General features: G+C 53.7%; 46 protein-coding genes, 1 tRNA gene and 1 pseudogene (1 of these 48 only partly in view). 15 read left to right on the forward strand and 33 right to left on the reverse strand.

Annotated elements, in window-relative coordinates:
• The 4 genes and pseudogenes from BMX22_RS04795 to BMX22_RS04810 all read left to right on the forward strand — a co-directional run.
• Positions 1–1,323: pseudogene (locus BMX22_RS04795) on the forward strand (hypothetical protein); the annotation flags it as partial.
• 154 nt (positions 1,324–1,477) lie between these two features.
• A tRNA-Leu gene (locus tag BMX22_RS04800) sits at positions 1,478–1,562 on the forward strand.
• Positions 1,563–1,905: 343 nt separating this feature from the next.
• Entirely contained in the window at positions 1,906–2,559 is a 654-nt protein-coding gene (locus BMX22_RS04805; protein ID WP_074741159.1) for a GNAT family N-acetyltransferase, read from the forward strand.
• Between the two features lie 316 nt (positions 2,560–2,875).
• Positions 2,876–5,110 (forward strand): cellulase family glycosylhydrolase, encoded by a 2,235-nt coding sequence (locus tag BMX22_RS04810; RefSeq protein WP_074741161.1) that lies wholly within the window; start codon positions 2,876–2,878, stop codon positions 5,108–5,110.
• 335 nt (positions 5,111–5,445) lie between these two features.
• Here the strand turns inward: BMX22_RS04810 and BMX22_RS04815 are convergent, their stop codons facing one another.
• A complete protein-coding gene (locus tag BMX22_RS04815; protein WP_074741163.1) occupies positions 5,446–6,771 on the reverse strand; it encodes a hemolysin family protein in 1,326 nt (441 codons plus the stop codon).
• Positions 6,772–7,159: 388 nt separating this feature from the next.
• Between BMX22_RS04815 and BMX22_RS15810 the strand changes: the two genes are divergently transcribed.
• Positions 7,160–8,494: a GDSL-type esterase/lipase family protein gene (locus BMX22_RS15810; RefSeq protein ID WP_081349086.1), complete on the forward strand. Its 1,335-nt coding sequence runs from the start codon at positions 7,160–7,162 to the stop codon at positions 8,492–8,494.
• Positions 8,495–8,536: 42 nt separating this feature from the next.
• Here the strand turns inward: BMX22_RS15810 and BMX22_RS04830 are convergent, their stop codons facing one another.
• The 11 genes from BMX22_RS04830 to murC form a co-directional block, all read right to left on the reverse strand.
• Positions 8,537–10,654 (reverse strand): penicillin-binding transpeptidase domain-containing protein, encoded by a 2,118-nt coding sequence (locus tag BMX22_RS04830; protein ID WP_074741165.1) that lies wholly within the window; start codon positions 10,652–10,654, stop codon positions 8,537–8,539.
• A gap of 54 nt (positions 10,655–10,708) precedes the next feature.
• Positions 10,709–11,266 carry a rod shape-determining protein MreD gene (locus tag BMX22_RS04835; protein WP_074741167.1) on the reverse strand — a complete coding sequence of 186 codons (558 nt, stop codon included), beginning with the start codon at positions 11,264–11,266 and terminating at the stop codon, positions 10,709–10,711.
• Positions 11,244–12,119, reverse strand: coding sequence for a rod shape-determining protein MreC (gene mreC / locus BMX22_RS04840; RefSeq protein ID WP_074741169.1), 876 nt, complete (start codon positions 12,117–12,119; stop codon positions 11,244–11,246). Before mreC ends, BMX22_RS04835 begins: the two co-directional genes overlap by 23 nt.
• 11 nt (positions 12,120–12,130) lie before the next feature.
• Positions 12,131–13,147, reverse strand: a complete 1,017-nt coding sequence (locus BMX22_RS04845) for a rod shape-determining protein (protein ID WP_031559707.1) — start codon at positions 13,145–13,147, stop codon at positions 12,131–12,133.
• 149 nt (positions 13,148–13,296) lie between these two features.
• The gene (locus BMX22_RS04850) at positions 13,297–13,566 is read right to left on the reverse strand and encodes a DUF4321 domain-containing protein (protein ID WP_074741171.1); all 270 of its coding nucleotides are present in this window, start codon (positions 13,564–13,566) and stop codon (positions 13,297–13,299) included.
• Positions 13,567–13,607: 41 nt separating this feature from the next.
• On the reverse strand, positions 13,608–14,045 hold the full coding sequence (dut, locus tag BMX22_RS04855) for a dUTP diphosphatase (RefSeq protein ID WP_074741173.1): 438 nt from the start codon (positions 14,043–14,045) through the stop codon (positions 13,608–13,610).
• Positions 14,045–16,081: a U32 family peptidase gene (locus BMX22_RS04860; protein ID WP_074741174.1), complete on the reverse strand. Its 2,037-nt coding sequence runs from the start codon at positions 16,079–16,081 to the stop codon at positions 14,045–14,047. The genes dut and BMX22_RS04860 overlap by 1 nt, the downstream gene beginning before the upstream one ends.
• Positions 16,078–16,443: a cell division protein ZapA gene (locus tag BMX22_RS04865; RefSeq protein WP_031559713.1), complete on the reverse strand. Its 366-nt coding sequence runs from the start codon at positions 16,441–16,443 to the stop codon at positions 16,078–16,080. The genes BMX22_RS04860 and BMX22_RS04865 overlap by 4 nt, the downstream gene beginning before the upstream one ends.
• Before the next feature lie 42 nt (positions 16,444–16,485).
• Positions 16,486–17,982 carry an ABC transporter substrate-binding protein gene (locus BMX22_RS04870; protein WP_081349087.1) on the reverse strand — a complete coding sequence of 499 codons (1,497 nt, stop codon included), beginning with the start codon at positions 17,980–17,982 and terminating at the stop codon, positions 16,486–16,488.
• Positions 17,983–18,001: 19 nt separating this feature from the next.
• Positions 18,002–18,583: a transcriptional repressor LexA gene (gene lexA / locus BMX22_RS04875; RefSeq protein WP_074741176.1), complete on the reverse strand. Its 582-nt coding sequence runs from the start codon at positions 18,581–18,583 to the stop codon at positions 18,002–18,004.
• A 1-nt stretch (position 18,584) separates the two neighbouring features.
• On the reverse strand, positions 18,585–20,012 hold the full coding sequence (murC, locus tag BMX22_RS04880) for a UDP-N-acetylmuramate--L-alanine ligase (protein ID WP_318259680.1): 1,428 nt from the start codon (positions 20,010–20,012) through the stop codon (positions 18,585–18,587).
• Positions 20,013–20,324: 312 nt separating this feature from the next.
• On the opposite strand from murC, the gene spoVG reads away from it, so the two are divergent.
• Complete coding sequence (gene spoVG / locus BMX22_RS04885; protein ID WP_074741178.1) at positions 20,325–20,627, forward strand: septation regulator SpoVG; 303 nt, start codon at positions 20,325–20,327, stop codon at positions 20,625–20,627.
• 77 nt (positions 20,628–20,704) lie between these two features.
• Here the strand turns inward: spoVG and BMX22_RS04890 are convergent, their stop codons facing one another.
• Together BMX22_RS04890 and BMX22_RS04895 are read right to left on the reverse strand one after the other, a co-directional pair.
• Positions 20,705–21,241, reverse strand: a complete 537-nt coding sequence (locus BMX22_RS04890; RefSeq protein ID WP_074741180.1) for an NUDIX domain-containing protein — start codon at positions 21,239–21,241, stop codon at positions 20,705–20,707.
• Between the two features lie 9 nt (positions 21,242–21,250).
• Complete coding sequence (locus BMX22_RS04895; RefSeq protein ID WP_074741182.1) at positions 21,251–23,773, reverse strand: YfhO family protein; 2,523 nt, start codon at positions 23,771–23,773, stop codon at positions 21,251–21,253.
• A 142-nt stretch (positions 23,774–23,915) separates the two neighbouring features.
• On the opposite strand from BMX22_RS04895, the gene BMX22_RS04900 reads away from it, so the two are divergent.
• The 3 genes from BMX22_RS04900 to BMX22_RS04910 all read left to right on the forward strand — a co-directional run bounded on the left by BMX22_RS04900 (position 23,916) and on the right by BMX22_RS04910 (position 26,366).
• Positions 23,916–24,749, forward strand: a complete 834-nt coding sequence (locus tag BMX22_RS04900; RefSeq protein ID WP_074741184.1) for a pyridoxamine kinase — start codon at positions 23,916–23,918, stop codon at positions 24,747–24,749.
• 113 nt (positions 24,750–24,862) lie between these two features.
• Positions 24,863–25,540, forward strand: coding sequence for a hypothetical protein (locus tag BMX22_RS04905; protein ID WP_074741186.1), 678 nt, complete (start codon positions 24,863–24,865; stop codon positions 25,538–25,540).
• Between the two features lie 55 nt (positions 25,541–25,595).
• Positions 25,596–26,366, forward strand: a complete 771-nt coding sequence (locus BMX22_RS04910; RefSeq protein ID WP_074741188.1) for a hypothetical protein — start codon at positions 25,596–25,598, stop codon at positions 26,364–26,366.
• A gap of 178 nt (positions 26,367–26,544) precedes the next feature.
• Here BMX22_RS04910 and BMX22_RS04915 read toward each other — a convergent pair whose 3' ends face one another.
• From BMX22_RS04915 to BMX22_RS16780, 11 genes are all read right to left on the reverse strand, one after another.
• The gene (locus BMX22_RS04915) at positions 26,545–27,336 is read right to left on the reverse strand and encodes a CAP domain-containing protein (protein ID WP_074741190.1); all 792 of its coding nucleotides are present in this window, start codon (positions 27,334–27,336) and stop codon (positions 26,545–26,547) included.
• A 197-nt stretch (positions 27,337–27,533) separates the two neighbouring features.
• Positions 27,534–27,908 carry a 50S ribosomal protein L7/L12 gene (gene rplL / locus BMX22_RS04920; protein ID WP_074741192.1) on the reverse strand — a complete coding sequence of 125 codons (375 nt, stop codon included), beginning with the start codon at positions 27,906–27,908 and terminating at the stop codon, positions 27,534–27,536.
• 75 nt (positions 27,909–27,983) lie between these two features.
• The gene (gene rplJ / locus BMX22_RS04925) at positions 27,984–28,496 is read right to left on the reverse strand and encodes a 50S ribosomal protein L10 (RefSeq protein ID WP_074741194.1); all 513 of its coding nucleotides are present in this window, start codon (positions 28,494–28,496) and stop codon (positions 27,984–27,986) included.
• A 304-nt stretch (positions 28,497–28,800) separates the two neighbouring features.
• Complete coding sequence (locus BMX22_RS04930) at positions 28,801–29,808, reverse strand: hypothetical protein (RefSeq protein ID WP_074741196.1); 1,008 nt, start codon at positions 29,806–29,808, stop codon at positions 28,801–28,803.
• On the reverse strand, positions 29,805–30,527 hold the full coding sequence (locus tag BMX22_RS04935) for a sigma-70 family RNA polymerase sigma factor (RefSeq protein WP_074741198.1): 723 nt from the start codon (positions 30,525–30,527) through the stop codon (positions 29,805–29,807). Before BMX22_RS04935 ends, BMX22_RS04930 begins: the two co-directional genes overlap by 4 nt.
• Before the next feature lie 109 nt (positions 30,528–30,636).
• Entirely contained in the window at positions 30,637–31,404 is a 768-nt protein-coding gene (locus BMX22_RS04940; protein ID WP_074741200.1) for a hypothetical protein, read from the reverse strand.
• A gap of 10 nt (positions 31,405–31,414) precedes the next feature.
• Positions 31,415–32,107: a hypothetical protein gene (locus BMX22_RS04945; RefSeq protein WP_074741202.1), complete on the reverse strand. Its 693-nt coding sequence runs from the start codon at positions 32,105–32,107 to the stop codon at positions 31,415–31,417.
• Between the two features lie 13 nt (positions 32,108–32,120).
• Positions 32,121–33,131 (reverse strand): tRNA (adenosine(37)-N6)-threonylcarbamoyltransferase complex transferase subunit TsaD, encoded by a 1,011-nt coding sequence (gene tsaD / locus BMX22_RS04950; RefSeq protein WP_074741204.1) that lies wholly within the window; start codon positions 33,129–33,131, stop codon positions 32,121–32,123.
• Positions 33,131–33,592 carry a ribosomal protein S18-alanine N-acetyltransferase gene (gene rimI, locus BMX22_RS04955; RefSeq protein WP_074741205.1) on the reverse strand — a complete coding sequence of 154 codons (462 nt, stop codon included), beginning with the start codon at positions 33,590–33,592 and terminating at the stop codon, positions 33,131–33,133. The genes tsaD and rimI overlap by 1 nt, the downstream gene beginning before the upstream one ends.
• Positions 33,593–33,596: 4 nt before the next feature.
• On the reverse strand, positions 33,597–36,131 hold the full coding sequence (gene polA, locus BMX22_RS04960) for a DNA polymerase I (RefSeq protein WP_074741207.1): 2,535 nt from the start codon (positions 36,129–36,131) through the stop codon (positions 33,597–33,599).
• 202 nt (positions 36,132–36,333) lie between these two features.
• Positions 36,334–37,218 carry an ECF transporter S component gene (locus BMX22_RS16780; RefSeq protein ID WP_081349089.1) on the reverse strand — a complete coding sequence of 295 codons (885 nt, stop codon included), beginning with the start codon at positions 37,216–37,218 and terminating at the stop codon, positions 36,334–36,336.
• A gap of 262 nt (positions 37,219–37,480) precedes the next feature.
• On the opposite strand from BMX22_RS16780, the gene BMX22_RS04970 reads away from it, so the two are divergent.
• Positions 37,481–39,544 (forward strand): cellulase family glycosylhydrolase, encoded by a 2,064-nt coding sequence (locus tag BMX22_RS04970; RefSeq protein WP_074741209.1) that lies wholly within the window; start codon positions 37,481–37,483, stop codon positions 39,542–39,544.
• 53 nt (positions 39,545–39,597) lie between these two features.
• Here BMX22_RS04970 and BMX22_RS04975 read toward each other — a convergent pair whose 3' ends face one another.
• A complete protein-coding gene (locus tag BMX22_RS04975) occupies positions 39,598–40,761 on the reverse strand; it encodes a sporulation protein YqfD (RefSeq protein WP_074741211.1) in 1,164 nt (387 codons plus the stop codon).
• Positions 40,733–41,023 (reverse strand): YabP/YqfC family sporulation protein, encoded by a 291-nt coding sequence (locus tag BMX22_RS04980; RefSeq protein WP_074741213.1) that lies wholly within the window; start codon positions 41,021–41,023, stop codon positions 40,733–40,735. The genes BMX22_RS04975 and BMX22_RS04980 overlap by 29 nt, the downstream gene beginning before the upstream one ends.
• 41 nt (positions 41,024–41,064) lie before the next feature.
• Between BMX22_RS04980 and BMX22_RS04985 the strand changes: the two genes are divergently transcribed.
• A complete protein-coding gene (locus tag BMX22_RS04985) occupies positions 41,065–42,153 on the forward strand; it encodes a hypothetical protein (protein ID WP_143055472.1) in 1,089 nt (362 codons plus the stop codon).
• 107 nt (positions 42,154–42,260) lie between these two features.
• Here the strand turns inward: BMX22_RS04985 and BMX22_RS04990 are convergent, their stop codons facing one another.
• The 4 genes from BMX22_RS04990 to BMX22_RS05005 form a co-directional block, all read right to left on the reverse strand.
• On the reverse strand, positions 42,261–42,728 hold the full coding sequence (locus BMX22_RS04990; RefSeq protein WP_074741217.1) for a nucleoside deaminase: 468 nt from the start codon (positions 42,726–42,728) through the stop codon (positions 42,261–42,263).
• Positions 42,725–43,882 (reverse strand): type II CAAX prenyl endopeptidase Rce1 family protein, encoded by a 1,158-nt coding sequence (locus tag BMX22_RS04995; RefSeq protein WP_074741219.1) that lies wholly within the window; start codon positions 43,880–43,882, stop codon positions 42,725–42,727. Before BMX22_RS04995 ends, BMX22_RS04990 begins: the two co-directional genes overlap by 4 nt.
• A 118-nt stretch (positions 43,883–44,000) precedes the next feature.
• Positions 44,001–44,339 carry an ArsR/SmtB family transcription factor gene (locus tag BMX22_RS05000; protein ID WP_074741221.1) on the reverse strand — a complete coding sequence of 113 codons (339 nt, stop codon included), beginning with the start codon at positions 44,337–44,339 and terminating at the stop codon, positions 44,001–44,003.
• A gap of 11 nt (positions 44,340–44,350) precedes the next feature.
• Complete coding sequence (locus BMX22_RS05005) at positions 44,351–44,797, reverse strand: hypothetical protein (protein ID WP_074741223.1); 447 nt, start codon at positions 44,795–44,797, stop codon at positions 44,351–44,353.
• A 391-nt stretch (positions 44,798–45,188) separates the two neighbouring features.
• Between BMX22_RS05005 and BMX22_RS05010 the strand changes: the two genes are divergently transcribed.
• On the forward strand, positions 45,189–47,603 hold the full coding sequence (locus tag BMX22_RS05010) for a GH36-type glycosyl hydrolase domain-containing protein (RefSeq protein WP_074741225.1): 2,415 nt from the start codon (positions 45,189–45,191) through the stop codon (positions 47,601–47,603).
• 137 nt (positions 47,604–47,740) lie between these two features.
• Here BMX22_RS05010 and BMX22_RS15820 read toward each other — a convergent pair whose 3' ends face one another.
• A complete protein-coding gene (locus tag BMX22_RS15820) occupies positions 47,741–50,797 on the reverse strand; it encodes a carbohydrate binding domain-containing protein (protein WP_318259681.1) in 3,057 nt (1,018 codons plus the stop codon).
• Between the two features lie 364 nt (positions 50,798–51,161).
• Here BMX22_RS15820 and BMX22_RS05030 point away from each other — a divergent pair, with 364 nt between their 5' ends.
• A complete protein-coding gene (locus BMX22_RS05030) occupies positions 51,162–53,342 on the forward strand; it encodes a substrate-binding domain-containing protein (protein WP_074741227.1) in 2,181 nt (726 codons plus the stop codon).
• 836 nt (positions 53,343–54,178) lie between these two features.
• Here the strand turns inward: BMX22_RS05030 and BMX22_RS05035 are convergent.
• A complete protein-coding gene (locus tag BMX22_RS05035; protein ID WP_143055473.1) occupies positions 54,179–54,898 on the reverse strand; it encodes a hypothetical protein in 720 nt (239 codons plus the stop codon).
• Positions 54,899–55,184: 286 nt separating this feature from the next.
• Between BMX22_RS05035 and BMX22_RS05040 the strand changes: the two genes are divergently transcribed.
• On the forward strand, positions 55,185–55,865 hold the full coding sequence (locus tag BMX22_RS05040) for a response regulator transcription factor (protein ID WP_074741230.1): 681 nt from the start codon (positions 55,185–55,187) through the stop codon (positions 55,863–55,865).
• Positions 55,866–55,898: 33 nt separating this feature from the next.
• Positions 55,899–57,671: the 5' portion of an ATP-binding protein gene (locus BMX22_RS05045; protein ID WP_074741232.1), read on the forward strand. 222 nt of this gene lie beyond the right edge of the window; 1,773 of the gene's 1,995 nt are visible here — the first part of the coding sequence; its start codon is at positions 55,899–55,901; its stop codon lies off the right edge, out of view.

A 57,671-nucleotide genomic window follows, 5' to 3' on the forward strand; every position in this document is an offset into this window, starting at 1 on the left:
GAGGAAGCTGAGAGGCAGAGGCTCGAAGCGGCTAAGAAAGCTGCCGAGGATGCCGAGAGGCAGAGGCTCGAAGCGGCTAAGAAGGCTGCCGAGGAAGCCGAAAGGCAGAGGCTCGAAGCGGCTAAAAAAGCTGCCGAGGACGCCGAGGAAGCTCCCGCATTCTCCTTCGAGGAGGAGATAAACGTCGTCACTTCTTCGCAGACCGAGGACAGCCTCGGCGGCGAGCCTACCGTTGACGAGCTCATGGCTGCGGCTTTTGCGGCTGTTGCGGCTGAAAACGACACCGATAATGAGGCGGCAGAGACCGCGGATGCTCCCGAGGAAAACGCTGATGCGCCTGAGTCCGACCCTGTCGGAAATATGATAGATACTATCCGCGAGGACGCGGAAAAGAAGCTCTCCGAGCTCGACGAGACTCCCGAGCCCGAGGAGGACGCTCCCGCAGATGAGGAGACCTCCGACAAGCCCGAGAATGAGCAGGAGGACAAGGCGGAAGAACGCAAAAAACGCTTCTTTGAAAAGAAAAAAGCGGGCGAAGAGGAGGCTCCTGCCGAGGATGCCGAGAAACCCAAGGGCAAGATAACCTCTGCGCTCGAAAAAATAATGGACGAGGACCCCGACGAGATAATCGCTGAGAGAAGCGAAAAAACAGAAGAGGACGAGTCCGATGCCGCGGGCGGCAAAAGCCTCAAAAAACGCCTGTATACCGTCTTCGGGATCGTGTTCGCGGTGCTTGCGTGCGTCGGTCTCGTGACCGTGATCGCTACGGCTGTAAAGCTCCTCGGCTCGTTCACATCGGGCGATTCCAAGAAAACAGGATTCGCCGATGTGGTCTATCCCGCTGTTATCATGGATATCGAGTCATTCGATGAGCCTTCGCAGCTCACCTCCGACCAAGTCATAACGGCGGCTATATGGTCAATGATAATGTCCGACGGTACGCTCGACAGCTACGAGAAAACGTTCGACGTCGTGAGAGTGCCTGCTGTTGACGTTGAGTCTTATGCCGTAAAACTCTTCGGCGATGACCTCCCCGAGCTCACTCATACGACCGTGGGACCCGCAGAGTCGAGATTCTACTATAACGAGGAGAAGGAGTCGTACAATGTTCCGCTCACTCCCGTTACCTTCACTTACTCGCCCGAGATAAAGTCCGTGACCAAGAGCGGCAGCGAGTATACACTGACCGTCGACTACATCGACGAGCTGCCCGAGTGGCTGCCTAAAACTTCGTCGAAATCCGTCGAGTTCAAGCTCATCCAGACAAGCGAGGGCTATCAGATAAAGTCGATGAAGGTGCTCTCCGAGAACAACAACATATAATGAACATGACCGCAGGCTTGTGTCTGCGGTCTTTTTCGCCGTGAACCCCCTCCTCCCGATGCTGTTTTTCCGCTTTTTGAAATTTTTTTCAAAAAATGCTTGACAAGCGCTCCGATCTCTGGTATAATATTAAAGCAGTCGATTGATACTGTATGCGAGTGTGCTGGAATAGGCAGACAGGCACGTTTGAGGGGCGTGTGTCGACAGACGTATGGGTTCAAGTCCCATTACTCGCACCAGCGTCGAACAGACGCGCAGTTTCGCGTTTCACTTCTTGTGGAACGCGATTTTTTTGGCTCACCATAAACGCCGATAAATCGCTCCGTATCCGATGCGGCTGATACGTGATCTCTCGGGTGCTTCCGATCTTACTCAGGGCACCGCCTCCCCTGCTGTGAAAAGCCTTGACTTTATTCGGCTCGCGTGATATAATGTCTTCAGCGGTCAGTCCGCAATATCTTTAAGGAGAAAGTGTTTGAAAAATACGATGAAAAAGGAGATAGCAGCGTAAACGGGCGGTTTGCGAATACTATCCCACACAAACCTCCCGTGTCTTGTCAACCATATTCAGGAGGAAAAATAATGAATAATACCGACATCATCATCCGCAGAGAAAACAAAAACGACTTCTGTGAAGTCGAAAATCTCGCTCGTGAGGCTTTCTGGAACCTCTCGGTACCCGGCTGCTTCGAGCACTACTTCATCCATATAATGCGCGATCACCCCGATTTTATCCCCGAGCTCGACTTCGTAGCCGTCGCTGACGGTAAGATCGTCGGCGCTGTCATGTACTGCAAGTCTAAGCTCGTCGATGAGCAGGGCTGCGTGAAGGATATCGTCACTATGGGTCCGCTGTGCGTGCTCCCCGAGTTCCAGCGCAGAGGCATCGGCAAGGCTCTGCTTGAGCATACGTTCGCTGTCGCTCGGGATATGGGCTATGATACGGTGGTCAACTTCGGCAACCCCGACAACTACGTCGCACGCGGCTACAAGAGCTGCAAGAAGTTCAACGTCTGCTTCGAGGGGGATGTCTTCCCTGCCGCGCTCCTCGTCAAAGAGCTGACCGACGGTGCTCTCGACGGCAGAAAGTGGTTCTATCACCCGTCCGATGTTGACGCTCCGTGCGACGACGAGAAGGCTGTTGCCGAGTTCGATGCGCTCTTCCCGCCAAAGGTGAAGGGCTGGCAGCCAAGCCAGGAGGAGTTCTGGATACACAGTCACTCTGCGATAACCTGATAACAAATAGTAAAGAAATGACCGACGGAGGGGTTCTTCCGCCGGTCATTCTTTATCGGGAATAATCGTTAATTACGATGCTTTATTAATAAATATATAACATTTCTGTTGCGATATCCACTAAAATGGCTTCCTCTCTTTGTGCGTTTTGCCTAAAAGGATCCGCGATAATTCTACGACTGACTGACAGGCGAATTCACCAAATCCGCTTGACTTCTTTAGTGCAATATGATAAAATCAAGACAGGCATTAAGCCATGGCGGCTTCCTGCACTGTGTCGCCAAATGGAAAATTACAAATCTATGGGAGGGTATTTATGCTAAAAAACAAATTCATCTCAAGAGCTGTGAGCACCGTCGCTTCAATCGCTATGGTGTTCACCTCGATCCCGTCCATCAATGTTATGGACAAGGCTGTTGCCGCTGATACGATGACAGCTTTCGAGATCACCGAGAACATGAAGGTCGGCTGGAATCTCGGAAACACCCTTGACGCCAAGGCGGGCGACAAGAACGGAGACTATGCTACAGCAGGTCTCGAAACCGAGACTTCATGGGGCTGCCCCAAGGCTAACCAGCAGCTGTTCGACGCTATCAAGGCTAAGGGATTCAACACTGTCCGCGTTCCTACAACATGGTTCCAGCACCTCGACGCCGACAACAACATTGACCCCGAGTGGATGGCTCGTGTCAAGGAAGTTGTTGACTACGGTATCAAGAACGATATGTACATCATCCTTAATGTTCACCACGAGAACTGGATAAACCGCGCTGATTTCGCCAACGCTTACGACGAGATGCAGCCCAAGCTCATGAAGATCTGGACTCAGATCGCTACCGAGTTCAAGGACTACGACCAGCACCTCATCTTCGAGTGCATGAACGAGCCCCGTGCAGCAGGTACAGACCACGAGTGGTGGGCTGCTGAGCCTGTTCCCGAGTGCGAGGTCATCAACAAGCTCGAGGCTGACTTCGTAAAGCTCATCAGAGGCATGGACGGTCCTTACGCAAAGACCCGTCTCCTCATGCTCCCCGGCTACGTTGCTTCCGCTGAGCAGACATTCCTCAAGGAGATAAAGCTCCCCGAGAACGACAAGTATCTCGCAGTTTCTATCCACGCTTATACTCCTTATGACTTCACAATGAACACCGCCGTTGAGGACCATTCAACTTTCACAGGTGCTTACGCTCAGAACCTCGCTGATACTCTTCAGGGTATGCGCGACCTCTTCATCGAGAAGGATATCCCCGTTGTAATCGGTGAGATGGGTACTTCAAACTTCGGCAACACAGAGGCTCGCGTTGCTTGGACTACACAGTACTTCACAACTACAAAGAAGTACGGCATCCCCTGCTGTCTCTGGGACAACAACACTGTTGAGAACCCCAAGGACCCCGGCGAGTGCCACGGCTACATCAACCGTACAACAGGTGAATGGCACGAGGCAAGCCTCCCCATCATCAACAAGATGATGGAGATAATGAACGATGATTCTATCGTCTGGGGCAGCGAGGGCAAGGCTCCCACATACACACATCAGGACCTCTCCGCAGGTAAGGTATTCAGAGACGAGGCTATCGAGATAGATGCTTCCAAGTCCAAGACCTACGAGAACACAACTCCCGGTCAGGAGATCGCTTGGAGCGAGCTCGAGGGCAAGGAAGTTGCTATCAAGTTCACAGGCACAACTCCCGTACTCGCATTCTCAGATGCTGAATACGGCAACTGGACAGAGTTCAAGCCCTACACAGTTGACGAGGAGAACGGCATCGCTTACTACCTCGTAAGCCAGCAGCTCCCCGCAGCATGGCAGGATCTCTCCACTGTTAACCATATGCAGGCAAGAACTGACAAGGTTACTACTATCGAGAAGATGGTCATCCTCAACGCTCCCGAGGTACAGATAGACGTACCCGTTGACAAGACCAAAAAGTACAAGATCGACTTTGCAAACGCTCCCAAGGACGAGGGCAGCCTCGTTCTCTACTTCGAGGGCGAGCCCAATACTATTACCAACGGCGCTGTTGGATTCAACGGCGACGGCTGGGAAGAGGTAAAGTGGGAAGGCAAGACCGATGCTGACGGTAAGCTCACTGTTGAGATCGACCGCACAAAGTTCCCCGCAGACCTCAAGTCCGCTGAGTGCCAGATCTGGTATCAGCCCGAGCTCGTTGATATGAAGGACTATGATTTCTCTGCAGAACAGCCCGGCACAGTTGTATCCACCACAGAAACAACTACAACAGAAACCACAACAATTACAACAGCTACAACAACAGCTGATTCGTCTCTTGCAACTACTACTACTGAGGGCGATGTTCTCAGCGTAACTGTTATCGGTGACGCTAACCTCGACAATAAGTGCACCGTTGCCGATGCTGTTGCTATCCTCCAGCATATCGCCAACAAGGATAAGTATGAGCTCAAGGCTCAGGGTAAGGTAAATGCTGACGTTGACGGTCAGAGCGGTATCACTGCTAACGACGCTCTCATTATCCAGAGAGTTGACGCCGGCGTCCTCACCGAAAAAGACCTTCCGCTCGCAGGCTGAGCCCGATAATTCGGATATACACTCTATCATATTAAAGTGCCGCGCCAATAAGGGCTGCACCTATACGTAAGTATTACGGGATATGTATCGGGGGAAACCTTTCTGAAGAAAGGTTTCCCCCGAACCCATTTCCAAAGACTTTTAGTCCAAATTTTGCCCCTATGGGGTACTCTCCTGATACGAAAAGAGTAAATCTTTCTTTTCAATGAGAGTACCCCATAGGGGCAAAATTTAATTTGAAAGTTTTAGGAAAGGAGTTTGAGGGTGACTCCCCGCAGTGCGTGCGTAAGCGGAGAGCGTGTCCAAGTGGGACAGCCTCACCGACATATCCCTTTTTATTCTTCGTCTTCGTCCCTGACCTCGGTGTGGAGCTTTTTCACGCGGCAGAGCTCAACACGGTGGTGGTGTATCTCAAGCACGTCGATGCGCAGCCCATCACATTCGAGATAGGTCTTGGAGCCGTCCTTGGGTATCTCACCGAGTCCCGCGATGACGTAACCGCCGAAGGTATCGAACTTATCGGCGGGGAGCGTTATGCCGAGCTCCTCACAGACCTCGCTCAGCGGCATTATTCCAGGGATGAGCCACTGGTCGTCGGCTATCTGCTCGAATTCCGCCTCAGATTCGCCCGTTTCGTCGTCGTCGAACTCACTTACGAGCTGTTCAACGAGGTCGGTAACGGTGACGATACCCGTCATACCGCCGTATTCGTCCACGACCACAGCGAAGTGGTCGGCGCCTTTTTTCTTCATCTGAGCGAAGAGAGCGTCCGCTTTCATGCCCTCGTGGACGAAGTACGGCTCATGTACGGCGTGAGCCATGATGTTATCGCGGCTCTTGTTGTCAAGGCGGAAGTAGTCCTTGGCATTGAGGATACCGATGACATTGTCCACGCTTTCGCCGCATATCGGGAATACGGAGTGGCGGGTGCGGTGGATAGTTTCCTCCCACGTCTCGACGGGGTCGCTGCTCCAGAGCACGGAAACGTCGGTGCGGTGGGTGCAGACCTGCTCGGCGGTAGTATCATCGAATGCGAAAACGTTCTTGATGATGCGGTTCTCGTCCTCGTCGATAGTGCCTTTTTCGGCGCCCGCGTCGGACATCATCAATATTTCCTCCTCGGTAACAGTATCCTCCTCCTTGTTCGGGTCGACGCCGAACAAGCGGAGAACGACGTTGGTGGAGATATTGAGTATCCACACCAGCGGAGCGAACAGCACCTGAGTAAAGCGTATCAGCCCTGCCATACCGAGCGCGAGCTTCTCGGAGTATTTCATCGCGAGGCGCTTGGGGACGAGCTCGCTGAAAACGAGCGTAATGTACGCGAGCAGGAGCGTTATCGCGATGACCGAGACTGTACGCAGCACGCCTTCGGGGAAACCGATACCCGCTTTCATTATGACAGCGGTGAGGCGCTCCGAGAAGTTATCGGCAGCGAACGCCGCACCGATAAAGCCCGAGAGAGTGATAGCGACTTGTATCGTCGCGAGGAAGCGGGCCGGCTGACTTGTAAGTTTTTTAAGCTTGACAGCTTTTTTGTTGCCGCTTGCGGCGAGCTTGTCGAGCTTTGCGTCGTTTACAGAGATCACCGCGATCTCAGCGCAGGCGAAAGCGGCGTTGAGAGCGATGAGCACGATTTGCAGAATTATCTGCCCTAACATAATTATCCTCCGTTATTATCAGTAGTCAAAAACAAGCACGAAAAGGCATAGCCTATAACCTGAATGGGAACAGACCATGCCTTGAGATATCGGATATAACAAAGGAATATCGGTAATAACACCCGTCAGGGGTACTGTCCATTAAGATTCTCACCTCCGAAGCTGATTTCAGATAAAAACATTAATAGTATCATATCATAAAAAACGCAGCTTGTCAAGTAGCGGCGCATTCCGTGCGCCCGCGCCCTACAAAATGCCCTGCCGCCCGCCATTATTATCATTTGATTTCCAGCAATTTTCACACTGTCGCACTTGACTTATTTTTTGATTTAGTATATAATTTTAATACAGCGGACTTGTTCCGCCGAAAGAAACAGGAGGAAAAAATATGAAAAAAATACTGTCCGCGATCATGTCAGCGGCAATAGCGGTGTCAGCAGCACTTCCCTTTTCGGGAACAGCCGCCGCCGCTGAAGATATCAGCAGCATAGTAGTCCTCGGAGACAGCATAGCTTCGGGCTACGGACTTGCAGAGGGCGAAAAGACCTACGGCGAGATAGTCGGCAATTACTACGGCGCCAAGACCGACAACTACGCTAAATCGGGCGATGCCACGACCGACCTCATCGCCGCGCTCGAATCTCCCACCACGGAGCTGTCTGCCTCGATAAAGGGAGCGGACTATGTGATAGTATCCGTCGGCGGCAATGATATGCTGCAATATGCGTCGAATTACCTGCTCAAAGTCTGCGCTAATGTCGGAGTGCTGAAGAGCGGCTACACAAAGGCAGATATCCCCGAGAAGCCCACCTTTGCGGACCTCGACCGCCTTGTTGACAGAGAGGCTCTGAAGACCTATGCGTCCGAGAATCCCGTGCCGATGAACTCGAATATCCAGAAGCTGCGCGGCAACATGGTATTCAAGAAGGCAGATCATGCTGCATATGACTGTATTATCGAAACGCGCGTTATCCCGAACATCAAGAAGATAAACGCCGATATCGAGGCGCTGAATCCCGAGGCGAAGGTGGTATATCAGACCATATACGACCCCGCCCAGTTCGAGGAGGAATACTACAAAGCGACCTATACAGGCAACGCTCTCAAGGTCATGAACCTTCTCAGACCCGTATTCGGAGCGGTGACCGAGTCCTTCCGCGAACAGCTTATGGAGGCTGACCTCGGCGGCGCGCTCATCGCAGACGTATACACAGACTTTACCTCTCTCGACGATTCGGGCGCGAAGTACAGCTGGTACTTCACCAATATGCAGAGAGACCGCTCCGAAATGGACTTCCACCCCACACAGGCGGGACACGTAGCGATAGCGGCAAAGGTCATTGACACTATAGGTACCAAGGACAAAGGCGGCGACCTCATAGTTCAGACCTACGACAAGCTTGCCGACAAGGCAGGCTATCCAGCCGCGGCACTTGCAACGTACAATAAGGTCGCAGCGACAACAGCTCCCGAGGAAAGCGGCATTAAGCTCGGCGACCCCAACGGCGACGGCAATATAGACGCCAAGGACTCATCGTTCATACTCACAGCATACTCGAAGTCGTCAACGGGCGCAGACACGGGCTTGTCGGCAGAGCAGAAGAAGGCAGCCAATGTAAACGGCGATGCCCTCATCGACGCTAAGGACGCCTCGGCGATACTCGGCTACTACTCCTACATCTCGACAGGCGGTACAAAGAGCCTGCCCGAATATCTCGCATAAAAATATCCCCGCTGCAAGTCATATGCAGCGGGGATTTGTGCATTATTGCGCGGGAACAGCCGTTGTGGAAGTTGTTGCAGTCGTGGAAGTGACCGCAGTATTGCTGCTTGTCGTGGTGGCAGCCGCAGCAGCAGCCGTAGTGCCGTTGCGTACCTCCGCGGGCAGCTGAGCCGTGGGCTTTACGCCGTTGAGCCCGTAGCACTGCTGATACGAGAGAATGATATCGCGTATCATGTACTTCGAGTATTCGCCGCCCTCGATGACGCCCGCAAAGGCTATCTCGGGGTCATCAGCGGGAGCGAAGCCGATAAATACGGAGTTCTGCTTGTTCTTATCGTTCATATCGGTCTGCGGAGTACCCGTCTTTATAGCCACGGAGAAACCGAGGTCGGTGAGCTGATATGGCGCAGGGCAGGCTCTTGCCGCGTCTATCATACCGTCGATGATGTAGTCATAGACGTAGTCATAGTTGAGGTCTATCTCGTCAGCGACAGTGGGCTTTGTCTTCTTGACGAGCTCATTCGAGCCGTAGGTGTAGAGGCTGTCCACGAGATAAGGCTGATAGCGCACACCTCGGTTGCCTATCGTAGCGGCAACATTTGCGAGCTGGAGCGGCGTGAATCCGCAGGCTTGGTTGCCGATACCTGCCTGTATTACGTAGCCGATATACCACGGCTCGCCGCGCTCGGCGAAGGTCTCGGGGTTACAGAGAAAGCCTGCCGCATCGCCTGTTTCGATACCCGTACTGCTTCCGAGTCCGTACAGCTTTGCATACTTGGTGATATTGTCGATGCCGAGATTGCGCGAGGTCTCGTAGAAGAAGATGTTGCATGATACCTCTATCGCGCGCCTTACGGATATGGCGCCGTGATAGCCTGTACACTGGAATTTTCCGCCGTAGAATTCATAGTTCCTTGTGCAGTTGAAGGTGGAATTTCCCGTGATGACGCCCTCGTTCAGACCCGCGGTAGCTGTAACGGTCTTGAAGGTCGAGCCCGGGAGGTACTGTCCCCACGTACAGCGGTTGAACATCGGTGAGTTTTCCGCCTTTACGAGGCTCTCATAGTCCTCGGTCATATCCTTGAGATTATAGGTCGGAGCGGTAGCCATACCCTTAACAGCGCCTGTTTTCGCATCGAGCACGACAAGTGCGCCCTTGTTGACCTTATTGCCGTTGTAGAAGGGGCGGTCCTTGAGGAACTTGTCGAGAATGCCCTGCAATTTCAGCTGATAAGCGCCGTCCACGGTGAGCTTGACGCTCTCGCCCGGGACAGTTTCCTCGCGGGTCTTGACGTCGACGATAGCGCCGTCAACGACAGTGACCTCCTCGGTGCCTGCCTTGCCGCGGAGCTCTTTTTCCATAGCGAGCTCGATGCCGCTCTTGCCGACATAGTCGTTCATGGCATAGCCCTTGTCCTTAAGGTCATCGTACTCTTCGGCGTAGATAGGACCGATAACGCCTATCTCATGGGGGAGGATATCCCCGCGGACTATCTCACGCTCGGCGGCGTCGACAGCCTCGATACCGCGGCAGAAGTTACCGAGCTCCTTCATATCAATGACAGTCTGGTGGTCAACATTCTTGGCGAGCACGAGGTCGAGGCTGTACGAGAAGTCCTTATCCATCATGGTATAGCGCATACCCGCGATAATACGTTTCTCGTCGGGAGAGTAGCTCTCGTCTATCTTATAGTCGGATATGAGCTTGTCAATGCAGTTTTCGGCGGTCGCGTAGGGGTTGAGGTTGAGTGATCCGACCATTTCCGCGACGTCCTCCTTGGTGAACTCATAGGGCATGGTCTTGGTAATGGGTAGGGTATCCTCGAATTCATAGCCATGCTCAAGAAGAGCTTTGTATATCTCGAGCAGGCAGCTGTTTCCCTCGGCGATATCCTCGGTGAAGAAAGCCTTGCGCAGCACAAGGTCGCAGCGTGTGGTATTCTCGACGAGGACATTCCCGTTGAAGTCGAGTATCTCGCCGCGCGTGGGAGTGATCTCCCGCACGTAGGTAAGTGCATCGCTGCCGTAGGTCTTATGGGTGACGATATTCTCGCTTCCGACGACCTGTATCTTCATCAGTCTCATCGACGCGAACGTACCGAGCAGAACGACGATGGTGACGATAATGATTGATTTGATATTATCGGTAATACTTTTCACATTTTGCTCCTTTGCAGCAAATCATAGGGGCGGATATTATCCGCCCTCTTTGTATCATGAAGTTTTGATGACCTCCTCGATGGTGAGGTGTTCTTTTGGCATAAGGAAGTGGTTTATCAGCTTGTAGAGCGCATACACCACGACCGACGCGACGACCGTTAGTCCCCAGACTTTAAGGCTCACGTGTGTAAAAATGCGGCTGACGTTCTCATAGTCCCATATCTCGTAGTAGAACTTATAGTCGAGCCAGCACTGCAAAAACGACGCGACGGCGGTTATCCAGAGGTAGTTGACGAATTTGTTGCGGAGGTAGAGCTCGAAGATGAGCGAAGCCGCGACGCAGAAGACAGTCAGCAGCACAGCGTTATAGCCGAAGAGCCTGCCGCACGCCATATCCGTAAGGAAGCCGCAGACAGCTCCCGTCACAGCAGCAGCCATGACATCGTTGCCGATAGCGACGCATATAGCCGCAGGCACGAGCAGCATAGGCTTAGTGTACGTGCCCGAGGTCATTATAGTGAAAAAAAGCAATATGAGCAGGTAGTAGAGTATCCAGCGCACAGTGGTTTTAGTGTAGAGGATACGCTTCTCACGGGGTGTCTTTAGCCGCATCTGCGTCCTCCTTTTTGCCTGTGAAGTCGAGGATAACGAAGACCGTACTGAGGCGGGTGATATCGGCGCAGGGCTCTATCTCGGCGCAGGCGGAAAGGCCGTTTGCCTCAAAGCCCGTATTTCTGACGGTGCCTATCGCCATATCTTTGGGGAAGAGACCGCTGTTGCCCGAAGTGATGATGAGGTCGCCCTGTTTGAGCTTGTGGTCTTTGCTGAGGTGAGTGAGCTTGGTGGTGCTCTTCTCGGCGGTGAGCACGGTACCCTCGACGATACCGAAGTCAGTGCTTGTAGACGAGCAGACCGCCGCAATTGAAAGGTCGGGGGAGAGTATCGTGCGGACGGTAGAGGTCGTAGCAGACACCTCGATAGTGATGCCGACGACACCCTCGGGCGTGATGACAGGGCAGTAAGGCATGATACCGTCTGACGAGCCCTTGTCTATCGTGAAGCCCTTGAACGGGTCATTTGTGATATATCCGAGCACTTCCGCGGGCTCTGAGAAGACCTCGTCGGGGTGCTGTTCCTTGATGACCACGAGCTTACGGAGCTCCTCGACCTCTTTTTTGAGGTCATCGTAGTCGGTGAGCTGTTTATTTAGCTCGCCTATCTGCTTTTTGAGGCGCATATTCTCCTCGTAGTACGCATCGGCGTGGCTGATCCTGTCGGTCACGCGTTCCATTTTCATGGATATGCCGTTGCTTACATAGCGGAAGGGCTTGGTCGCGGTCTGCACGAACGAAGCCCCCGACAGCGAATAGCCGCCCTTAGTAACGGCGTATATCATGATACCCACGAGGAATGCGAGGAAGCCAAGCAGCACCTTGAATCTGGTGCTCTTCAGAAATTCACGCATTGAGAGCCTCCTTAGTAATACTTGACGTTATCCGTAAGCGCGTCCTGATAGTCGCTGATATTTTCAAGTATCTTGCCCGTACCCTCAGCGACGCAGTCGAGGGGGTACTCGGCGATATAAACGGGCATACTTGTCTCGCGGTTGATGAGCTTGTCGAGACCACGCAGCAGAGCGCCGCCGCCTGCGAGAGTAATGCCGTGGTCGATGATATCCGCAGAGAGCTCGGGCGGAGTCTCCTCGAGGGTCGCCTTGATGGCGTCGATGACCTTAGCGAGCGGCTCAACGAGCGCGTCGCGTATCTCGGCGGAGTTTACAGTCACGTTCTCGGGCAGACCGTTGAGGAGGTTCCTGCCCTTTATCTCCATTGTATCCTCCTTGTCGCTTGGGAAAGCCGAGCCTATCTCTATCTTGATATTCTCGGCAGTCCTCTCGCCGATGAGGAGGTTATACTTCTTCTTGATGTAGTTGATGATAGCGGTATCGAACTCATCGCCCGCACAGCGAATAGAGCGTGAAGCTACGATGCCTCCGAGCGCGATCACAGCGACCTCGCTGGTACCGCCTCCGATATCGACTATCATGCTGCCCGCGGGGTCATTGGTCGGCAGACCCGCACCTATAGCGGCAGCCATAGGCTCCTCGATGATGAGGACGTTGTTTGCGCCTGCCTTCTTGCAGGACTCCCTGACGGCGCGGCGCTCTACAGCCGTAACGCCCGAGGGAATGCAGATTATGACGTTAGCCTTAGTGAGGATGGTGCCCTTCAGAGCCTTTTTGATGAACTCCTGAAGCATAGTTGTGGCTATGTCGAAGTCAGCAATAACGCCGTCCTTGAGCGGGCGGACAGCAACGATAGAGCCCGGGGTGCGTCCGATGACCTCCTTTGCCTCCATGCCGACATAGCGTGTCTTATCCGTTCTTGTATTTACAGCGACCACGGAAGGCTCTCTGATTATTATGCCTTTTCCGCGCAGATACACGAGCGTATTGGCGGTACCGAGGTCAATTCCGATGTCCTTAGTAAACATTGTGCAGCTCCTTTGTCTTTTTCTCAATCTTTAATATTATATCACCAAACCCGCAAATAGACAACAATTTTTGCTGAGAAATTTATCCTTGCGGGAAATTTGTAGAAAATCCGACACATATGTATGCGGGCAGTCACAAAAACTGTGAATTATTTTTTAGGAGTGAAAAGCTTGGGAGCGGTGTTGTAGTATACAATGATGGCGATGATAATGAGCAGTATCTGCGAGATATTGATACTGAGGCTCACACCGAAAGTGAAGCTGAAAATGCCGAGGTCGATAGTCCCGGGATTGAAAGCGAAGGTCTTGGCGTAGGAAAGGAAGCTGAGCCCTGCCGCACCGTCGACGACTCCGCCGAGGAAGCCTCCGAGCACAATAGCGCTTACTGCGAGGAATGACATATAGATTACCTTGTTCATAATGATTCTCCTTTACTTTTGTATTACATTTTGTCTGTATGCTATATTCCCGAAGAGCCGAAGCCGCCGCTTCCTCTTTCTGTCTCGGTGAGGGAGTCGCTGACCTCTATCTCGGGAAAAATGACCTTAGTCGGAATGAGCTGAGCTATCCTCATGCCGTGCTCGACGGTAAAGTCTCTGCTTCCGTGGTTGATGAGCGGTATGAACCACTCACCACGGTAGTCGCTGTCGACCACCCCGACGCAGTTCGCGAGCGAAACGCCGTACTTAGTCGAGAGCCCCGACCGCGGGTATATGAGCATAGCCACATCCGAACAGTCGGACTCGGCAGTCAGCCCCGTGGGGATCATACGGATCTCATTCGGCGCGAGAGTGACGGGCTCGTCGAGACAGGCGCAGATGTCCATACCCGCGCTGCCCGCAGTAGCCCTCGACGGTATGACCGCCTTATCGCTAAGCTTTTTGAATGTCAGTTTCATTATTCGATACCTCTGTAGTAAAGTCCGCGTGTGATATTGCCTAGGGGCTTTCTGCCCAAAACAGCGGCAACGGTCTCCTTCGCGTCCTCATTGTGGAGCATAGCCAGCCCGAAGTCGGCTCCTGACAGCTCCGCGAGCCTGTCGCCCATGAACAGCACATCGGAGTTTAGCACCTCGACGTACTCCTTCGAGCACGCGACGGGCAGCTCGCGCCCCGTGCGGTCGATTAGGCGGCGCGTACACTTCTGACAGCCGACCTCGTTCTTTATCGGACAATTCCGCGTGAGCATGAGCGGCAGCCTCCCGTACACTACAGCACCGAGCGGGAGCACGGTACGCACCTTTGCGAATTGCTCGGCTGTCGCCTCAATAGAGAACACGCAGTCCTCAAGCCCGAGCGAGCGCAGACATTCCGCGCTGTACGAGTTGTACACATTGAGCGTGAAGCTGCCGTGCAGCCTCATTCCGAGCGATTTACCGAGCGCGATGCTGTCGGGCGTATGACAGAAGAGCCTGTCCGCGCCGAGTTCTTTCAGCTCCGTGAGACGGGCAAGCAGCCTGTCCTCGTCGGAAATAAAGCGCGGCGGGGAGATAATGAGCTTTTCCGCGCCGATACGCGCGATGAGCTCCCCGCTGACGAGGCTTTCGGGGACTATCACAAACTGCGAAAGCTCTGCGGCGGCAACAGCCTGTTCTGCCGTGCGGCAGTAAGTCCTGACGGGCAGCTCCCCCGCACGCGGCAAACGCTTCACCATCGGCAGCTCGGGGAGAGCGCCGTCCGCATGATAACGCGGCGTATTGCGCTCAATGACCGCCTCTGTCAGTCTGTCGGCGAGCTGTCTGCGCAGCTCGTTGAGCCTGCCTGCGGGCACGAAAAGACCGTCGTCGATGTCGGCGGTCAGGCGTCCGAGCCTGAACACAGTATCTCCGAGCTTCGTGAGCTGCTTCTCCACGGCAGAGATATCAGTCGGTCGGTTCTGAGCGGCGGCGGGCATCTCGCCCGTCACAGTCTCCGAAATATCGCCGCAAACTCCCGTCACAGAGACAGGCTCGCCGTTCTTTATCACGGCGTGCATATCGACGGTATGCACCTGCCTCGGCGAGCGGTAGAGCTCATGTATCTGCGGGATAAGCGCGCGTGCAGCAGTTACGTCGTCCTTCTCGCGGACTCCGAACATATCCTGTCTTTTGCTCGAAAAATAGCCGTCTGTGAAGCCGCTTCGCGAGAATATCCCTCGCAAAAGCTGCATATCGGGCGCCTCGCCGCCGAGAGCCTTTTTCAGCTCGTTGACGGACGAAGCCACATATTCGGGACGCTTCATCCTGCCCTCTATTTTCAGCGAATCCACGCCTGTCTCACATAGCTCGTCCACACGTCCGAGGAGAGACAGGTCTTTCAGCGAGAGGGCGGCGGTGTTCTTATTCCCGACAGCCGAGAAAGGCAGTCGGCAAGCCTGACCGCAGCAGCCGCGGTTCGCGGAGCGCGAGCCTATCATCGCTGACATATAGCACTGTCCCGAGACCGACATACACAGCGCACCGTGTACGAAGACCTCGACCTCGACGTCCTCGCGGCAGATGCGTCCGAGCACATCTTTGCTGAGCTCACGCGCGGGAACGACTCTCACATAGCCGAGACTGCGGAGCAGTCTTGCGGCGGCGGCGGTATGCACCGACATCTGCGTGGAGGCATGCAGCACCGCATCTGGCACGACTGCGCGTATTATCGCTGCCGCGCCGAGGTCCTGCACGATATAGCCGTCTACTCCGAACTCGGACGTGCGACGGATATAGTCGGCGAAGAGCGGAGCCTCGCTGTCTGAAATGACCGTATTTACTGCAAGATAGAGCTTCGCGCCGCAGCTGTGACAGAGCCGCAGGGCGTCCGCGAGCTCCTCGTCCGAGAAGTTAGCGGCACTGCTTCTTGCGGAGAAGCGCTTCCCCCCGACATAAACGGCGTCAGCCCCCGCTCTGAGGGCGGCTGTCAGCGTTTCGGGACTGCCCGCGGGAGCGAGTATCTCGGGCTTTTTTCTCATATGCTGTCTTTGAGCTGTTTGAGCTTGACCATATTTTCAAGCTGCACTATCTTCGCCTTGAGCGCCTCTATTTCCTTGACAGCGGCGTCGCGCTCGATACGGGTCTTGCCCGCTTCGTCGACGTACTCCTTGGTCTGAGTGCGGATATTCTCGAGCCTCTGATTCGACTTGTTGAGGTCGTCGAGCAGTGCAAGAGCGACCATGATAGAAGCCGTATACGGCGAAGAGCCGCTTCCCGCGTTGACTATCTCGTCTATCTTTGCCTCGAGCACTCTTGCGAGCGAGTACACGTAATTCGGTGATTCTGACGTTCTGAGCTTGTACTCCTTTCCGCAAATCATCACTTTCACTTCGTTAAGCATTTTTGTATCTTCCTTTCCGCGGCAGAAGCCGCACTGTTTATCTTAGTCAAGTTCGGGACAGGATACAGCGATGTCGTCCTGCATGAACGAGACGGTGTCCTCCCAGCTCCTGCCGTCCTTGATGTACTTGTATTCTATCGCATCGAACATCGCACAGCTGATATCCGCATCGTACCTTGTTATCTTGTCCGTGAGGTCTATTGCTTTAGCGTTTTTATCGAGAATGCTGAGCCTGTCACCGCCGTTGGTGAAGTGCTGCCATATCAAGTCATTGGCTTTGAACTCATCGGAAAGCTCCCATTCCCTTGTTTTCAGGTAGCCGACAAGGGAACGGCAGTTCGGGAGATATGCGGTCTGCGAGGCGAAGTCCATAAAGTTGAGCTCGTCGAAAACGGCGGAGTAGATGAGATCGTAAGCCTCGTCACCGTTGTCGGTCGCGGGGTTGACGGCGAGCATCGTGCCGCCCCACCAATAAGGCTGCGGACCTTCGCAGAGCGCCCATTTTCCGAGCGTATCGCCGCCCGTCATCTCCAAGCCGAAAGCTCCGTCAGCGAAGCCCCACGCAGGGATGAAGCAGCCCATACAGCCGCCGTTCCTGCCGTTTTCATACCAGTCGTCCGTCCACTGTGAGTTGTGCGAAACCCCGCCGCATTCCCAGAGCTTCTTCGCCATATCTGCGAAGTCCCTGACCTCGTCGCCGATGACGGGCTTATTCCCGACAACGAGCGGCATTGAGAAGCCGCCGCTGCTGTAAGCCTGCCACATACTGCCGAGGGAATCGGCGAGGGCTGTCTTCTTATCGGACTTCTTCGCGACTAACTCAGCGGTTTCCGTAAACTTGTCCCAATCGCTGATGAGCGCCTGCATCTCCTCGGGAGTCTCAGCTCCGAGGTACTCCTTAGCGAGCTCCGCATTGTAGGTGAAGCAGCCCGGAGAAGCGTCCCACGCGAGAGCCTTCAGCACGCCGCTGCTGTTCTTGCCCTGCTCAATGGTGTAGGGGTACATATCGCCGAGCACCTCCTCGGTGATGCCGAGCGCCGACATCGGTGCCGAGCGTGAATCGTCGTCGGTGAGCTTCCTCGCCCAGTCGGGCTCGCAGAGGTAAACGTCGATATCGTCACCGCTGCTGAACATCCTGTCGTAGCAGTCGAAAGCATCATAGCCGCCCGTGTTGAAGCAGACAAAGTTCACTTCTGCTCCCGACGGAGCCTTCAAGCTCTTGCCGCTTTTTACGTCATTGACGTCCGCGCCGAGCCAGTCAGCGATAAGTATCGGAGCCTCATCGCGATTCCACGCCACGACGGTGAAAGTGTCTCCGCCCGTGCCGAGCATGATAACAGGTTCCTCGGGCTGACACTCCCCTGTGGTCTCCTCCTCAGTTGGAGGTTCGGTCTCCTCCTCGGTCGGCATCTCGGCGGTCGTGACGGGCTCGGGTATTTCTATTTCCTCCTCCATGAGCGGTTCATGTCCGCAGGAGGCGAGTGCTGCTGCTATAAAACAGGCTGCGGTGACAGCTGCTGCTTTTCTTTTGGGTATCATAGCAAAGCTCCTTTAGGGGTCAATAGTATCTTTTCAGACCGATGACCTTTCCGAGTATCTCGCACTCATCGAGGATAATGGGTTCCATAGTATCGTTCTCGGGCTGAAGGCGGTAATACCCCTTCTCCTTGTAGAAGCGCTTGACAGTAGCCTCCTCGCCGTCAACGAAAGCGACGACGATATCACCGTTTTCGGCGTAGTCGGTCTGCTTCACGATGACGATATCGCCGTCGAGGATACCTGCGTTTATCATGCTCTCGCCGCGCACTCTGAGCGCAAAGAGTTCGTTCGGGTCACAGCCCGGAGCCTCGAATCCGAGGTAGCCCGTGATATCCTGAACAGCGGTGATAGGCTGCCCAGCAGTCACCGTACCCATTATCGGCACGGAAGCAGACGAGCAGTTCGGCAGACGGAGCGAGCGGTTGAGGCTGTCCGACTTTTCGATAAGTCCCTCGTCAACGAGCGCATTGATGTAGCGATGTGCCGTTGAAGTCGACTTAAATCCCGCAGCGTCCATTATTTCGCGCACTGACGGGGATATGCCCTCACTCAGGCGGCTCTTGATGAAATTAAAGACCTCGAGTTCCTTTTCCTTGGACATATTATACCTCCTCTGAAAGCTTTTTCAGTATCATTTTTGCTATCTTGTAGGCGTCTCCGCAGCCGAGCGTGATGACGAGGTCGCCCTCCTGAGCGTGCTCGCAAACGTAGTCGCATATCTGCTGGAAATTGGCGTATTTGCGTTCGTCGGTCCACTCCGCGCTCTCGTCCTGCGGGAACCATATGCAGTTCGGGATCTTTTCGGCGAGGTGGCGGGTGAAGATGCCGTAGGTATTTTTCTCACGGCTGCCCATGATATCGGTCAGCACTGCATGGTCTGGTATCTGTAGTACGCGTGCGAAGTCGTCGAGCAGGAGCTTGGTGCGGCTGAACGTAAACGGCTGGAACACCGCCCACACGTTGCGGAAGTTCATCTCCATAGCCGCATTGAGCGTAGCCTCGAGCTCTGTCGGGTGGTGAGCGTAGTCGTCGACGACGGTGATGCCCTTTTCGCAGCCGAGCTTCTCGAAGCGTCTTTTTGCCCCGCGGAAGTCCTCCAGACCCTTCTGAACAGCCTTGAAGTCGGCGCCGACGTATCTTGCGGCGGCAACAGCGGCAAGCGAGTTGAGCACATTGTGGATACCCGCGACGTGGAGCGTCACCGTGCCGAGCTTCTCGCCGCGGTACATTGCGTCATAGGTCGTGAGCAGACCGTTTTCATGCTTGACGTTCTCGGGGTAGTAATCGCAGGAGCTGTCTCTGCCGAAAGTGATAATCTCCTTGCCGTTGATACCCTCGATAGCCTTCATTGAATTAGCGTCCGAGCCGTTGACGATGATGCACTTCGAGGTATTCTCGCTGAATTTGCGGAAGGACTTTATGATGTTATCGAGTGTGCCGAAGTAGTCGAGGTGGTCGGCATCTATGTTGAGGATAACCGAAATATCGGGGAAGAACTTGAGGAAGTGGTCCTCGAACTCGCACGATTCGCACACGAGGATATCGCTCGAACCCGACTTGCCGCTCCCGCCGATGCATGGGAGCTTGCCGCCGATATAGGCAGAAATGTCGATATCAGCGGTGCAGAGTATCTGCGTTATCATTGAGGTCGTGGAGGTCTTGCCGTGCGTACCCGAAACGCATATCGCGTTGCTGTACCAACTCGTGACGATCCCGAGGAGGTCGGCGCGCTCCAGCACAGGAACACCGCTTGCCTTAGCGGCGATAAGCTCGGGGTTATCAGCCATTATCGCGGCAGTATGGACGATGAGGTCGGCACCCTCGATGTTCTCGGCGCGCTGACCGATGAAAACGGGAATGCCCATTTTGCGTACAGCGTCAAGCGTCTCGGTCTCGTTGTTGTCCGAGCCTGTGAGGTAGTAGCCCTGTCCGTGGAGTATCTGCGCGAGGGGGTACATTCCAGAGCCGCCGATACCGATGAAGTGTATATGTTTTTTTCCGTCAAGAATATTGAGGATAGAATTATCCAATTGAGATCACCTTTTCATTGATTTGTAAATTTAGCAATATTATACCTATTTTATTATTATACTATATTCAAGTAAATAATTCAAGTGCTAATTTGAATAAATGTTCTGTTTTTTGATAAATGTCACCGCTTTATTGCTATAAAGGTTTACAGTGATGAATATATATTTAATTATTTCAAATTTGTATTGCAATTTTTAGATTAATGTGTTATAATAATGCAAAAGCATATTATATGATGTGTGAACATAGACGATATGCAAAAAATTTGCTCATTTAAAGAGAATAGGAAATACCACACGGGAGGTATATGCATGAACATCACAGACGTGAAAATAAGAAAGATGCTGTCAGAGGGAAGGCTTCGCGCCGTAGTATCCGTCACAGTCGACGATATGCTCGCAGTTCACGACATCAAGGTCGTACAGGGCGACGAGAGATTATTTGTCGCAATGCCGAGCCGAAAGGACGAAAACGGCGTCTTCCGCGACATAATCCACCCCATATCGTCCTCGGCGCGCAAGATGTTCGAGGAGACGATACTTGAGGCGTATGACAGGCAGATTGCAATGAGCACCGCAGATGAGTCGGACGAGCATACAGAAACAGAAGAATAAAAAAAGAGCGCTCACAGGCGCTCTTTTTTTATGGTCAAACTAAGACAAGCCCACCAACGTGTCCGCCGCAGAACTTTTCAGAGACCGAGTATCCGCGCTGCTTTGAGCAGGACTATCTGCGTCTTGCCGTCGCGGATAGAGCCGTCCATGACGCGTTCCACAGCCTCGGCGAGAGGCATTTTCACGACGTCGAGGAACTCGTCGGGGTCGAGCGACTGCTTGTCGAATGAGAGCCCGCGTGCGAGGTACATATAGGTAATTTCGGAGTTATACGCAGGAGTGGGGAACATCTCGCCGATGAAGGTATACTCCTCGCAGGTGCAGCCCGTTTCCTCGAGGAGCTCGCGTCTGCCGCATTCAGCGTGGTCCTCGCCCTTTTCGAGCTTGCCTGCGGGAGCTTCGAGTGTCACTGTTCGGAACGGGTAGCGGAACTGTCTGACGAGGAAGACCTCATTATTTTCATTCACGGGGAGCACGCATACTCCGCCGTGGTGGAGCAGGCAGTCACGGATAGCGGTGTCGCCGTTCTCGAGCTCGACCGTATCGTGGGTTATGGTGAATATTTTCCCCTCAAAGACTGTTTCGCTGCTGAGTGTTTTTTCTTCCAGATGCATAAAAAGACCTCATTTCGTATTATTATCTTTGATGAAGCTCCTCGTATAGACCTCGGAGGCAGTCACCTTCTGCAATGATTCGTAATCGTAGAAGTGTCTGAGCGCAGGCTCGCGGCGTCTGCGGTCTACGAAGCGCATAATGAGCAGGTAAGCCGCCAGTATCAGCACAGACCCGAGCGTGATGAGAGCTCCCGTGCGGAGTCCCGGCGTCCTGTAGCGGAACACTATCCTGTTCGCGCCAGTTTCGCCCCTGACCGCCATAAACCCGAATGACACCTTCTCGACGTCCACAGGCTTGCCGTTGACCTCGGCAGTCCAGCCCTCGCTGAATGGCACGCTGAAGAACACAAGTCTCGGCTCGCCGAGGGTTATCTCGGACGTAAAGCCGTGCGAGTCAAAGGTGAACGAGTCGGAGCAGTGCTGCTGTTTCTCGCGGCATGAGCGCTCGTAGTCCGACTTGCTCATCTTCACTGCCTGTTCATTCGGCAGTCTGTCGATGATATCGGCGTATTTCTCTATCTGCTCGTCATTGAGCACGAGCGCCCTTATCAGGAGCTTTTCGAGCGCGGTATCGGACATATCCTCCGCAGTTGATTCGGCAACATAAGAGTCGTACGTGAATCCCATCGGCACAAAGAGCTTGTTCTCGTAGATCTCGAAAAAGTCGTTCGAGCCGACATACTCGAACCCCGTCAGATACTTGGTGATATCGACCTTTGCGGCTTCGAGCTCGAACTTCTTGTCCTTGCCCTCGGACGAAGAGGACGGACTCACGCCTGCCTGCATCTCTTCTAACGAATAGCCTTCCTTTATCTCCCTGTAGAAGTATTTGACTGAGAGCAGACCGCGCAGGGTATAGTGCGAAATATCGGGACGTGAAGCAACATCGCGCTGAATGCCGATATTGTCATAGAACTCCATTATCGAGGTACTTACCACGCTCTGGAAGCACCGCATGGACGGCAGTCCCCACAGCATGGGGTAATTGTCGCAGTTTTCGGAGATATCGGTGCGGAAGAAGTTTTCGTCCGAGACTCTCTCATAAACGCTGTCCCTGCCGTTTATGGCGGAATCAATATATTCCCGCGCATCCTTTGGAGTTACGGCGCCGTACACCACTACCGACAGGATACAGATCGCGCTTGCGAGAGCGGTGCCTGCTACGGAAAGCCACCAGTGATCAAGACCTTTTCTGCGCCGCCTGAGCAGAAATGCCGCACATACAAGGAATATCACGGCAACCGCGAGCTGGATGCAGAAATAGATGATATCGTTCGGGAAGGTAAAGAAGCTGAGCTTGCCGTCCGTCTTCTCGGGTATCAGAGATATCGCAGCGAATATGGCGAGTGCCGCCGCCGAGAGCTTTACAGCGGGAGCAAAATCCGCCTTTTCGTCGTCGAGTGCGACCGCCGTCATCACAGCGAGTATCAGTATCGGCATAAAGAACCAGCGTGCGTAGTAAGAGGCGTTGAAGGTATAGAACATACTGTTGAGTATCGGCACGAAAGCGCAGACCATACAGAACAGCGACACTCTCACAGCCCAGTGTCTGCGGTGAGTGCGGATGAAGGTGATGACGCCGAGCATCCCGAAGAGCGGGAAATATCCGCCCACCGACGACCATTTAGCCTGTTCGCTCTTGAACAGGTTCGGTCTTGCAGGGGCATCGGACGGCATAAAGAAAGTCTGTATCACGCGGATAATGCGTGACGGCTCGGGGTAGAACAGCCAGTCGCTGCCCCAGACGTGCTCGCTGACGCGGTAGTTCCCGAGTATCGCCAGTGCCGACGGCAGCAGCACCGCACAGGCAATGCAGGAGCCGATGACAGCCTCGAAAAACAGACCGAAGAAGCGTCCCCACGATGCGCGGAAGTCCCTGCACGGCAGCCTCATGAAGAAGTACATGATGAGGAAGACGGCTTCACCCGCGAAGAAGTAGTAGTTGAGCGCCGCCATCACCGCCACAATTACCGCGAACCAGCCGCGTCTGCGGTTGTTGATGTTCTCCTCGAGAGCGATGAGCATGAGCGGGAAGAGCGCAGTTACGTCCTGAAAGTGGTTGAAGAAGAGGTTGAAAACCTGAAAGCCCGAGGACGCATAGAGCATAGCCCCGACGAGTGATGCCTCCTTGCTGCGGACAAAACGGCGGATATAGGCATATGCGGTCAGCGATGCGAGACCGTGCTTGAGCGCGAGCAGAAATGGTATCGAGTAGGGTACGGCAGCCCGCGGGAGTATCGTCGTCAGCCAGAAGAAAGGGCTTGCGGCGAGGTAGAAGGAGTAAGATGTGAGCCAGTCCGAACCGAGGTCGGTGAACCAGTTCCAGCCGAGCTGTCCCGCACGGACGGCGTCGTTAGAAAGGCTGTAGAAGGGTATCTGCTGAGCGTTGAAGTCGCCGTAGTAGATGAAGTATCCGCGCTCGCAGAGCATAACAGGAAGCAGCGCGAGCAGGAGCGTCAGAGCTCCGAGCAGGAACGCGGTCAGATAGCGTTCCTTGGTATATCGTGTATATCTGAGGTCATTTGCTTTCATTTCTATCCTCCGAGTGGTGACAATACACATATTATACCACAAAGGTCTGGTTTAATCAAGGGCAGGGGTTCAGCTACGCGGCTTGACAATGAGAGGGATTTGCGGTAAAATAGATATAATATTGCTGCAAGGAAAGATAATTATGAAAAGAGCTGTTACAATACAGGATATATCGTGCTTCGGGAAGTGTTCCCTGACCGTAGCACTGCCAATAATATCGGCAATGGGCATAGAGACCGCCGTGATACCGACAGCCGTGCTCTCGACTCACACAGGCGGCTTCAGCGGCTACACCTTCCGCGACCTCACGGGAGACATCCCGCAGATAGCCTCCCACTGGGAAAAGCTCGGACTCGGCTTTGACGCGGTATACACGGGATATCTCGGCTCGCCCGCACAGGTGCAGATAGTCTCCGACTTCATTGATACTTTCGGGCGCGAGGACAACTTCATCGTGGTCGACCCCGTAATGGGCGATGCAGGGAAGCTGTACGCGGGATTCACGGACGAGCTCGTCAGCGGGATGCGAAAGCTCTGCACCAAGGCTGACTACGTGATACCGAATATGACCGAGGCAGCCTTTCTGCTCGATATACCGTACGAAGAGAGCCCCGACGAGGAGCATTCGCGCAGACTGCTACGTTCTCTTGCCGAGCTCGGCTGCAAGCGTCCCGTCCTGACGGGAGTGCGCCGCGGTGACGAGCACGGAGCCGTCGCCTACGACTCCGAGAGCGGCAGATATCACAGCGCATACTGCCGCCATATAGACAGGCGCTTCCACGGCACGGGCGACATCTTCGCAAGCGTGTTCACAGGAGCCGTCACCCTCGGAAAAGACCTCGGCGAGGCGCTCGAGCTCGCAGTCAGGTTCACATCTGACTGCATAACGGCAACTCTACCGCACGCCGACGAGGTATGGTACGGGAGCTGTTTCGAGCTCTGCCTCGGAGACCTGATAGACTATCTCCGCAAGTGAGGGGACAAATTTCGCCGTTTTATCACTTTTGCCTATTGACATTTCCCGACGTTTGAGATAAAATAAAATGTACGCAGTCAAACCTCAGAGTATTTTTGGAGTGTGTTAGTTAAATGAGCAAATTTACAGGATTTTACGACAGTCTGAAAAAATCGACGAAGATAACCGTGCTTTCGTGCGGAAGCTTCGTAGTGATGACAATGATCATCCTTGCATTTTTCATATTGTTCCCGATAACCCCGTCCGAGAAGATAATGACCAACATCGGCAGAGGCGAGAATATGTTCCAGGAGAACGGCGAGCCCGTACAGAGCGGCGTTCCCACGGTAGAGACCACTGTTTCCACCGCTCCCGTTACAACGACAAAAGTGACGACCACGAAGCCGCACACGACCCGCGCACGTACTACCTTCACGATCAATATCACCACAGGTTCGGGCTTCTCGATGAACGGACGCATCCCGACAGGCGGTATGCCCGGATATACCGAGACCTACACTACGCCCGTAGACCCGAGCGAGCCGATAGACCCGAGCAATCCTCTTGACCCGAATCAGGGACAGGGCGTGACGAATCCCGTTGACCCGAATCAGGGACAGGGCGTGACGAATCCCGTTGACCCGAATCAGGGACAGGGCGTGACGAATCCCGACCCGAATCAGGGCGGTGCGACCCCCAATCCGAATCAGGGCGGTGTAACTCCCGACCCGAATCAGGGTGGTGTAACTCCCGACCCGAATCAGGGCGCAACACCCACCCCTTCGGTAACACCCGACGCAGGCACATGGTAAAAAACGAGCCGACTGAACCTCAGTATTCAGTCGGCTTAAATTTTAGGAGGACGGTATGTCAGAGCTTAATGGGCGTGAAAAAGCCGCGCTGCGGTACTATATCGGCGATGTTTCGGGGAACGCTGAGTTCTGGAGCGACCCCAAGGCATACACGGCGCTGAACTCGCTCTTCTTTGCGGGAACAGCGACCGAACGCTCCCGCGCCGCCGAGGGCAAGCGTCTGAATCCCGCGATACTTGCGGATACGGAGCGGCTGACGGAGCTTTTCGCGGAGCTGTTTTCGGCTTTCGGGAAGTGCTCGTCGGAGACGGAGCTCCGCACATACCGCGTGGAGCGGTGGTCTGACTACGCCCTCTGCAAATCGGCAGGCGCAACGCTTTCCTTCACATCGACCTCAACAGCGGGCTTCCTGAGCGAGTACCGCGACAGACGCGGCATCGCGCTGATGAGGTTGACACTGCCGCAGGGGACGCCGTGTATCGACGTAGCGTCAGCCCTTGATTTCTACGCAAAGCCCGAGGAAGCGGAGGTGCTTCTGCCGCCGTTTCTCGCCCTTGAGATTACGGAGCAGCCCGTTTCGGACAGCGACCGCAGAATACTTGATTCAGCGGGGTTGCCTCCGCACTGCTCATGCGAAGTCACGACAGGGCAGCTCCTGCCCTGTACCGCTAAAGCCGCGGAGCTCCCGCACGGCGGCGCAGAGGCAGGACAGCGCGTATTCGCGGCTTTGAACGAGGGCGATCCACCCTCTCCCGAGGACGAGGAGCAGTACACGCAGTGGAAAGCGGCGTATCTGACAAAGCTCCACGAAATGTTCACGAAGTAGAAAAGACTTCCGCATACACATATTGGGAAAGCAAATACCGCGCCTAAGGGCTGTACTCATACAGAAGCAATACGGAGTATATATTGAGGGAAACCCTTTTGAAAAAGGGTTTCCCCCGATATATGTCCCGTAATACTTCCGTATAGGTACAGTCCTTATGTTGCTTCTCCATTTCATATTACAGCCATTTTTTGATGTCGGTCTCTCCGCCGCCTGCTGAGAGATACGAGTAGAAGCCGAGGACGTACGATGCGTCCTTGCTGTCTATCTTGCCGTTTGAGTCGATGTCTGCGCACTCTCTCTGGTCGGAGCTGAGCTTTGATGAGCCTCCCGATGAAGCTGCGGCGTATTCAACAAGTATCTTTGATGCGTCACGGCTGTCTACCTTGCCGTCGGAGTCAAGGTCGCCGTAGCTCATGGTCTTTTCCTTCTCCTTCGGTATGTATGCCTCGGAAAATTCATTGTATTTCAGGAATATCTGCGACCAGTAAAGCGTATTCCCTTTCTGTGCGACGCCTACGCCGATGTACATGAAGTCAGGGTCGAGGATATTTTTCCTGTGTCCCTCGGAGTTCATCCATGCGTTCATTACGCGCTCGGGCGAGCTCTGCCCTGCTGCGATGTTCTCGCCGATGTAGTAGTAGTCGAGCCCGAACTGCTCTATTACGCTGAAGCAGGACGTGCCGTCGGGACGCTGGTGGTCGAATACCTGCGTTATCTCCTCCGCACGGACCTGTGCCGCGCTTTGCAGCTTGGGCAATACCCTCAGCGGTTTGAGCCCCTTCGCGCTGCGCTCCTTGTTCACAATGACTGCAACTTCGTTAGCGTAGTCGGAGAGCTCGGATGCAGAAATGGTCATGCTATGCTCAGTGAGGGTCGGCGCGCTGACGCCCGCGGCTTGTGCGCTGACACCCGTTATGCCCGCAGCCGCAATGACGGCTGCTGCCATTATGCTCAACATCTTTTTCATTGCGGCGACCTCCTCTGCTCTATATAAGCTTATGATACCACAATTGATGATAAGTTGTCAACGAGAAGCAAAAAAATTGTAGAAATACACAATTAATCCTTCCCCGCATTTACGTTTGTCACAAAGAAAATGGCTTTATTTAGCAAAATAAAAGGGACTGTACATCGTACAGTCCCTTGTAAGCGTAAGTAATTCGATTACTTGAGCTCGATCGTAGCGCCAGCCTCTTCAAACTTAGCCTTGAGCTCGTTTGCCTCTGCCTCGGATACGCCTTCCTTGATAGCCTTAGGAGCAGACTCAACTACTTCCTTAGCCTCCTTAAGACCAAGACCGAGAACTTCCTTAGCAACCTTGATAACTGCCATCTTAGCATCACCGAAGGATGTGAGAACTACGTCGAACTCTGTCTTAGCAGCCTCTGCACCGCCAGCTGCACCGCCAGCAGCAGGAGCAGCAGCAACCATTGCTGTTACGCCGAATTCTTCCTGGATAGCGTCTACGAGCTCAGCAAGCTCGAGAACAGAAAGAGTCTTGATATCTTCAACAAATTTTGTGATCTTCTCTGAAGCCATGATAATAATCTCCTTTTAATTAATTTTACCGATATACGGCCATTCTTCTAAGCTGCGTAATGTTGATTACAGAAATCAGGCAGCTTCCTCTGACTTCTTGTCTGCAACTGCCTTGAGAGTAGCTGCGAGCTTCTGCATCGGGCCCTGAAGAGAACCAACGAGCTGTGCGAGCAGAACGTCCTTTGAGGGGATCTTGGAAAGAGCGATAACTCCTGCCTGATCGTATACCTCTCCTTCAACAAAGCCTGCCTTGAGGTTGAACTTCTCGTCGCCTGCCTTCTCAGCAAACTTGCCGAGGATTCGTGCGGGAGCAGTCTGATCCTCGTTCGAGAGAGCGATTGCGGTTGTACCGTTGAGCGACTCATCGAGGCCTTCGATTCCGACATTCTTGAATGCACGGAGAAGCATTGTGTTCTTCTCTACGAAGTAGTTGACACCAGCCTCACGGAGCTCCTTTCTGAGCTTGGTATCCTCCTCAACGGTGATACCCTTGTAGTCAACGAGAACGCCTGATACTGCATTCTTGAGGACTTCTGTGAGCTGATCGACCTTTGCCTTCTTTGCTTCGAGAACTGCATTGCTTGGCATTGTGTATTCACCTCCGAATAATTTATGTATCGTATTCAGAGTGCAATAAAAATGTCCTTTGCCGACAGCTCGGGAAAGGACAATGATAGCTTTTTGATATCACTTGCAATTCCTCGGCGGGACTTACGGTAAAACCTGCCAGCTGTCTTTAGAATACGATATGCACCGCTTTTTCAAGCAGCTTTATAATTATACATCATAAATTTGGATTTGTCAAGGGGTATTTGCGATTTTTTCAAAAAATCAGATTTTTCATAAAGCCAAAAGGCTGCCTGTTGGCAGCCTTCCGACATTGAGGTGGTGGTTATTTATGAGAATCGATGGTGTCTTTTTCATTCGCTTCCTGCGGGAACTCGGCTTTGGACGGCTCTTCGGCGGCGGGTGCTGCTGCCTTCGGAGCTGCGGGAGGCTCGGGGGCCTCGGGCGGTGCAGGGAGCGCTGCGGGTCTGTGACCTGCTCTGCCCTCATTGCCGTGCGGAGGCTCGGGATGCTCGGGATGCTCGTGGGTGGGCGGCTCGGGTGCAGTCGCCTTTTCATCCGTAACTGCGGGCGGGACAGGCTCCTCGGGAGGTGTCGGCGGCTCGGCTGCGGGCGCTGTGGGCTTTTCATCAGGCTTGGGCGCCTCATGAGGCGGCGTCGGAGCTGTCGGCTTGGAAGCCTCCTCTTGTACAGGAGCCTTTTTCTCTGTCACTGCGGGCGGAGTCGGCATATCATGTTTTGGCGCAGGTGTTTCAAGTTTCCTGATATTGACATTGATATCGAGCTCCGATACCCTGCCCTCGAGCTCTGTCTTGTATTCCTCAAAGCCCTTATTATCGTCGGGGACATATACATCAACGGTATCTCCGCCCGATATATAGCCGTCCTCTACCTGTATAGCAAGGATGTCGTTGGCGGTATCCATTCTGTCGGTCGTCCTGCCGTGAGATTCGATGTACTTTTCGATTATCTCGTTGCCTTGCTCGGAGTCGCTTTTCAGCCTTACTACGCTGCCCTTCTCATCGAGCTCCATCTCTATCTCCGCTGCTGCGGATACGAATACTACCGAGCGGGGAGCGGGCTTTTCCTTGCCGAAGAAGCTGAATCCCGCGACTGTTACTAAAGTCAGGCACGCCGCGGCTGCTGCCGTCTTCACGGCACGCATGATGATGCGCCTGCCGCCCGTTTTCTGCTTGTTTTCGGTCTCAAACAGTATCGGCTCGGTCACGGTCTGACCGACCTCGTAATGCAGATTAGCCGCATTCACGAAGCGGGACTCCTCGTCCATAAGGACCGCATAGCCCTCATGACATTCCATTACAAGATATTTCATGCCTCTCCCCCTCCTTTCAGTACCTGCATTATGTGTCCGCGCAGTATCTCGTAGCCGTTGGTGCATATCAGCAGCACTGCCACAAGATAGCGCCTGTGACGTTCGAGCGTCTTGCGCTCGACATTCGCTCCCTCCGCAAGCTTTGCTATGGGAACACGCTTGGTGCGGAGAAAATCCTCGAGTATCTCGGAATTATGGCGGGCGTAATATACCGCCTTCTGACAGCATTCCAGCGTTCTCTGCTGCTTCGGGGAGTTGTCGGCGATGTCCTGCATGGAGACTCCGAATTCCGTCATCTGAGCCGATAGCTCGGCTATCTCCTGCTTTGTCGCCTCGCGTATCTCTCCCTCTGCAAAGCTGTCGTGCTCGTCTTTTATTGTATCTATCAAATCGGGACGGTCCTCGGACTCCTCGTCCAGCGAGACCGTTATCCTGTGCCTTTTTTCTTTGCGGTAGTGGTCTATCAGTCGGTTTTTTATCTTCATTGCGGCAAATTTCAGAAATGAACCGCGAACTCTCGAATATGTACGGATAGCCTCGTAAAATGCAAACATGGCGATACTCAGCTCGTCGTCGCTCTGCTCGGGCGGACGGTTCAGAAACTTTGCTGTCTCCGACCTGATGAATGGCATATACGCCGCGATAAGCTCGTCAGCAGCAGCGTTATCTTTTTTTGCCTGATAGACTTGGGTTATGATTTGATGTGTATCCGGATCCATTCAGATCACCCCCGTATCTTATTATAGTTTACGCAGAGTATTTTCCCAAAGCGGGGTAGTCGGAGAAAAATTTTTCACTGACAGCCGAAAGGCGGCAAAAGAGCCGATATCACTCCATTTTCTTGAACTGCTCGGTAATGCCCTCTCCGTTGTAGAAGGTGACTTGGTCTCCGTCAAGCACGAAGGTGCTGTCGCCAAGCTCGTCGGCAAGGCTGCCGTCCGCTGCGTTCGGGAGCATAAGGCTGAACTCGTCGCCGCTCTGCGTATACTCGCAGAACTCGGGCAGAAACACTATGAAATTCCCGCGCCTTATCCTCATCTGAACTTCGAGCTCTGATGTCTCTTCTCCCGTGATAAGCCCCGCAAGCTTCTCTTTGAAAAGGTCTGTCACGATATCGTACAAGCCGTCATAGCTGTCGGGGGCAGGGTCGTCCCGACGCTGCATCCTGAGAAATTCGACGCGCTCGCCGCTCTCCTCGTCAGTCGTATAGATAACGAGCTCCGTACCGTCGTACTCTGTGTTCTCGGGCGGGAATTCCTCGCCGCTGAGCATAAATGTACCGTCGCTCCTGAGCATCATTACCTCGGAGATGTCAAATTCCGCGCTCACCTTTCCGTTGTCCTGCAATACGATATCGGCTTCGTCGCCTGCCCAGCGTCCCACAAGAACGCCGTCCTCGTAGTCGTGGTGCTCATGGAAGGTCGCCGTCTCGGTGGTCGGCTCGGACGTCGGCTCCGATGCAGCCTCGGATGTCGGTGCCTCGGTGCTCCCCGCGACAACTATCGGTCTGACTGACTGCTCCTCTTTGTCTCCGCACGAAGCCAGAGACAGAACCGCCGCAGCAACGGTTAAAATGGCTGTTATCCTTCTGTTCATGGCGTTTCCCTCACTTTACCTTGTTCAGGACTTCCTTCGCTCCGTCCTCGTAGGTGAGCGTGAGGGTGTCCCCGTCTATTTTATATGTGTACTTAACCGAGTCGTCGACGTGCTTTACGTAATTCATGTTCTCGCTGAACAGCTCGAGCGTTCCGTCGTTCGTCTCGAAATAGCAGTAATCCTTGACTATGAATCTGAGGTCCTCGCCCTCTATCTCGGCGAGCACGTTTATCTTGTCCGTGCTTATGGCAAGATTATATGCCAGCATATCGCGGTATGAGCCGCCGAGCAGCTCGTACTCGCCGTCGTAGCTGTTCTTGTTTTCGGCTCCCGTGCGCTTCATATCGAGCAGCAGTATGTCCTGCTGACCCTCCTCTGCCTCGTCATAGCGGTGCGATACCCTGAGAGCCGTGCCGTCGTACTCTATCTCCTCCTTGCCGACTTTCGTAGTCTCCATAGAGAACGTGCCGTCACTGTTGAAATGCGCGGACGAGCTGAAGTCTATCGGCAGCGAAACTGTCCTGTCCTCGGCGAAAATGTAGCCGTTGGCTCCGCTGCTCCACTCTCCGAGAATGGCACTGTCTATGTCCGTGACGCTCACGCGCGCCTCCTTAGAGCTGCTGTCCGTCTGCTTGCCTGAACAGCCGACAAGTGCCGTTCCCGCCATAGCGGCTGCAAGTATTAGTGCTGTTATCCTTTTCATATTATCCTCCGAATCATATTTCGTCCATTGAGAGAGTAGCTACTGCGTTGAGGCTCTCGTCCGCGGTGATGCCCGCTATAAGGTTGTAGCTGCCCTGACAGCCTATCATCGCGCCGTTGTCTCCGCAGAGGCTCTTCTCGGGCATATAAAAGCTGTAGCCGCGCTTTTCGCACGCTTCCGCCATTGCCGCGCGGACGCCCGAATTCGCGGAAACTCCGCCTGCGAGCGCTATCTTCTTATAGCCGAGTGCTTCAGCCGCGAGCATGGTCTTGCCCGTGAGTATCTCCGCTATCGTCGCCTGAAGGCTCGCCGACAGGTCGTTCCTGTCGATGTGCTCGCCCTTCTGCTCGGCATGGTGGAGCAGATTTATCACGTTGGTCTTTAGTCCCGAGAAGCTGAGGTCGAACTCGTTGCCCGCGACCGCGGGATGCGGAAGTCTGAACGCTTTCGGGTCGCCCGACTGTGCAGCTTTGTCGACGTGGACGCCTCCCGGATACGGGAAGCCCATGGCACGGGCGCACTTGTCAAAGCACTCCCCTGCTGCGTCGTCGCGGGTGCGTCCGACTACGCGGAATTTTGTGTAGCTCAGCACCTCGATGATGTGGCTGTGACCTCCGCTCGCGACAAGACAGAGGTAGGGGGGCTCGAGGTCGGGGTGGCTGAGATAGTTCGTGGCGATGTGTCCCGCGATGTGATGGACGGGTATCAGCGGCTTGCCCGAGGCAAGGGCGAGCCCCTTCGCAAAATTAACGCCTACAAGCAGGGCTCCGATGAGCCCAGGGGCGTATGTAACGGCAATGCCGTCGAGGTCGGCAAGCTCGGTATCCGCGTCAGCAAGCGCTTTCCGCGTCACGCCGAGGATGTTCTCACAGTGGCGGCGCGAGGCTATCTCGGGCACTACTCCGCCGTATTTCCTGTGCTCCTCTATCTGTGTGGATATTACCGACGAGCGTATCGTGCGGCAGTCTTCTATCACGCTCGCGGCTGTCTCGTCGCAGGAGCTTTCTATTCCTAAAATCAGCATTATTCTGCACTTTCCTTCATGTTTTTGACCATTATATCCGCGTCCTCGATAGGGTCACGGTAAAACCGCTTCCGCGTGCCCTCCTTCACGAAGCCGAAGCTTTCGTAGAGGGCTATCGCAGCGGCGTTCGACTGACGTACCTCAAGGGCGACGGTCTCGACCTCCTCGGGCACGTTCGCGAGAAATTCGCCGAGAAGCGCCCTCGCTGCTCCCATTCTGCGGTATTCGGGAGCAGTCGCAACGGTGAGCACCTCGCCTGTATCGGAAGCCGTAAAGCCCGCAAATACGCCTGCGAGCTCATCGCCGCAGTAAGCGGCGAGAACAACTCCGCCCTCGCGCTCTGCCGCGTCCGCAAATGCCTTGGCAGACCAGCCGAAGCCTCCGAAGCAATACTTGTCCAGCAGCGACATCTGCCCGAAAGTTTCATCGGTGAACGGTGCTCGCTTTATCTCAAATCTCATAGTATCAGCCCTTCGCTTCGTACCAGCTCTCGCCCTGATGAACGTCTACGGCGAGCGGCACCTTCATTTCGTACACGCCCTGCATCTCCTCTTTCAGTATCTCGGCGGCGCGGTCGGCGCAGGAGAGGTCGGACTCGATGATGAGCTCGTCGTGTACTTGCAGTATCAGCTCTGCTGCGAGATTTTCAGCTCTGAGGCGGCGGTATACGTTTATCATCGCTATCTTTATGAGGTCGGCGGCTGTGCCCTGCACGGGAGTGTTCATGGCTATGCGCTTGCCCGCAGCCTGTAACATCTTGTTCGACGAGAGAAGCTCGGGAATGCGCCTTTTGCGCCCGAACATCGTCGTGACTTCTCCCGTTTTCATCGCGCCGTCAACTGTCGACTCCATGAAGTCGTTTACCTTCGGGTACTTCGCGAGGTAGTCGGCAATGTACTTCTTCGCCTGTGCCACGGACGTGCCGATGTCCTTCGAGAGAGAGAAGGCTCCGATACCGTAGATTATGCCGAAATTTACGGCTTTGGCGGCGCTTCTCATCTCTGGTGTCACCATGACGGGCGGCATATCGAATACCTGTGCGGCGGTCGAAGTATGGATGTCCTCGCCCGAGCTGAATGCGGATATCATATTCTCGTCGCCGCAGAGGTGCGCCATGACGCGCAGCTCTATCTGGCTGTAGTCCGCGTCAACGAGGACGCGCCCCTCAGATGCCGTGAAGAATTTCCTCATCTGCGAGCCGAGCTCCGTGCGGACGGGGATGTTCTGCACGTTCGGCTCGGTGGACGATATGCGCCCCGTCCTCGTCTCCGTCTGGCGGAAACTGGTGTGTATGCGGCCGTCCTCCGCGACCTTGTCGAGCAAGCCCTCGACATAGGTGGAGTTGAGCTTCGTGTACTGACGGTATTTCAGCACGTTGTCCACTATCGGCGAGTAGTTGCGGAGCTCCTCGAGGACTTCCGCGTTCGTGGAGTAGCCGCTCTTGGTCTTCTTCTTCGCGGGCAGCCCGAGCTCCTCGAAGAGTACCGTTCCGAGCTGCTTCGGAGATGCGATGTTGAACTCGTGCCCCGCATCGTCGTATATCATCTGACGGGTCTCCTCTATCATCTCTGAGAGGTCGGCACCGAACGACTTTACGCCGTCCTTGTCTATCATCACGCCGTAATGCTCCATGGAGGCAAGCACCTCCGTCAGCGGCATTTCGATGTTTTCGAGGAGGTCTGTCATGCCCTCGCGCTCTATCTCGGAGCGCAGCTTCTTCGCAAGTCCGCGCAGGGAGACGAGGTCGGCATGGACGCCGTTCTCCGTGCAGTAGTGGACACCGTACTCCGCACAGAGCTTGTCTGCGGCGTAGTCGGAAGCCGAGGTGTTCAGCAGATAACCGCATATCGGGATATCTGTGCGTACATTGCGGAGCTCTCCGCCGTGTGCCATGGCATAGCGGTACTGCGGCTTCGCATCGAATGTGGTCTTTTCGCAGTCTGAGGCGAAGAATTCGCATATCAGCTGCTCGTCGGCGGTCGTGTAGACTGTCGTGCCGCTCAGTACCGAGAGCTCACCGTCGTCAAACAGACAGCAGACATCAGTAAATCCAGATATATCGGCGGATGTGAGCTCCTGTTCCGTCACCTCTATGGGGATGTGCTCATCCTGCTTCACCTCGGGAGCTGCCTCGCCCGCAGAAGCAGATATCCCCAGCTTATCGAGCAGCTTGTACATCTCCAGCTCTGTAAGCAGGCGGCTTACTCCCGCATTATCAGGCTCGCCGAGTTTGCAGTCTGTCGGAACCGCGCCTATCGGAGCGTCGCGCACTATCGTCGCGAGCCACTTGCTCTCCTTGGCGGACTCCGCTCCCGCTGCAAGCTTCGCTTTCACGCCTTTTGTGAGTCCCGACGCCTCATAGCCCGCGTATACGCCCTCGAGCGTGCCGAACTCCTGTATGAGCGACTTTGCCGTCTTTTCGCCGATGCCCGCCACGCCCCTGATATTGTCAGAGCTGTCGCCCATGAGCGCTTTCAGGTCTATCAGGCGTATCGGTTCAAAGCCGTAGTCCTCGCGGAAACGCTCGGGCGTGTAGTGGATAGTCTCCTTGTTCGTGGCGAGCAGCACCGTAACCTTGTCGTCGATGAGCTGGAGACTGTCCCTGTCGCCCGTGAGGACATAGCACTCGTCCCCGCTGTCGCTGCACTGCTTCGAGAGCGTGCCGAGGATGTCGTCTGCCTCGTAGCCCTCGCACTCGATGACCTTAATACCGAGCAGACCGAGAAGCTCCTTTATCAGCGGGAGCTGCTGCGCGAGCTCCTCGGGCATACCCTTGCGGTTCGCCTTGTAGTAGTCCGCTGCCTTGTGGCGGAAGGTCGGGGCTTTGAGGTCGAATGCCACCGCGACCGCGTCGGGGCGGACGTCGTCGAGATTCTTCATATATATGTTCATAAAGCCGAATATGGCGTTCGTGAACACGCCTTTCTTGTTCGAGAGGAGCTTTATTCCGTAAAATGCGCGGTTGAGTATGCTGTTGCCGTCTATTGCAAGGAGCTTCATCTTCATCTTCCTTTCGTGCATGAATACATACATTATTATTATACCACACATCAGGGGAAATAGCAAGTATTTGAGACAGATCAAAAAATCAGTAATGCCAACCCTGACGTTACGTCATAGTGATAGGTGGACTATCAGTATGAAACGTCGTCCCCTGCGATTGAAAAAGCCTCCCTTGCGGGAGGCTTTGTTGTATCGTATTTTATTCTTTGCTTTCTTCCTCGGGGCCCTCGACCAGCTTCGCCTTGTGGAGAGCTGTGCCGACTGCCGTTGTGATGACTGTGGACACCACCATTTCAAACAGTGCGTTGATCCCTACGAATACCACCACGAAAAGCAGCACGTTGCCGTTGCCCTTGGAGTCGATGAGGTCCTTTACGTAGTCGTCTCTGCCGAAAAGCAGTACCAGTGCCGTCATAAAGAACAGGGTGTTCAGAAACGCCGAGCAGAAGCCCGTTACTGCACTCGATACCTGCATACGCGTGAGCTTGCGTCCGCTGACGAGCAGGTAGCCGATGCAGAAAAGCAGCAGCGCTACCGTGATGCATATATACCAGATAAGTCCGCCCGATGACATCAGGTCGTCCATGACCTTGTCGCGTACCCATACCTTCTTGCCTTCCTCGCCTACTACCGAGTGCGAGAATGCGAACTGCATTATCGACAGGAACAGCGCGATACCAAAGAATGACGTTACCAGTCCCGCAACAGCGTAGTAAGCACGCTTAGCCTTGAGCTTTGTCACGCCCTGATAGATGAAGCCGACGAGAAGTCCGTCAAGCGCACGGGGAACAACTCTCTGAATGAAAGCGAACACGGGGTTGATTTGAGCGAGTGTCTCGCCCATAACACTGAGTGGTCCGATGCCGAAACACTGCAGGAAGCTGAATATTCCGAAGAACGTGCCTACGATGAGTCCGCCGACGGGTCCCAGCGCGATGCCTGCAACGGCAATTGGGATGATGTTCAGCGTGATGGACAGCGGTCCTATGGGGATAGTTCCGATCGGCGTCAGCGAGAAAAGCAGTACGATCGCCATCAGAAGTCCCAACAGTACCATTGAACGGGTGTTGAACTTTGTTTTCATATTTGATTTTTCCTCCTTGTTATTATTCCTCCGAAGAGGATACAATACAACGGATTCATAATAACATATCTTTCCACAGTTGTCAAGTCTTACCGAAAATTCGGGGATATATTTATTTTATGCCTCTTATTGCATTTGTTTTGATGATATTACCAATTCTTACTTTATTTATACTAAAAAATTCCTTTAAACGTTGCAATATCCGAAAAATTATGCTATAATCAGCGTATAATGACATATTATTACAATAAGTGAGGTTTATATGAAAAAAACTAAGATAACAGTTTCTGCTGCTGTCGCTGCTCTCTGTATGCTCGTCGCAGCGGGAGCTTGCAGAATGCCGCACGATGAGCCTGATGAGCCTGAGCCTGTCATGACCGACAGCAATACCGCGGGAACCACGCAGAGTACCAGGTCTGAGACCAAGACCGAGCCTGCAACTGAGGCTGCCACGCTGCATATCAGCCCTGTGGAGACTGTCTCAGCTGAGGGCGCCACTCAGCAGACAGTCAGCAGGACCATCTCCCGCGAAAACGGCAGCAATACTCTCAAGCTCCCGCTCGCCGACTTCATCGAGGAGGGCGACAGGATAAGCTCTTTCACTTTCGTCATCTACTCCGACGACGGCAGCAATATCGGCGAATTCAAGGGCGGCTGCGGTATCTCCGTAACAGGTGATTGTCCCGCCGCTACAGATGAGGGCTGGTATCAGTCCGACGATTTCGCTGCCCCCACACAGGGTACCTACGGCGAGATAAGGTGGGACGTGCCCGCTGACATACGCGACTATATCTCTCCTGCGGGAGAGGTGCTTTTCGGCTACTGGTGGGGCGGCGCGGGAAGTATCCGCATCGAAGAGGTCGTATGCACCTATACACGAACAAGAGATATCCCCGTTGACGGCGAAGTTACACAGAATATAGGCAGGAGCGTCAGCTATGGCGGCTCAGATAATACGATAAGGATACCTACGGCAGGCTTCCTCCCCGAGGGCGCTGTCCCGCAGGCGGTGACCTTTAATGTCAGCGCGGCGGGCAGTCTTAAAAAGTTCACGGGAGGCTTCGGCTACAGCTCCTCGGCAGGCAGCTGTCAGTCGCCCGATACCGCGGTCTTTACGGACAGCTCGTCCCTTACGCTGACGTGGTTCGTGCCCGAGGAAGCTAAAAACTACATCGCAGAGGACGGTGAGCTTGTGCTTGGATACTGGTGGAGCGAACAGCCTTCGGTAACTCTCGGCGACGTTACCGTGAAGTACAGCAGCGACGGGTCGGCTCCCGTGCCCGTGACGACCAAAAACAGCTCGGAGACTGCCCCTGCTCCCGCAAATACGGGCTTCCGCAGCTCGGCTGAGATAGTCGGCGATATAAAGGTCGGCTGGAACCTCGGAAATACCCTCGACAGCTACAATACAGGCAAAAAAGGCCTCTCGACCGAGACGGGCTGGGGCAACCTCAAAACCACCGAGAAAATGATAGTCGGCGTTAAGGAGGCGGGCTTCAACGCCATTCGTATACCCGTTACGTGGGACGAGCACATGGACGGTGATACCATTCAGGCGGACTGGCTCGCACGCGTGAAAGAAGTCGTCGATTACGCCTACAACAACGATATGTTCGTTATCCTCAATATGCACCACGACGACTACATCTGGTTCGACCCGAATGACTCCGAGTACGCGGGCGACAGCGCCAAGCTCATAAAGATTTGGGAGCAGATATCCGCCGAATTCAAGGATTACGGCGACCGCCTCCTCTTCGAGGGCATGAACGAGCCACGTACCGTGGGAAGCTCAGCCGAATGGATGGGCGGTACTGCTGCCGAGAGGAAAATAATCAACAAGTATGAGCAGGACTTCGTTGATACCGTCAGAAAATCAGGCGGAAACAACTCCGAAAGAACTCTTGTCATCACCAGCTATGCCGCCTCCGCAGAGGACGTCGCGATGAACGACGTTGTCGTGCCGAACGACAGCCACGTTATTGTGTCGCTGCACTACTACGCTCCGTGGAAGTTCGCGGACGGTCAGACTACCACGTTCGGCAGCTCCGAAAAATCAGAGCTCGACGCCAAATTCGCCAAGATGAAAAGCAAGTTCGGCAACACTCCCGTTATTATCGGTGAGTTCGGCTGCGTGGCTGTCGCAGATGACGCTACTCGTGCGGACTACTACAGCTATTATATCTCTGCCGCCAAGGCGCAGGGCATCAAGTGCTTCGTCTGGGATAACGGCGTGCGCTCGGGCAAGGACGGCTTCGGTATCTATAACCGCGGCGCTCAGAAGTGGAATGACACTATCCTCGCGGGTATAATGGAAGGCGCAAAGTAATCCGTAATCAGCCGATGCCATAAAATATGCAGGGTGTGCCCCTGCATAAAACTTCATTTTATCAGTATCTCCCTCTGCTCACAGATATCACCTTTGAGACGGTACGCGACGTTCAGCGTCAGCGTGCCGTCTTTTTCTGTAGGCGTGACCTCGCGCTCCATTATCTCGCAGTCCGACAGGAAGTTCTTCTCGTAGATGTATACCTTCTGCATGAGCTCGTCGGTCAGCTCTTCGCTCGTGAGCTCTGTCTCAGTGCGCGCATACTCCGTATAGCTGTACCGCGCTATGCTTATCGGCAGGCTCTTCCCGAACACCCTCACGGGCTTGACCACGCACTCCTCTTCGCGGAGCTCATAGTCGTTCCTGCCGAGATACAGCGGTATATCAAGGCTGAACAGCCTCAGTCTCCGACGCGTATCCGTTCTGCCCGTGGGAACAAGACGCTCCTGTACGAGCTCGCCCGTGAATGAGGCTTCGTCACGGTATATACCCGTTATCGCGGCGAGCGCGTGGTGGAGAGTGGTGTGACCCGTGTCGTCGCGCGTCACTCCGCTCACAAGCATATCGCCACGCATTACGTAGTCTCCGACCTTGTGCATGAGCTGGCCGTCAAGCACTGTCGTGTAAACTATCTCTGCTTCGTGGGCGGCGACAAGATTGCAGGGTATCCGCGAATGCAGCATTTTCGGCTTCTCCACTATCTCAGTGACCTCTACAACGAGCCTGTGTCCCGTCCTGTGCATACCCGCCCATGACAGTCCGTTCACCATCAGCTGAAGCTGATTTTCGCAGTTTATGTAGTTTATCTGTCCGAATGGCGTGCCGCGGCGGATGTCGAGCTCGTCAAGCGCCGCAAGTATCGTCTCGTCGCTTATGGTCTCGTTGCCCTGTATGTCTATTGTGACGACTGTCCCCGAAAAATAAAGAGACGCCGCTATCACGAGCACAAGTCCGATGACGAGCCCGAATCGTCTGCGGCGGTGTATGACCTCCGAGGAAAGGGTATCGTATTCGTAGCTCGTCAGCTCTATGCCGTGCTCCTCTGCGATATCCCCGAGCCGTCCGAGGTCGGAGCGGTATATCTCCGCACAGAAGCTGCCGCGGCTGACGTACTGCTTATAGCAGCTTATGCGGCTCTCATGGACTGCGTTTATGAAGCCGTACAGGTCGCGTCCCACGGCGTTTATCTTAACTATGCCCCGAATCCGTTCTCTCATACCGTCCCGCTCTCCTTTCCGCAAGCTCTACCCGCGTTATCCTCCCGCGTATGACAAGTCCGCCCGTCTTGTGGTCGTAGGCGCGCAGCCCGCTCCCCCATACCTGAACGCGCAGATGACCCGATATGAACTGCATGAACACTTCGTCGCATTCCTCTATGCGGCGGCAGTTCTCGACAACAAGCTCGCGGTTGCCTTCAATATGTATCCCCGACACGGGCGAGAGGAGCTCCTCTGCCCTGCCCGATAGCTTTTCAAACATATTATCACCCTTCAAATAATATGATTGACTGGGTGATATTTATGAAAAAAACAAGAGATTTATTGACAGCACTCCTGCTCGCGGGGACTGCCGCGCTCTGCATTCTTGCCGCAGATACTGTCGGAGCAGCGGTATACGCTGCTTTGCAGCGCTGCCTGACCGCCGTGATACCGTCTCTGTTTGCCATGATCGCTGTCTCGGGGCTGCTCATAAGGAGCGGCACGGTCACTGCCGCGGGAAGGCTCGTACATCGTGCGGGAAGGCTCCTGCTCGGCATGGACGGCGATATCTTCCTTATTTTCCTCTTCTCAAACATCGCGGGATACCCCGTCGGAGCCCGTATGCTCATCTCCTGCTATGAGACGGGCAGGCTCACAAAACGCGAGGCTGAGCTCCTTGCGGGGGTGTGCTTCGGGGCGGGCCCCGCCTTCATCTACGGCTGCATCGCGGGGCAGCTCTACCGCTCGGCGAAAGCGGGACTGCTCATCAGCCTCTCGACCGCGACAGGCAGCCTCTTGTGCGCGGTCGTCATGTCGGTGTATCTGCGAAGACACGGTCACGGTGCTCCGCCGCGCTCGGTAGTCACATTCAACGCGGAGATGCTCCCCGACTGCGTATCCTCGGCGGGACGCGCTATGGCTGAGATATGCGCCGCTATTCTGGGATTTGCCGTGATTTCGGCTCTCCTTATACGCACGGGTGCTTTGCCTGCTGCCGCTGAGCTGTTCGCACGGCTCACGGGCAGAGACTTCACGACCTCTGCGGGGCTCATCTGTGCGGCTCTCGACGTTACCGCCGTCGGCAGCCTCCCCGCAGGCGACTACACGCTCCTGCCTGCGATATCCGCGCTCGTCACCTTCGGGGGCGGCTGCGTTTTTATGCAGCTCGCGGCTATATACCGCGGAAAACTGTCCCTGCTCCCCACAGCCGTGTTACGCCTCGGGGCTGCTGCTGTCAGCTTCGCCGCGTGCAGGCTGCTGCTGCCGCTCTTCATCGCTGGCGAGACGGTCTCCGCTGCCGTGGTAACAAAGGTACACAGCGCTCCGTCGCCTGTACCGTCGGTGCTGCTCGCGGTGATGACGGTGATGGTGTTCATGAAGTATGAGAAGTGCAGAAGAAAAAATGTGTAGGGGACGCCGCCCTCGGCGTCCCGTCGCTCGCCCGTGATTTTTCGCATTTTCGGGCGCACGGAATGCGCCCCTACACAAAAAAGGCGCTCCGAAGAGCGCCTTTCATTTTACTGTTTATTCTTCCGTTTCAGCCTGAGTTCAGCGAAAAACTGCGAAAGCAGCTCCGCACACTCTTCCTCCATGATCCCGCCGATGACCTCGGGCTTGTAGTTGTAGGGGTACTCGAACATCCTCTGCACCGACACCGCCGACCCGCTTTTCAGGTCGTATGCGCCGAAGCATACCGTGTCTATCCGCGAGTTTATTATCGCCCCGCAGCACATCGGGCACGGCTCCAGTGTGACATACAGGGTACAGTCGGGCAGCCTCCAGCCGCCGAGCTTTTTGCAGGCTTCGTCTATCGCCATTATCTCTGCATGGGCAAGAGCGTTTTTCGCTCCCTCACGCATATTCCGTCCCTCGCCGACTATCTCGCCCGTCGCCTTTTTCACGACCACCGCTCCGACAGGGACCTCCCCTGCCGCAAATGCGGCGCGTGCAAGCTCAAGGGCGCGCTCCATATACCTGTCTGTCATTGCGTCAGCCTCACACAGGCGTAGGCAAGGCAGATGAGCACGACTGCCGAATACGGGAAGGTCTTTATCGCAAAGCCGAATCTCTTCCACCGCGAATACTCTGAGCTGTACCGCGCGATACCGCCCTTCTTCCTGCGGACAAACCCTATCCAGAACACAATAAAGCCGATTATTCCGACTGCAAGCGCTGTCATCATAAAGAGGTTGCGGGTGAGCGGCATCTTGTCTGTGCTGTCGGTCTCGAGTATGATCAGGGCGAGGTCGTACATCTTGTAGACTATGCTGACCGATATCGCTGTAAACAGCGAGCCGCTGCTGACCATTCCGTAGCCTGCAACGAGCGATACGAGTATCGTTACCGGCATTGCGCGGAAGTCCTGTGTCAGCAGTCCTGCCGTAAGCGAGGTGACTACTATCGCGAACGGGTCGCCGAACTGTCTCAGTGCCGCGAACATCGCTCCGTGAAAGAACATTTCCGATATTATCGACATTATCACGACGTCGAATATCGTATACATCAGGAATTCATTCTGGTCCCAGACGTAGAGGTCGGCGTCTATGCTGCGGAAGTAGTCGTATATCTCCTTCGATTCGCTCGAATACGCCGTTGGCAGACTCGCCGCCGTACAGACTATGAGCGTCATGGCTATCGCTCCGACAAGCGCAAGACTGTTGTTCATGTGCCGCATAAACTCAACCTTGCTCGGGAGTTTGAACTTGATATGCGCATACAGCACGGGTACTGCCACCTTCAGTACCGATACCGAAATCAGTGCCGCTACTATCTCCATGCTGCCGCCGTAAATGGAGGAGTTGAAGAAGTTGGTATGTATATCGAAGCCGAGCAGCGTGAACAGTGATATGCCGAGCTTGCCGATGACGTCTTCGGTGAACACCCATATCAGGGCGGATATACCGATGATATAGAAAATGTGCGGCAGCGTTTCTTTCTCCGCCTCCTCGACCGAGTGCGCGACAAAGCCCTTGCTGTCGACATAGACCTTCTCGTTTTTATTGGCGGCATAGTTGAAGGCACAGTGATTGTCCTTATTGCGTCGCCATTTCTTGTATTTCTCGTTGTATGAATCATGCTGGGTAGAGTAGTCGAACTCGCCGATAACGTCTACTATGCCACTCTTGCTCTCATCACTCATCCGACCACCTCCTTGCTATAAAATGCGACTCTATGCTAATTTATATTATACCATAATCGGGTTTGTATAATGTTATTTTTTTACCTTTAAAATGTGAACAAACTGTTAATTAAATTGCTCATTCCATTACGTGGTCGAGCGCACAGTAGAAAATACGCTGTACGTGTTCGTCACACAACGAGTAGAATATCGTCTTGCCCTCGCGGCGTGTCGCCACAAGACGCGCCTGCTTCAGTACGCGGAGCTGATGCGAGATAGCCGACTGAGTCATCCCGAGCAGACGTGCGATATCACACACGCACAGTTCACTTCTGCACAGAGCGGCAATTATTCTGAGCCTTGTCGGGTCGCCGAAAACCTTCAGCAGCTCCGCCGCGTCGTAAAGTGCCGATTCGTCGGGCATTTCGTCCGCAGCTCTGCCGATGCTCCCTTTTTTTGCGGTGTTTTGCTCTTCCATTTTCCTTCTCCTTAAAACATTGGTATTACCGACACTATCTGCATCGTCACAAAAACAGCAAATGTGCTGAAAACAAATCCTATCACGCACGTAAGTATCGTCCATATATCGTATACCTTCCTGCTCCTGCGGCTGAACAGGACGTGGTATGTGCGGTCGGTACGGTACATCTTGTCGTTGAGTATCATCTCGCTCGGGAATATGCACGGGTACTCGGTCCCTTCAACTTCGTAATACGCCACCTTGAAGTTGCCCTTCGGTGACTTGTCCACGCGGATGAACTTTGCCTCGGTGCGCTTGGTGAAAAGCATTCGCACACAGAAAAACGCAAACATGAACATCATCAGCACGATAGCCAGCTCTATAAGTACAAGTCCGCCCAATACGAGCATCTCGTTGCTCACGCCCAGTATCTTGCAGAATACGATTATGACTATCAATGCTATGACGAGCTCCATGTGCTCACCTCCGTCCGACTGTATGTATACACAGATACGCTTGACATTATGTTCTATTTTACCACATTTATGTACAAAAGTCAACAAAAAGGCTTCGGTTACGGTATCCGCCTGCCCCCGACTTTCTCCGCACGGGAACACTGCTCCCATGACACATTATTTCACGCCGCGATCGCCTCAATGCGGAAGCGGTCTGCGTGCGGTATACACCTATTGCTGTCAATGCCGCTCCTGCCGTGCGACGCGCTCCGAGCACTTTTTTACAGAATGGAAAAATATTTTTTACGACTGTTGCTTTTTTATAAATAGTATGATATAATATTTTTATATCATACCGTCTGACTGTAAGCACTGCGGTCTTGCGGTAAAAACGAGTTAGGAGTTAATCTATATGAAGTACGGACATTTCGACCTTGAAAACAAGGAATACGTCATCACTAATCCCGCTACTCCCGCACCATGGGCCAATTACCTCGGTGACCCCGAGTACGGCGCTATGATATCCAACAACGCCGCAGGCTACAGCTTCGTGAAGTCGGGCGCTAACGGTCGTATCTCTCGCTTCCGCTTCAATTCCGAAATGGCGCTCCCAGGACGCTATATCTACATCCGCGACAACGACGCCAACGACTACTGGTCGGCTTCATGGCAGCCCGTCGGCAAGCCGCTCGACAAGTATAAGAGCGAATGCCGCCACGGTACTGCATACACTGTCATCTCTGCCGAATATACAGGCATCAAGTCCGAGGTGACTTACTATGTCCCCTATGGCAAGACTTATGAGGTATGGCGCGCTAAGGTGACGAACGCCTCCGACAAGGAGAGAAAACTCTCCGTTTACGGCATGGTGGAGTTCACCAACGAGCCCAACTACGAGCAGGACCAGGTAAACCTCCAGTATACGCTGTTCATCACGCGTACAAGCTTCGAGGAGAACCGTATCATCCAGCATATGAACGAGAATACAGGCTTCGACGAAACAGGCTCTAACCACAAGGAGCGCTTCTTCGGTATGGTAGGTCAGCCCGTTACAGGCTATAACGGCTCGCTCAGCAACTTCATCGGTCCATACAGGACTTTCTCAAATCCTATCGCTGTTGAATCAGGCAAGTGCGACGGCGTTATGAACTACAACTCCAATTCATGCGGCGCTCTCCAGAGCGATATCACCCTCGCTGCGGGCGAAACAAAGGAGTTCGTCTTCATCATGGGTCAGCGAAACAGCGCTGAGGCTGCCGCTATACTCGATGAGTACAAGGCTGAAGGCAAAGTTGACGCCGAGATAAAGCAACTCAAGGACTACTGGCACGGTCAGCTCGCTAATTTCCAGGTCGAGACTCCGTCCGACGAGTTCAACAACATGATAAACGTCTGGAACGCTTACCAGTGCTTCATCACTTTCATCTGGTCAAGAGCCGCTTCCTTCGTGTACTGCGGTCTCCGCAACGGCTACGGCTACCGCGACACTGTTCAGGATATTCAGGGTATCATCCACCTCGACCCCGAGCTCGCCGCTGAGAAGATACGCTTCATGCTCTCGGCTCAGGTAAGCAACGGCGGCGGTCTCCCGCTCGTTAAGTTCAACCACAACGCAGGTCACGAGACTTGTCCCGACGAGAACGACGAGCACAGCGTTTACGCTAAGGAAACAGGTCACCCCTCGTACCGCGCTGACGACGCTCTCTGGCTCTTCCCGACTATCGTTAAGTACCTCGGTGAGAGCGGAAACAAGGGCTTCCTCGATGAGGTCATCACCTACGCTGAGGAGGGCGGCGGTGAGGCTACCGTTTACGAGCACCTCAAGAACGCTATCCGCTTCTCGCTCGAAAGACTCGGAAGCCACGATATGCCCGCAGGTCTCCACGCTGACTGGAACGACTGCCTCCGCCTCGGAAAGCAGGGCGAGTCCACATTCGTTGCGTTCCAGCTCTACTACGCTATGAACGTTATGACCGAGTTCGCTCAGAGCCGCGGCGACAATGAGTACGTCACATTCATCACTGAGGCTAAGGCAAAGCTTGCTTCCGCGCTCGAAAAGTGCTGGGACGAGGACCGCTTCATCCGCGGTATCCGCGATAACGGCGTCATCGTCGGTGCCAAGAAGGACCCCGAGGCCAATATGTGGCTCAACCCGCAGAGCTGGTCCGTCATCTCGCGCTTTGCCTCCGCCGAGCAGGCTGACAAGGCTATGGACAGCGTTCACGATATACTCAACACACCCTACGGCGCTAAGCTCCTCGAGCCCCCCTACAAGTACCACCACTTCGAGGGCGCGCTCATGCAGGTGTTCAACCTCGATACAAAGGAAAACGGCGGTATCTTCTCGCAGTCGCAGGGCTGGCTGATTCTCGCCGAGGCTCTCCTCGGTCACGGCGACCGCGCATTCGAGTACTTCCTCGAGAGCTCGCCTGCCGCTATGAACGACAAGGCTGAGATACGCGTTATGGAGCCATATGTTCACGGTCAGTTCACCGAGTCGAAGGCTTCTCCCTATGAGGGACGCTCGCACGTTCACTGGCTCACGGGTACTGCTTCGACTGTTATGGTCGGCTGCGTTGAGGGTATCTGCGGTATGCGCCCCGATCTCGGCGGTCTCAATATCGCTCCTTCTATACCCGCTTCATGGGACGGCTTCAAGATATTCAAGAACTTCCGCGGCAAGAAGCTCAACATCACTGTTGACAACTCGGCTCACGTGCAGTCGGGCGTCAAGGAGCTGTACCTCAACGGTACAAAGCTCGAAGGCAGCTATGTTCCTGCGGACAAGCTTGCAGACACTAACGAGATAAAGGTAGTTCTCGGTTAAAAATGTACAATATGAAAGGCGCTCCCTTCTGAGCGCCTTTTTGCTGCTTTGAATTACAGAGGCAAGAAATACGGCTGCCGAGAATTACTCTCGGCAGCCGTATCTTTTATTGAACTGAAAGGAAGTATTACTGTGGGTCAGTTCTGGAATGCTATGCGGAAGAAGTTGTACAGGTGAGCTCTGATGCAGTTGTCACCGTGATAACCGCCGTTTACATAGTGCCATACGTGAGGAACTCCGTTCTTCTCGAAGTTATTGTGATAATTCTTGGGATTGTCGTAAACAGTCTGGTCGTTGCTTCCGCCTGTTATCATCAGGAAGTAAGGCTCGTTGTTGCTGTCCCACTTGAATGAGCCCGTAACTCCGGGAGCGGGGCAGATAGCGCCGATGTAGCCGATCTGATCAGCCATCTTCATTCCGATGAGGAGTGACTCGCGTCCGCCCATGGAGAAGCCTGTTATAGCTGTGTTGTCCTTGCCTGTGAGAACGCTGTAGTTCTTTGCGATCTCGGGCATGAGATCCTTTGTGAGCTGATTGATGAAGTTATCGTAAGCAGCGTTGTTGTTGTTATCCATAGCCGAGCAGGCATCCTGAGTAGCACTCGAATAAACATCGGGGAATACGCAGATCATTTCCTTAGCTGCGCCCTCTGCAATAGCATTGCCGAGCATCTCGCGGGTATGCATCACAGCGTTGCCCTGTGTGAGCATTCTGTCGGGGTTCTCCCAGTAACCATGGAGAATATACATTACAGGGTACTTCTTGTTCGGGTCATAGTTGGGAGGCAGGAGAACATTGTACTTCTTGTTTCTGTTGCAGACACTTGAGAAGTAGGTCTTGTTCTGTATCTCGCCGTAGGTAACGCCGTTCTTAGCCTCATTTGCCGAACTGGGCTCTTTCTCGGCTATATTTCCTGCTACCTTGGCTGTGAAGTCCTTCATTGAGAGATGATTAGCGACAGGCTGAGTAGTTGTCGTTGTTGTTGTTGTGGTGGTTGTAGTAGTTGTTGTTGTAGTTGTTGTAGTTGTTGTAGTCTCAACATAACCCTCGCTGTAACTCTCGGGGAGCTTGTCGATAATGCCTGCGTCGAGCATCTGTATCGACAGTGCATCTCTTGCTGTTACGCCGTCGCCTCTGTTGTAAACATCGGAGTTGTCGAGAGCCTGTGAATCGAGATTATACTTGTCCTTGTTTCCGAGGAACTGGAGAATTGCCGTTGCGTCAGCAATAGTTACCTTGCCGTCAAGATTTGCATCGCCGTAAAGTGTCTTCGTCGAAGGAGCTGCTGTGGTCGTTACTTCAGGCTGTGCAGTTGTAGTTGTTGTTGTAGTTGTTTCAGCGGGCTTAGGTCCGTCTATCTGAGTGCCTGCCTTTGCGACGATAGCCTCGTCGATTGTGAGATTTGCGGTGCCTTCCTCTGTCTCAACGTAGAGGATATATCCCGAGCCATCGGGAAGCTTGTAATTCGTATTTGCAAGCTGTACGTAGTTGCCGTCGGACTGTCCGTTTGCAATGTGGTCGTACTTGGTCTCGCCCGATGCGTCCGTGTACTGGAGCGAGAGCATCATATTGCCCGAGCCGCTCGCTGCTACGCTGAAGCTGTAGGTCTCGCCTGCCTTGAAGGTAAGCGAGTCAAGGGACTTCATCGCACCGTGCCATGCGCTGCCTCTGTCAGATGCTGTCAGAGCTTTGCTGCCTGCATAAGCTGTGCCGCCTGATGTTGAGACAGATGCGCCGCCTCTGCCCTCCCAGTCGTCTGTGCCGTTTTCGAATGTATCGTGGTAGTAGTAGCCGTTAGCGTCGGGAGTGATGGGGTCGCGCTGAACAGGTCCGTCTGTGTCGGCGGGGAGGTTCTTGCCGTCGCTCGCCATGGTCACTACGAACGTGGATACGCTGTTTGCGGGAAGCTGGGCGAAGAAGGACTCGCCGTTTGCCTCCATGCCCTTTGTAGCCGCGATGTTCTCGCTGCCCGATGTCCTGTAGCGGTCAACGTTGGTGATGCTTCTGCCGCTGAGGGTGAACTGCTGCGATACCTCGCCGCTGCCCTTGTTGATAGCGACGATAGTTGCCTGTGTATCGCTGTGCTTGTATGCCGAAACAAGTATGTTGCTGTTGGGCTGCTCGGTGGCGTCGATACGCATATCACCCGGGCGTACCCACTTCGAGAACTGTGCCATTGCATAGCCTCTCTTCGATATCTTGCCTGTGTCCCACATCGGGCTGTACTGACGGCGGATATACCACCAAACGTACGCGTTCATGTTTCCGACAACCATTGCGTTGTGGATGTTCTCCGCAACTGCAACGCCCTCGGGCCAGCGGTCTGCCGAGTTGGCGTCCGAGTTCGGTACGTAGACCTCGGTCATCCATATCTCCTTGCCGCAGTTTTCGAGTGCGGGGAAGTCCATGGCGCTGCGCTGTGTGCCGTAGAAGTGGGTTCCGAACATATCGCAGTTCGCCATAGCCTTCGAGTCGTTCAGGATAGCGTTGTAATAATCCTTGCTGTAGCTGAAGCTCTCGGGCGACATCATCTTGGTGTTGGTGCCTGCTGTTACGGTCTTGCCGTAGTTTGCGAGGAATGAGGCACAGCGTGAGGGTGCCCAGTATGTCCACTCGCCCGACCAGTCAGGCTCGTTCTGTACAGAAATGGAGTTGAGCTCTACTCCCTTGCTGTTGCAGAACTTGATGAAGTCGTTGAGGTGCTTTGCGTAGTTCGCCTCCGCGCCGTTGTTGAGCACGTACTGACCTCCGCGCGGTCCGCCCGAACCGTTGCTTCTCATCGAAGCGGGTGGGTTCCACGGTGTCGCAAAAACTGTGGCTCCGAGCGCCGAAGCCCTTTGTGCAGTCGGGATAGCGTTGTTCCATGCGTTCTGCTGGTCACTTACGAAGATACGGAGTATTGTGAGTCCGAGCTCGTTGGCTCCGTTGCCGAATGCTGTCTGTACCTGCGCTGCGGTCATGTCTCCGGGAGCTCCGTTCTGCGCATTGTAGCTCTGCCACTCGGGGTGGTTCATGCCTCCGAAACCGCGGATTCGCTGGTACAGCTTGTTTGTGTTGATAGTGCAGGCTCCCGCCGCATTTGCGTCGAGCTCCTGTGTGAATGTGCCTGTCGGGAATACCGATGCCGCCGAAAATACCATTGTTCCTGCAAGCATTCCCGCAAGCACAGACTTTATTGCTCTGATCTTGCTCATTTCTGATTCCTCCTTGAATACTTACCTGACTGAGAGCTTTTTACATGATAAAATGTCCGTTTTTCACATGATGTCCGATGCTCTTATTGACTGCATATTAATTGCATTATATATATGATAAGTTCATTATACGTTAACATTCCTTATCGGTAAACCCACAATGTGTAGGAAAGGTGGACAAAAACACTGACTTTTTATGCTTTTATTGCCAAAAAGTATTGACACATTCGCACATTTATCCTATAATAAGTATAGACACATTCATTTATGACGGTTGAGGTGAACAAAACGCTTGCCCGCCATATCGTGTCTGATGGGATGACGTTCCGCAATAGGCGGACAAACGACCGACTGGAGGTCTGAAATGAATAAACCAAAGCGACCGATCATTTGCGTCGTTTCAGCTGAAGCCAACAGCATCGAGCAGAGACAGATACTGTACGGCATCATCGAAAAGGCGCAGGAGTACGGCTACGATACCGCTGTGCTCTCAAACATATACAACCCGAATATAAGTGTAAACTCACTTGAGTGCGAAAATAAGATATACGAGCTCGTGCAGTCCGAACAGATAGCCGCCGTGATACTTATTTCCGAGTCTTTCGTGAACGAGCAGATACGCGAGGCTATCGCCAACTCTATGCTCAAAAAGGACGTGCCCATGATCATTCTCGGCGCGCACCTCGAAGAGTTCACAGACTCGAAGTTCACTTTTATCAATACAAGCGACGAGGACGATACCGAGGCGATAGTCGATCACCTCATTGACAAGCACGGACTGACAGATATCGACTACCTCTCGGGGAACGACTACCTCGAGCTCTCGCGCAAGCGTGCCGAGGGCTACAAGCGCTCGCTCCGCAAGCACGGGATAGAAGTCAGCGAGGAAAAGATCCACTTCGGCGACTTCTGGATGAATTCAGGCGAGGAGCTCGCAAAAAAATACATCAGCGGTCAGCTGCCGCTGCCGCAGGCTGTGGCGTGCGCGAACGACTATATGGCTTACGGTCTGCTCGATGAATTCAGGCGCAATAATGTCCGTGTGCCCGAGGACGTTACCGTCATCGGCTACGAGTACATAAACAAGCGGCTCATGCACTATCCGCTGCTCTCGACCTACCGCCGCAACCGCGCAGACCTCGGCAGACGCGCTGTCGAGATAATCCGCAGCAGGCTCGAGGGACTGGAAGAGCCCGCTTTTACTCCGCCAAAGGGCGAATTCATCTTCGGCGACAGCTGCTCCTGCGGAAATGACCTCAGCACATACTTCGAGGAGCTCGACACAGTAAAAGTCAAGAGCGATTTCGAGGCGTGGAACCTTTTCAGCTCTCTCGACCAGGAGATCACCGAGAGCAAGAACCTCGACGAATTCGTCAGGATACTGGGAAAATTTCACTGGCTGATACGCGACGCGTATAATGTGGTGCTGTGCCTGCAATCCAACTGGTACGACCCCACAGCCGATATCTCCGATATAATGACCTGCCGCGACATTATGCCGTGGCTCGACAATTCACCGTTTGAGGCGCACCGCTTCGACTTCGCGGAGATATTCTCGCGCTGCCAGACACCCGCTGTCTATTACTTCAACCCCATTTTCTTCGGGCAGCGTATGTTCGGTCATATCATTATCCGCTATGACGTACCCGACACCTACGATGATATCTTCCGCAACTGGATCAAATCTGTGTCCATATGCCTCGAATTCCTGCGAATGAAGAACGATATCCGCTACCTCACAAGCTGTCAGAACCTCTCCGAGCAGCGCGATACACTCACGGGTATGTACAACGCCACAGGCCTCGAAAAGTCCTATAATTCGGCTGTTCTGCACGGGAATAAGGAACTCTACTTCATCATGCTCAGGATATGCCTCTCGGAAGAGAGCATCTCCATCGAGAACACCGACGACAGGATAAAAGCTATACTCGACGCTTCGCGTGCGCTGGACGAGTTCTGCGGAAACCACGATATCTGCGGTCGTATCAACGACAATACGCTCATCTGCGTGGTTCAGCGTAATGCTCCGCCCGAGCTGCTCGCGGACTGTGTATCGGCGATACTCCTCCAGCACAAGAAGTATATGGGCTATTACGGCTCGGATTCGTTCGTGTGCGTGTGCGAACAGTGCTCGGGAGTCCCCTACAAGGAAATATACGACAGGTGCTCGGCAGAAGCCGATATAAAGGCAAAGGCGCTCGACGAGAAGCGCATAATCAGCCACTACAGGGAGATGGCGGAGATACGTACCTATGTATACTCCCGCCCGACCGAGACCTTCGACAGCGAAAGCCTCCACAACCTCTTCCCAGGCAGCACGGGGTACCTCAGAAGCGTTTTCAAGCAGTGCTTCGGCATAAGCTTCCACAAGGACTGCATCATCGCCCGTATCGCAAAGGCGAAATATTACCTCGCGACTACAACTCTGAACGTCATCGAGATATCCGAGAAATGCGGCTATCTCGACAGCAAATACTTCCTCAGACAGTTCAGCATGGTCGTCGGAATGACGCCTATACAGTACCGCGTAAGTATCCAGTATTAAAAAAGGCTGCCTAAAGGCAGCCTTTTTCTCGGTAAAATGAAAAGACGCTCTTCACCGACACCCTCTCAAAAGTCAGTGAAGAACGTCTCTCAGCGTCAGCAATGCGCACCCTCTATACGCATTCCCGACTACGGCAGATACAATCCGAAGTATCCATACATCCATCTGCTGTGGCGGGTAGAGTTCAAATCGTGTAAACCGTTTGCATGGCTGAGTTTAGGCGATCAAACATATTATAGGCATTAATGTTTAATAAACAGCCCCGCTTGCCGAATCGTTTGCTGCAACTTGGTGGTGAGAACAAAATACGGCGGAGTTTAAACCGTAAAGCAGATAAAATGTACTTGCCGTTGATCACAGGACACAATAATTTCATATCTTATTGTGCTGTCGGGTGAAGCCCTGTTTTTGGCAGTTTTTCGTTACCGACACTTGTATTATAAAATAATCCCGCAAGATAATCAACCTATAATATTGCTCATTTTTAGGACAAAATTGCGTTTTAATATTGAATGAAAAATATTAATATTCGGTTAATATAAAATATATTATGTCAGAAACATATTCTGTTCATATTCGTGAAATTATACATATTGTGTATTGGTCAAAAGTGTATTCCAATTTGCTTATTTGGCTTGATACAGCTGTTTTCGGCGAGGTCATCCAATGCTCTGCCGCTCGGGTGCTCCAAACTGCACGCTTTATCACTGTACAACAAAACCCTCGCACTTACAAAGGTTATAATTTATAACCATCTGCTGATGTGGAATTTTTTTCATCTTGTGTTCACAAAAATAAAAGCAGGAGCCCGTGAGCTCCTGCAATATTATTCTAAGTCATATGATCCCCTGCGCGGCATCCTCTATCTGCTTCTCGTAGAATGCCTTCAGCCACGGGTGCTCGTACTCCGTAAAGAGCTTCATCGCGCCGTGTGCGTTCTCAACGGCGTTGTCTATGCTCTCCTGATTGCCCGTATGCGAGCAGATGTATATGCCCGTAATGAGTATTTCAAGCAGCTTTGAGTCGTTCCTGCCCTGCGGTTTGTAGCCGAAATTCATCAGGAGCTTGAACGCCTGCATATATTTCTTCGCCGCGCAGTCAACGAGCGCAAGCGCGATATACAGGTCCGCGCGCTGCTTCATGTCCACCTTCTCGGAGTGGTTCTGCATGAAGTTGATGTTCTCGGTGCGGAAATCAACTGCATCTCGCCAGTGCCCCTGCTTGCTCTTGTTTTTGAGAGCCTCTATGCAGTAGCCGAATTTATCATCATTATTCAGCTTCTTATCCTTGAGCATATCGAGGTAGAACTCCGCACTGCCGAAGTCGCGTATCCTGTCAAAGAGCCTTACGGTCTGGAGGATATCCTCAGCGAGCGGCTTCTTGTGTTCGTTCACGAATGCGTCCGCATAATTCTCGGCAAGCTCCCGCGTATAACCGAGCTCGCTGAAATCAGCGTACAGCTCCATATACCTCTTGGTATCGGCATTCCCGCCCGAACGAAGTGCCTTTGCGAACACTCCTTTTTTACGTTCACGTTCCTGTGGTGACAGCATCATCAACACCCCTTTATCTCATGCGGCCCGTGCCAAAGCCGCCGCAGTAATTCTGTCAGGTGCGCCATATCTGTATGCAGGCGCTTCTGTCTTACTCAATAATTTTAGCATAAATCTTAAACTTAGTCAACAATTGTTTATCTATTTCGGGCAAAACTGGAACTTTGCACAAAAAACATCTTTTATTTTTTCCAAATCAATCTTTTTAACTTTATCGGCTTTTAAGCTTATTTAAAGGTTTTATGCTATAATAGTATGCAGGGATGTTATTTTTTAAGGGGGTATATTTATGAAACTCCTCGTTGTTGAGGACGAGATACAGCTCGCAGACGCGCTCAGCGAGATTCTCAAACGCAATATGTACTCCGTGGACACGGTATACGACGGTGTGGAAGGCTTGGATAACGCTCTCACGGGCGTTTATGACTGCATCATCCTCGATATCATGCTCCCCGGAATGAACGGGCTCGAAGTCCTTCAAAACCTCAGAGCCGAAAAGATCAATACGCCCGTGCTCCTCCTGACCGCAAGAAGCGAGATAGACGACAAGATAAACGGGCTCGACTGCGGGGCTGACGACTACCTCACAAAGCCGTTCGTGACAGGTGAGCTCCTCGCGCGTATCCGCGCTCTCACCCGCAGAAAGGGCGAGATACAGGACGACAACCGCCTTGAGTTCAACGGCTTGCTGCTCCATAAGAACACCTGCTCCATAAGCTATGGCGACAATGACGTCAAGCTCAGCCTGAAGGAGTATCAGATCATGGAGCTGCTTATCGCCAACCCCAAGCAGATACTCACAAAAGAACGCATCATCGAGAAAATATGGGGCTACGAGAGCGATGTGGACTACAACAACATCGAAGTCTACATCTCGTTCCTGCGCAAGAAGCTGAACGCGATATCGGCTCACGCACAGATAAAGACCGCCCGCAGTATCGGCTACTCCATCGAGAGCACCGAAAAATAACCACATCACGATTTTTTACGGAGGTGTACGCCTTTGTTCAGAAAGGTACAGCTTAAATTCTTCGGTATCATAACCTCCATTCTCCTCGCCATATTCATCGCCGTGCTCGGCTCTGTCAACATCATCATGGACACTGTCATGGAGAACCAGACGCGGATAGTTCTTGAGCAGGTGGCGGCAGGCGTCGGTTACGACGGAGTATCACAGAAATTCTTCATCGAGCGCCCCGACGACAAGAACTGGCAGCGCTTCGATGACTATCAGCGGGCCGAACCGCCAGCGGATCCCGATATCATGCCGTCAATCCCCACCACCGTGCAGACGGAGGGAACTACGTCAGAGGCGCAGACTTCCGAAGAGATAACGACAACATCAGAAGTTCTGACTGCGGCGGAAACTCTGCCTCCGCAGACGACTGCTCCGACCGAGGCTCATATTGTGGAGCCGCAGACTACGCGCGCTCCTGAAACTCAGCCTACATGGGAAAAAGCAACTCGTGCGACCGCTTACAAGGTCCCCACGACCACCGAGGCTCAGCGCACTCATCCGCCTCATACTCAGCCTCCGCAAACTCAACCGTCTCAGACTCAGCCCCCGCAGACACAGCCTCCGCAAACGCTGCCGCCTCAGACTCAGCCGCCCGAGACTACGGCTCGGCAAGACCATAACGGCGATCAGCCCGTATGGGGACCGTGGGGTCCGTGGGGTCCGTGGACGCCGTGGGGACCTCCCCCGTGGCTCAACGGCGGCGGCGACGGAGATATCAACGACGGCCATAACTACGGCAGCAGCGATGACGATGACGACGATGACCGCTGTCAGGAGAACAAAAACTGCCCGATGCCGCAGGGTGCCGTTTACGGAATGGCAAACACTTCTTTCGCTCCCGTGCTGGACGGATATACTATAATTAATGCAAGCGACTCCGCTGCCACCGTCACAACTGCCGCCGACACGACGACTGCCCCCCCCGTGCCGCGCGAACCGATGAGGCGCAGGGACGACGGCTACGACAACAACGCTGTTCCGCGTTCGCTCGGCTCTATCGACTTCTTTATCATCATGGCTGACGAGGAGGGCAAACTCGCAGGGATCCAGAATAACGACGAAATGTCGGACGCTGTCGCTCAGGAGTACATAAACGAGATACTCAGCAGGAACGTCAGCTCGGGAATGGCGAACAACTATCAGTTCTGCACCGAGAAAAAGGACAACGGCACTCTCATGGTCTTCACAGACAAGAGCGCCGAGATAGATATGATGAACAAGCTCAAGCGCACGACCGTCATCGTCGGGCTCATAAGCATCGTCATACTCTCTGCCGCCGCATACTTCCTCAGCGGTCTCATCGTGCGCCCCATCAAGGTCGCTTTCGATAAGCAGAAGCAGTTCATCTCAGATGCGAGCCATGAGCTGAAAACTCCGCTGACAGTCATCTCCGCGAACGCCGACGTCCTCGAGGGCGAGATAGGCGAGAACAAGTGGCTGACCTACATTCAGGATCAAGCCGACCGTATGAACGTGCTCGTCAACGACCTCCTCAACCTCACAAGGCTGGAGAACAACTCCAACTTCATACCGACCGAATTCGACCTGAGCAAGGCCATCGAAAATACCGCGCTCCCGTTCGAGTGCCGTGCCTTTGAAGCGGGCAAGAACTTCGTCCTGAACATTCAGGAAGGGTTAAGGATAACAGGCAGCGAACAGCACGTCAAGCAGATGGCTGCCATATTTATCGACAACGCTCTCAAATACTCAAAGGAGAACGGCACCGTGCGCGTTACGCTCAAAAACGACGGCGGAAAG

The organism is Ruminococcus sp. YRD2003, assembly GCA_900109435.1.
Classification (GTDB): Bacteria; Bacillota; Clostridia; order Oscillospirales; family Ruminococcaceae; genus Ruminococcus; species Ruminococcus flavefaciens_G.

What these genes read in the sequence shown, in the direction of transcription:
- BMX22_RS04930 (WP_074741196.1), bottom strand. Translation starts at nt 29,808, where the DNA reads ATGAAATATCTTGTAATGGAATGTCATGAGGGCTATGCGGTCCTTATG.
- rplJ (WP_074741194.1), bottom strand. Translation starts at nt 28,496, where the DNA reads ATGCCAAGCAATGCAGTTCTCGAAGCAAAGAAGGCAAAGGTCGATCAG.
- BMX22_RS04890 (WP_074741180.1), bottom strand. Translation starts at nt 21,241, where the DNA reads ATGCATCTGGAAGAAAAAACACTCAGCAGCGAAACAGTCTTTGAGGGG.
- BMX22_RS04975 (WP_074741211.1), bottom strand. Translation starts at nt 40,761, where the DNA reads ATGAGAGAACGGATTCGGGGCATAGTTAAGATAAACGCCGTGGGACGC.
- BMX22_RS04985 (WP_143055472.1), top strand. Translation starts at nt 41,065, where the DNA reads ATGAAAAAAACAAGAGATTTATTGACAGCACTCCTGCTCGCGGGGACT.
- BMX22_RS04935 (WP_074741198.1), bottom strand. Translation starts at nt 30,527, where the DNA reads ATGGATCCGGATACACATCAAATCATAACCCAAGTCTATCAGGCAAAA.
- BMX22_RS05030 (WP_074741227.1), top strand. Translation starts at nt 51,162, where the DNA reads ATGAATAAACCAAAGCGACCGATCATTTGCGTCGTTTCAGCTGAAGCC.
- BMX22_RS04970 (WP_074741209.1), top strand. Translation starts at nt 37,481, where the DNA reads ATGAAAAAAACTAAGATAACAGTTTCTGCTGCTGTCGCTGCTCTCTGT.
- BMX22_RS04995 (WP_074741219.1), bottom strand. Translation starts at nt 43,882, where the DNA reads ATGAGTGATGAGAGCAAGAGTGGCATAGTAGACGTTATCGGCGAGTTC.
- BMX22_RS16780 (WP_081349089.1), bottom strand. Translation starts at nt 37,218, where the DNA reads ATGAAAACAAAGTTCAACACCCGTTCAATGGTACTGTTGGGACTTCTG.
- tsaD (WP_074741204.1), bottom strand. Translation starts at nt 33,131, where the DNA reads ATGCTGATTTTAGGAATAGAAAGCTCCTGCGACGAGACAGCCGCGAGC.
- BMX22_RS15810 (WP_081349086.1), top strand. Translation starts at nt 7,160, where the DNA reads ATGAAAAAAATACTGTCCGCGATCATGTCAGCGGCAATAGCGGTGTCA.
- BMX22_RS04990 (WP_074741217.1), bottom strand. Translation starts at nt 42,728, where the DNA reads ATGACAGACAGGTATATGGAGCGCGCCCTTGAGCTTGCACGCGCCGCA.
- BMX22_RS04895 (WP_074741182.1), bottom strand. Translation starts at nt 23,773, where the DNA reads ATGAAAGCAAATGACCTCAGATATACACGATATACCAAGGAACGCTAT.
- rplL (WP_074741192.1), bottom strand. Translation starts at nt 27,908, where the DNA reads ATGGCTTCAGAGAAGATCACAAAATTTGTTGAAGATATCAAGACTCTT.
- spoVG (WP_074741178.1), top strand. Translation starts at nt 20,325, where the DNA reads ATGAACATCACAGACGTGAAAATAAGAAAGATGCTGTCAGAGGGAAGG.
- BMX22_RS15820 (WP_318259681.1), bottom strand. Translation starts at nt 50,797, where the DNA reads ATGAGCAAGATCAGAGCAATAAAGTCTGTGCTTGCGGGAATGCTTGCA.
- rimI (WP_074741205.1), bottom strand. Translation starts at nt 33,592, where the DNA reads ATGAGATTTGAGATAAAGCGAGCACCGTTCACCGATGAAACTTTCGGG.
- BMX22_RS04845 (WP_031559707.1), bottom strand. Translation starts at nt 13,147, where the DNA reads ATGTTTACTAAGGACATCGGAATTGACCTCGGTACCGCCAATACGCTC.
- BMX22_RS04870 (WP_081349087.1), bottom strand. Translation starts at nt 17,982, where the DNA reads ATGATACCCAAAAGAAAAGCAGCAGCTGTCACCGCAGCCTGTTTTATA.
- lexA (WP_074741176.1), bottom strand. Translation starts at nt 18,583, where the DNA reads ATGTCCAAGGAAAAGGAACTCGAGGTCTTTAATTTCATCAAGAGCCGC.
- BMX22_RS04900 (WP_074741184.1), top strand. Translation starts at nt 23,916, where the DNA reads ATGAAAAGAGCTGTTACAATACAGGATATATCGTGCTTCGGGAAGTGT.
- BMX22_RS04945 (WP_074741202.1), bottom strand. Translation starts at nt 32,107, where the DNA reads ATGAAAAGGATAACAGCACTAATACTTGCAGCCGCTATGGCGGGAACG.
- BMX22_RS04865 (WP_031559713.1), bottom strand. Translation starts at nt 16,443, where the DNA reads ATGCTTAACGAAGTGAAAGTGATGATTTGCGGAAAGGAGTACAAGCTC.
- BMX22_RS04815 (WP_074741163.1), bottom strand. Translation starts at nt 6,771, where the DNA reads ATGTTAGGGCAGATAATTCTGCAAATCGTGCTCATCGCTCTCAACGCC.
- BMX22_RS04805 (WP_074741159.1), top strand. Translation starts at nt 1,906, where the DNA reads ATGAATAATACCGACATCATCATCCGCAGAGAAAACAAAAACGACTTC.
- BMX22_RS05040 (WP_074741230.1), top strand. Translation starts at nt 55,185, where the DNA reads ATGAAACTCCTCGTTGTTGAGGACGAGATACAGCTCGCAGACGCGCTC.
- BMX22_RS04940 (WP_074741200.1), bottom strand. Translation starts at nt 31,404, where the DNA reads ATGAACAGAAGGATAACAGCCATTTTAACCGTTGCTGCGGCGGTTCTG.
- BMX22_RS04835 (WP_074741167.1), bottom strand. Translation starts at nt 11,266, where the DNA reads ATGCGGCTAAAGACACCCCGTGAGAAGCGTATCCTCTACACTAAAACC.
- BMX22_RS04860 (WP_074741174.1), bottom strand. Translation starts at nt 16,081, where the DNA reads ATGAGAAAAAAGCCCGAGATACTCGCTCCCGCGGGCAGTCCCGAAACG.
- polA (WP_074741207.1), bottom strand. Translation starts at nt 36,131, where the DNA reads ATGAAGCTCCTTGCAATAGACGGCAACAGCATACTCAACCGCGCATTT.
- BMX22_RS04915 (WP_074741190.1), bottom strand. Translation starts at nt 27,336, where the DNA reads ATGAAAAAGATGTTGAGCATAATGGCAGCAGCCGTCATTGCGGCTGCG.
- BMX22_RS04910 (WP_074741188.1), top strand. Translation starts at nt 25,596, where the DNA reads ATGTCAGAGCTTAATGGGCGTGAAAAAGCCGCGCTGCGGTACTATATC.
- BMX22_RS05005 (WP_074741223.1), bottom strand. Translation starts at nt 44,797, where the DNA reads ATGGAGCTCGTCATAGCATTGATAGTCATAATCGTATTCTGCAAGATA.
- BMX22_RS04850 (WP_074741171.1), bottom strand. Translation starts at nt 13,566, where the DNA reads ATGAACAAGGTAATCTATATGTCATTCCTCGCAGTAAGCGCTATTGTG.
- mreC (WP_074741169.1), bottom strand. Translation starts at nt 12,119, where the DNA reads ATGCGTGAATTTCTGAAGAGCACCAGATTCAAGGTGCTGCTTGGCTTC.
- BMX22_RS04810 (WP_074741161.1), top strand. Translation starts at nt 2,876, where the DNA reads ATGCTAAAAAACAAATTCATCTCAAGAGCTGTGAGCACCGTCGCTTCA.
- dut (WP_074741173.1), bottom strand. Translation starts at nt 14,045, where the DNA reads ATGAAACTGACATTCAAAAAGCTTAGCGATAAGGCGGTCATACCGTCG.
- BMX22_RS05000 (WP_074741221.1), bottom strand. Translation starts at nt 44,339, where the DNA reads ATGGAAGAGCAAAACACCGCAAAAAAAGGGAGCATCGGCAGAGCTGCG.
- BMX22_RS05010 (WP_074741225.1), top strand. Translation starts at nt 45,189, where the DNA reads ATGAAGTACGGACATTTCGACCTTGAAAACAAGGAATACGTCATCACT.
- BMX22_RS05035 (WP_143055473.1), bottom strand. Translation starts at nt 54,898, where the DNA reads ATGATGCTGTCACCACAGGAACGTGAACGTAAAAAAGGAGTGTTCGCA.
- BMX22_RS04905 (WP_074741186.1), top strand. Translation starts at nt 24,863, where the DNA reads ATGAGCAAATTTACAGGATTTTACGACAGTCTGAAAAAATCGACGAAG.
- BMX22_RS04980 (WP_074741213.1), bottom strand. Translation starts at nt 41,023, where the DNA reads ATGTTTGAAAAGCTATCGGGCAGGGCAGAGGAGCTCCTCTCGCCCGTG.